The sequence below is a fragment of the Mucilaginibacter sp. P4_A11 genome (assembly GCF_056402535.1).
The window spans coordinates 1-57,671 of sequence record NZ_JBFUHE010000008.1; the positions used below are offsets into that span (position 1 = coordinate 1).

Genomic DNA, 57,671 nt, shown 5'->3' on the forward strand with positions numbered 1-57,671 from the left:
AGGATGAACTATTTTTCATCGGTAAAGTGCACTTTTCGTTTTTCCCGGGCAAACTTATCGGCATTATAGCTGTCAGATTGTCCCCTGGGTATGGAGAGTGAAGCCCAGTTTTCATTGCATAGCATCTTGCCTAAAAAAACTATCTGGCCAACGTGGTAGGGATAATGGGCTAACTGGCGGTTAATAGCTTCCATAACGGTATGGCCCTGGTTGCGGATATAGATGATCTTATCCAGGTCATCGGTGGTCAGTTTATCCAATGTATCAAAAAGGCATTTCCATCCCTGTTCCCAGGTATCTAAAACTATTTGGTGGGTAGGGGTAGAAGGGGTAAATTCAGCTTCGCGGTTACGGGTAGGCTTTTCGCCATCTGTAGTAAAAATATCAGTCCACCTGGAAATCATATTGCCCGACATATGATTCACGATCATGGCAACACTGTTTGATTCTGGGTTATATTGCCAGTATAGTTGCTCATCGCTAAGCTGCCCGAATGTTTTTTCACCAAGAGATTTGTAATAGGCAAATTGCTTTTTTACGCTGGTCAAATAATCGTTTTCCATAAGTTTGAGCTTAAAGCAGAATGCACAAAGCTTAAAGCGGGTAGCTTTATTATCAATGTTATTGATTGTATTCTGTGAAATTAATCAATGGATTCTATATAAATAGACAGGAAATCTAATCTCCGATCTCCAACCTCTAATTATTTCTTCTTCAATTCCCTGATTTCGGTTTTTAACACCTGTAGCTGTTGCTGGGTTTGGCGGTTTTCGAGATAGAAATATATCGCAAAGCCCAAAAAGATCTTCCCTAACACAAACACGCCGGCAAATACCCAGCGCCATGATTTATGCAGGCGCATATGGTTCGATTCGGATTCGATAGATATGAATTGCTCGGGAGGAGTCGTTTTTTCATAGCCGTTATGCCCGTGGTCTGTCCTGAACTTAACAGGCTGGGTATAGGTTTCCCTGCGGATAAGATCATCAATCTCGTCTTCAATCTTGTCCCAGGTGCCTGGAGGAGGGGCAAGGGCCATACCTGCTGCAATTTTTTCCATGTCTATTTCCAGCTGTTTCAAGGCCTCATCTACCTCGGGATATTTGACCTTCATATACATCAGCTCCTTCACTTCGTCGTCGGTAGCTGCGCCCATTACAAAAACTTCAAGAATGCCGCTATCAATGTACTCTTTCATCGTTCCTCCCGTTCCTGATAATATTGAAACATTCCTTTAATGTTTTTCTTATTTCGTCTTCCGTTTTACTTAGTTCTTTTGCAATGTGCGATGTTGTTTTGCATTGATAATAAGCACCGAGAAAAACCTGCTGCTGCAGTGGTGTCATCTGGGCGATGTATCTATTATTTACCCAAGGCATATTTTGCCCGGCTTTCCTGTCGGTTTCATTATCGAGTGGAACAAAAAAATCAGCCAGTTTTCGACGCGCTATTATTTGCAGTCGGCAAAGTACATTTACCCCGGCTTTTGAAAGTTCATCTATTTCGTTAGGTACTTCGTTAAAAACAGCCGCGAGGTACTGTTCAGCTACCTGTTTATTTTGCACCACCTCAAAAATATAGCCCAAAAGCTTTGCCGCGTAACTGTTATAAAGGCTCCGTAAAGCCTCCGACTCGCTCCGGGCCAAGGGTGCAGATGTTTGTAACTGCGGATTCAAATTAGGGTCAATTAAAGAATATTATAATTTCAGTATTCAACCAAATATATATAAATTATGTTACAAGTTAAATGGAAATTGTGCAAAAAGTGTGAAAATGAGGTTGGTATTTCACACTCCTGAAAGTTGTATATGCTTGTAGACTAATTTTTTAAGATCCGGTCCAGATGTAACATGCCGAAATATTTGGTGTCTTATTGCTTAAAATCACAGCAACTCATTTATGCAATTAACGGATACTTTGCCAACTGAAAATAATATTAACTCTTCAGCTACATCGAAGTTGTTTTACATCGATAATTTAAAAGTCGCGCTTACAATTTTGGTGGTGCTACACCATGCTTTTATTACTTATGGCGCACCCGGAGGCTGGTATTTTACCGATAAAACCACTCATGAGGGAGCAGTTATCCCCATGACACTGTTTGTGGCGGTCAATCAGTCATTTTTTATGGGATTCTTCTTTTTTATTTCGGCCTATTTTGCGGCGTCATCATTACAAAAAAAGGGGGCTGCACGTTTTATTTCCGAGAGGTTAAAACGTTTAGGAATCCCATTGTTATTTTATTCATTTATTCTGTCGCCGGTGTTGAGCTATATCGTTTACCGTTTTGCTGAAGGGCACCAGGTCACTTACCTGCAATACCTGGGCGGTTTTGACGGATGGATTGATTTTGGGGTGCTTTGGTTTGTGGCGGCATTGTTGCTATTCAGCTTGATCTTTGTGTTGATTAGGTCAATGGTAAAACTTCCAATGCCGAGATCCGGAAAAGCACCATCAGCCTTTGTGATTATATTATTTGCAGCTGGATTGGGAATAACTACCTATATCGTACGGATAGTTTTCCCGGTAGGCTGGGTGCTTAAGCCTGTTGGTTTTCAGCTGGGGCATTTTCCTCAATACATCGCTATGTTTTGCGCCGGAATAATGGCATCTCGGAATAACTGGCTTAACAGGTTTAGTTTAAAAACGGGTAAGCTGTTTGCCTGGCTGGCAGGTTTCATGATCTTGGTGGTATTTCCGGTAATCTTTTTTGTAAAAGAAATTACTCATAGCGCTGTTGAAACCTTTAGCGGACAAGGGTATTGGCAATCATTAATGTACGCTTGCTGGGAGCAATTTACGGGTATTTTTATCATGACGGCGTTACTGATCATTGCAAAACATAAATGGGCGGGAAAGGCCTCAATAGGGAAAAGTATGTCGCGGGCTGCATTTGGAGTGTATATTTTTCATCCGCTGGTGCTGATCTCGCTTTCGGTAATCGCTATAGGTTGGCCCATGGATCCCGGTTATAAATTATTGATTGTTGGCCCGCTGGCTGTAGCAGGTAGTTTTTTATTATCGTTGGTCCTGGTGAAGGTACCGGGAGTAAATAAAATTATTTGATCCGAAATAGAACATTGCGTGTACATAAACGGACGTTTTAAAAAGTTTAATTCTGGTTAATGTATTGATTGTTAATTGTTTAAAACAATGGCACGATATGCGTGTATAATAAGATAAAGGGTGAGATTTAACCTGATTTAGTTGATCGATAGCTTTGAGATGTTGTCGACATTGCGTTCCGGGGTGAGATACGGAACGCATTTTTGTTTTTGTAGCTAAAATGAGGAGGGGGTAATAAATCCAAATGTCATTTCGAAACGAGTTACGAGTGAGAAATCTTACACGCGCAGCAGATTACTTAGTAGGGCGTATAAGATTTCTCTTTCGCCCTAATACTCACTCCCATCTCCGCTCTATCGAAATGACATCTTTATGGAAAACGTTCTACGAAAAGTAGTTACTTAAAATAAATAGGAATAAGCTTCTTAAGCAACTACTGCTTCATTTTCAAACTGTCAGCCTTCGCTTTTTCTTTCTTCTTGAAAAAACCTCTCAGGAAAAAGTTATGCTGCACGGCCTCCAGATCATCATTTAATTTAATAGATGCTGCCTGCAAGTTGTTAATGGCCGACTGTGTTTGCACTGCCGCTTTGGGATCATTTAATAATACGCCCAGGGCATTATCGGTAGTGTTGAGCTTATTGCTTGCTTTTGTAAGGTTGTTAGTAAGTGTTGAAGCGTTTGTTGCGGTTTGCTGCAACTGGGTTACTGCTTGTTTAATTTGAGCAAAGGTTGCGGTATCAGTCAGCATTTTATCGGCAAGGCCGCCTTTGGTATTTATTTTACGACTAAACTGATTAAGCTGAACTGCCATTAATGCGGCACTTTGAGTGGTAGCCTGAAGATTACGCATTGCGCCGCGCAGTTGTATGGCCATGGTACTATCGGCCAATAAAGCACCCACTGTACCTTTGCCCTGGAGTATGTTATGACTTAATGATTTAAAATCGTTAGTAATAGCCAGCAGGTTTTGGTTATTATCCTGCAGGGTTTTAAGCATATCATCGGTTGATAGCATTTTTTCTGATTGCAGAACATCCCCGTCTTCTATTACGGGAGCTTGTGCGGTACCGCCTTCAATAACGATAAGCTTATTACCTATTAAGCCATCCGACCCGATTTTGGCTTTTGCATTGCGGCGGATGTATTGCTGGGTGGCTTCGTCAACATTCATGTATACCTGAACCTCTGATGGCCCGATGAATTTGATACTGCTGATAGTTCCTACCTTAACGCCCGAAAACCAAATGGCGTTACCTTTCTTTAAACCGGCAACATCGGTAAACACCGCGCTTAGTTTTATATTTTTAACAAAGGCCTTTTGCTGACCGCCCAGGGTAAATACCCCCAATATAAATAATACGAGGCCAAGTGCAAGGAATATGCCTACTATGATCGATTTTCTGTTTTCTGCTGGATCCATGATAATGGTATATCTTATCTAAGTGTTGTTATTGTATAAAGTTGTAATCGTAAAAAGGTTTCACCCGGCTGTCGTTGGTGTTAAATACCTCTTCGAAAGTACCGGTGCGCTGAAACTGCCCGTCTAAGAGCATAGCAATCCTGTCGCCGGTTTGTTTGGCGCAGGTAAGGTCATGTGTTATAATGATGGATGATGTATTATAACGCTGCTGTACCTCGTTGATCAGGTCATTGATCTCAATACAGGTTATCGGGTCAAGACCGGCCGTAGGTTCATCATACAGCATAACCTCGGGGTTCAGGATCAGCGTGCGTGCAATGCCGATCCGCTTGCGCTGACCGCCCGAAAGTTCAGATGGCATCTGGTTAATGGTTTGTGAAAGACCAACAGCGTCAAGTACAGTTTCAACTGCAGTATTGATCTCTCCGCGGGTTAGGTTACGTTTGTTACGTACCAGCGGAAACTCCAGGTTTTTGCGCACGGTCATACTATCGTACAATGCACTGTTCTGGAATGAAAACCCTATCCTGATACGTAGCTTCTGTAGTTCATCTTCGGTAATGTGAGCTATATCCTGTCCAAATACTTTTACTATGCCTTCGTCTGCCTTAAGCAGACCCGATATGATCTTGATCAGTACAGATTTGCCCGTACCCGAACGGCCAAGTACAACAAGGTTTTCGCCCTGGTAAAGGTCAAGGTCAATACCGCGGAGCACGGCGTAATCCTGGAACGCTTTTTTTAAGCCCCTGATGCTGATAACCGGGTTGTTATGATCTGCCTGTACTGCTGCCTTTTTCATATCTCAATTAATTAGCGGAACCAGCCGGTTATCTGTACAATAATTACTTCCTCAATAAATACCAGGAACATGGCCGTAATAACCGCGCCGTTTGCTGCTTTACCCACACCCTCGGTGCCTTTATTTGAATTATAGCCCTGATAACAACCTACAATACCAATAGTAAAACCAAACACAATTGATTTGATGAGCGATGCCACAAAATCGGTAAAAGTTAAGGGTTCAAAAACTTCCTGTATAAAGGTTGTCCAGGTTGTGCCTTCGTTTTGGGTAACGTTCAAGTAACCGCCAAATAAGGCCACAAAGCCTGTATATGTTGATAAAATTGGAATTGTAAGCGTAGTTGCCAGTACACGGGTACATACCAGGTATTTAAAAGGTTTAGTGCCGGAAACTTCCATCGCATCTATTTGCTCGGTTACCCTCATAGAGCCTAATTCGGCACCAATACTTGAGCCTACTTTTCCCGAAGCGATGAGTGCGGTAACCAATGGGGCAAGTGCACGCATAATGGCTATGGATACCAGCGACGGCAGCCATGACTCGGCTCCAAATTGTGATAGGGATGGCCTTGATTGTTTGGTAAATATTACCCCCACAATAAAACCTGTAACCGATATTAGCGTAAATGAACGCACGCCTACTTCGTAGCACTGGCGTACAACCTCTTTAAGTTCAAAAGGCGGTACAAAGGCCTCTTTAAAAAAACGGAGGATAAACTGGTTTATCCGGTAAAGCGATAAAAAAAAGTCACTCAGACTTTGTTTAAGCTTTGCGAATCTTGTATTTGTATGCTTGTTTAAGCTTTGCGTATTGTCCATTCAATAGGTACTTGTATTAATATACGGTTACTTCTACAAAACCTGCCGGAGTTTGTTTGCCATAATCGTTTTATTTCATTCAGATACTTTTTGGTAACTTTTTAAATCGTTTTAAAAACATTTTGTTTGATTAGTAAAATGAAATAAAAGTATTATGTATCAGTGCTTTATTGTGCTGTTTATGACAGTAATTTAGATGTTTTTGTTAATTTAAAACTAAATAATGTAAAAAAAGTATTATATCTTACCTCTGTATTAAAAGTACATTTGATAATAAACCAATTATAAGTGCTGTAGCAAAACACCGGCCAAAATCCTCACCGGTATTAAGCGGGCAAATTATCAAATACTTGTTAATGGCAGATTAAATTACGGCTAATTAAATCCTTTTGACCATTTGGGTTAAATGTTTAAACCTATTAGTCTGCAAACCTAAAAGTTAAAATTTATATAGCGTAATACAGCCCCTAAAATATAGTTAATGAAGTGTAAAATTTTGATATGTTGCCTTATTATGCTGTATATGCCGGCATTTTTAAGCGCGCAATCAAACCCATTTCAGTTTTCAAGGCTTGATATAAACAATGGATTATCACATAACCAGGTAAACTGTGTTTATAAGGATGATAAAGGTTTTATGTGGTTTGGCACCCTATCCGGGCTTAACAAGTATGATGGCTATAATATCAAAACCTTTAAACATGCCAGTAACGATACTACTACCTTAGATGACGACTATATTGTTAGCATAACCCCCGGCCCGGAAAATAAGCTATGGATCGAAACCCGCATGGGCTTTAATATTTATGATCCTGCTACCGAAAAGTTTACCCGAAACTACAAAGATTTCCTGTTTAAAATAAAGCTGTATGATCCCTACATAGCTGCTATTAAGAGTGACCGGTTTGGTGATTTTTGGTTTTTGCACCACAATAAAAACCAGGGTATTTATAAATACGATCCTAAGACAACCCGGCTTATTAATTTGGTGCATAAGGATCATGACGGCAGTTCCATTTTTTCCAACATGGTTACCGATCTTGCTGTCGATTCGAAAAAAGGGATCTGGCTGGTGTCCAATACCGGGGTTTTAGAAAGGCTTGATCCTATTACTTACAAGGTTAACTACCGTAAAGCTTTGGGTGAGCTGCCTCCCGGCCTTAGCTCATCCTACAAAATATATATCGACAGACAAGATGATATCTGGGTATTTGTACCAAGCTACTCATCGGGCGTGTTTTATCTCAATATGCAAAAAGGCATCTTTAAACATATTGGAAAAGGTCCGGCCGGCATTGGCCTGAATACTGACGTGGTTTCTGACCTGGCAGAGGATGATCAAAACAGGATGTGGATAGCTACAGATCATGGCGGCATAAACCTGCTTGATAAGCAAACCTTCAGCTTAAGTTATATGCTTAACCGCGAGGATGATAGTAAAACCGTAGGGCAAAACAGCGTAACCTGCGTTTACAGAGATTACTCTGGCATTGTATGGTGTGGTACTTACAAAAGAGGGCTCAGTTATTACCATCCAAGCATTATCAAATTTGCGGGGTATACCCACCACCTCAGCGATCCAAACAGTTTGCCTTTTAGTGATGTAAATAATTTTGCCGAAGATAAGCTGGGCAACATCTGGATAGGAACCAACGGCGGAGGGCTTATTTACTGGAACCGTAAAACAGGCGGTTTTAAGCAATACCTGCATAATGCTAATGATAAAAATAGTCTAACCAATAATGTGGTAGTCTGCCTGTTTATTGACCATGAACAAAAGCTATGGATAGGTACTTATTATGGTGGCCTGGATTGTTATGATGGCAAAAGCTTTAAGCACTACAAGCATAATGATGGTGATGTAAACAGCATTTCTGAGGACAGGGTTTGTTCTATCATGGAAGACAGCGACCAGAACCTTTGGGTTGGTACCCTGTCGGCCGGCTTAAATAAGCTCGATAAAAACCGGCAGGTAGTGGCAAGCTATAAATTTGACGGCGATATTAGCAAAAATACTATTCATTCAAACTATATAAGTGCCTTGCTCGAAGACAGGCATAAAAATATATGGATAGTAACCGCCTATGGCGTTGATGTGCTCATGCGGAAGGATAACAAGTTTACCCATTACCTGCATGATGATAAAGATCCTAACAGCCTGGTAAATAATAACACAAATAACATTTTGCAGGATAGTAAAGGATTAATCTGGATCAGCACCCGCGAAGGGCTCAACGTTTTTAACCCGGATACTAAAAACTTTACCGCTCTTACCAAACAGGATGGCCTGCCCGATAATACCACAATAGATATTAGGGAAGATGAAAGTCGCAATATTTGGGTAAGCACGCCAAACGGGTTGTCAAATATTATTGTAGACCGAAGCAAGGCCCAACTCCAGTTTCATTTCATAAACTATAACGAAGCTGATGGTTTACAGGGACGCGAGTTCGCCGAAAACTCATCAGTAAAAACCCGCGAGGGGGAATTGATTTTTGGAGGAGGTAACGGTTTTAATATTTTTAAACCATCGGCCCTGAATTTTAATAAAGGAAGTTCGTCCCTGCTCTTTACCGATTTTCAATTGTTTGATAAAAGCCTTGATGTAGGCGAAAAGGTTAACGGAAGGGTAATATTGCCTGAGTCGATTTCCCAGCTTAAAGAAATAGTACTTAACTACGATCAGAATGTGTTCTCAATTGAATTTGCTGCGCTTACCTTCTTTAATCCGGATAAGGTAAAGCTGCAATATGCTATGGAGGGTTTTTATGATGGCTGGATCTCGGTTGATAACAAGCTTCGCAAGGCCACTTACAACCTTGAACCTGGCGATTATACCTTCAAAGTGCGGGCAACCAACAACGAGTTTTGGAACGGAAAAGAGATAGCCCTGCACATCAGGATCCTCCCGCCGTTCTGGAAAACTACCTGGGCTTATGTAGTTTATGCGTTGCTGTTTATTGGCGGATTGTTTTATTTCAGGCAGCGGGGCATTCAGAAATTAAAAGTGCAGTTCTCTATCGAAAAAGAACGGGAGGAGGCCCAGCGCATGCACGAGCTTGATTTGATGAAGATCAAATTCTTCACTAATATAAGCCATGAGTTCCGTACGCCGCTATCGCTTATCATGGCCCCGGTTGATAAGATCCTGAAGCAGGTGAGCGAGCCGGAAACGCGGCGTCAGCTTACCATGATCACCCGTAATGCCAAACGTCTGCTGAATCTGGTTAACCAGCTGATGGATTTCAGGAAAATGGAATACCAGGAGCTTAAATTGTATAAACGATCAGGAAATATCATTGCTTTTATTAAAGATCTGTCATGGTCGTTCACCGACATAGCCGACCAAAAGCACATCAGGTTTGTTTTTGATACTGATAAGGATGAGTTTGTTACCAGTTTTGATCATGATAAAATTGAGCGCATCCTGTTTAACCTGCTTTCAAATGCTTACAAGTTTACACATGAAGGAGGCCAGGTAAGCGTACTCCTTAACCTGAAGCGTAGCAACGAAGCTGATGATTACCTGTTGGAGATAAGGGTGGTGGATACAGGCATAGGGATCCCTGTTGAAAAAAGAGACCGGATCTTTGAACCGTTTTTTCAGCATGATATTCCGGGTTCCATGTTAAATCAGGGCAGCGGGATTGGGCTTTCCATTACCAGGGAGTTTGTGAAGCTGCACAACGGCGAGATCTTTGTTGAGAGCGAGCATAACCAGGGAAGTTGCTTTACGGTAATATTGCCCTTGCAAAGGGTTGATGAAACGCTGTTTACTGATACCGATTATCACTTGCAGCATAACAGCGACTTTTTGATGGACGCCGAAGCTGCAAAGCCAAATCAGCCTAAAGAGTCGCGAGATATCAAAAAGCCAACGGTGTTATTGGTGGAAGACAACGAGGATTTCAGGTTTTACATTAAAGATAACCTGAAAGATGCCTTTAATATCATTGAAGCAGAAAATGGTAAAAAGGGCTGGCAAAAAGCTTTGGCCCAGCATCCTAACCTGGTAGTAAGCGATATCAGCATGCCCGAAATGAATGGGATCGATCTGTGCCGCAAGATCAAGGGGGATTCGCGTACGTCACATATTCCGGTGATATTACTTACAGCTCAAACAGGAGAGGAGCAGCAGATCAAGGGCCTGGAAACCGGTGCCACCGATTACATGACCAAGCCTTTCAATTTTGAGATTCTGCATTCTAAAATAAAGAACATCCTCAGTCAGCAGGAAAAAATGCGTAAAACCTACCAGAAACAGGTAGATGTTGCACCTACCGAACTACAGGTAGATTCGCCGGAAGAATTGTTTATCAAAAAAGTATTGCTGCTGATAGATGCCAATATCTCCAACCCTAATTTTTCTGTCGAGGAGTTGAGCAGCGAGATGTTTGTAAGCCGGTATACACTCTATAAAAAGATCCTGCAAATGACCGGTAAAACCCCTAATGAGCTTGTGCGTTCTATGCGCCTCAAGCGCGCTGCACAATTGCTTGAAACAGGTCACCTTACTATATCTCAGATTTGCCACAAAGTGGGCTTCAAGAGCCAGAAATACTTTGTACGCACCTTTAAAGCCGAGTTTAACAGCATTCCATCAAAGTACCAGGAAGCTATGAACCAGGAGTGACCGTTGATTTTTCTCTTGATTACGCTGATTTTTTCTGAACCGGGATTAAACGGATTTTCTGGATTAATGGATTTCACTGCCGCGGGTTTAGCGATAGCGTAACCCCTGGTGTAACATCACTAAAGCTTCCAGCTTTAGTTAAGGCTCTTTTGCTTTGTCGTCGCTTTTACTGGTCGAAGTTTAGCGATAGCGTAACTTCGTCCTAAAATAAGGCAAGCATTCTGCTTGCGGAGGCTGTAATGTTCGTTCACTTTACAGGTTGTAATAACTAAGGAAAGGCAAGTTTGTATTGAAGTTAAGCTGAAAGCTTAACATATTTTAGGACGAAGTTACGCTATCGCTAAACTTCGACCAGTGGCAGAAATGGCGGAATCTTCCCTATTTCAAAATCATCTTCTTTATCTCCGGATAAATCGCTTCAGGTGATACTATTATAGCACCGAAATATCATTATAAATCATATCAATAGGTGCACATTTGTAACTATTGTAGCCTTTTTATGACAATTTTTTATATTAAATTATTGATAATTAGTTGTTTATGTGTAGTTGACATTTGTGCCCCTATTTATCCACAATCGGGCTGTTTGTTGCATATAATTTTACCATCGTTATAATCAATATTAACCACAATCATTTGCTGAGGCAAGGGTTGATATAAACCTAATAAGTAACAAACCAATTTATTAACAGGATAATCCGTCAATATTAATTGATGAAACGGAGATGTCATCGCGAGGGATAGATAAATTATTTCCGGTAGATAAGGCATCAGGCAAGGGAGGGAACGGTATTATCCAGTCTTTATAATTAAGAGCTTAAAATCTAAATAAATCAATATTAACTAACAATCAATTATGGGAAAAATTCTACGAATAGCCTTCCTGTTCTCCTTAATGTTTATGTGCGTCCGGGGGATGGCACAAAGCCAGGGAACGGTGGTGCAGGGAACGGTATCAGACGAAAAAGGCGTTACCCTGCCAGGCGTTACAATTGCCGTTAAAGATAGTAAGACAACTGTTATTACCGATGTTGACGGTAAATTCAGGCTAACCTTACCAGCCAACGCCAAAATGCTTGTTTTTACCTTTATAGGTGCAGAGAAACAAGAGGTAGTCATAGGCAACAAAACAACATTTACTATCACCCTTAAATCAACAACTACTGCGCTTACCGATGTTAATGTGGTTGCTATTGGGTATGGCTCACAAAGGCGGCAGGATGTTAACGGTGCTATATCATCAGTAAAAGCTTCTGATATAGCCAACATTCCGCAGCCAAGTATTGATCAGCTGTTGCAGGGTAAAGCTGCCGGTTTAACCATCACCCAAAACTCGGGTGCTCCGGGTAGTTCAACCTCGGTTAGGGTGCGTGGTGTTACCTCGTTAAGTTTATCAAACGAGCCTTTGTATGTGATTGACGGTGTTCCTATTTCAGGCGATGCCACCAATAAATCAACCAGTGGTCGTTCGCCGCAACTTACATCCAATAATGACGAAAACGCGGTAAGCCCACTGGCGCTGATCAACCCGAGCGATATCGAATCTATCGATGTGCTGAAGGATGCATCGGCAACGGCAATTTATGGTAGCCGTGCATCAAACGGTGTAATCATCATTACCACCAAGCGCGGTAAAAATGGTAGCGCTCGTGTGGGTTATGATGGTTATTTTGGTTACCAGGAGCAGGGTAAGTTTTTAAAAATGATGAACCTGCAGCAATACGCCGCATTGCAAAATGCTCTTGCTGATGTAATTGGTGTTCAAAAACGCGGTGAGTTTGCCGATCCGAGCCTGTTGGGTAACGGAACTAACTGGCAGCATGAAATTTTCAGAAATGCGCCGATGCAAAGCCACCAGGTATCCATTTCAGGAGGTAAAGAAGGTACGGATTATTATATTTCGGGTGGCTATTTAAGGCAATTAGGTACAATTTTAGGCAACGATTTTACGCGTTATACCATCCGCACTAATATTAATTCGCAGGTGAAGGATTGGCTCAAGGTGGGTACTACCATATCCGGCAGCCGCTCTAATCAAAATGTGTCAATTGGTGATAATAATGGGGTTATTTACGGTGCTTTGTTAAGCGCGCCGGATCAATCTGTACGTAATGCAGATGGATCGTTTTCCGGTCCGCTGCCGCAGGCCAATCAACAAGGTGGGCAAATTAACCCGGTAGCTCAGGCTTTAAGTATTTACAATAACCTGGTACGAAGCAATTTTAACGGCGGCGTTTATGCCGAAATGAAGTTTACCCGCGATCTGTCATTAAGAAGCCAGTTAAACGGCGATTTCAACTGGTCGAATGCTAAGGTTTTTCAGCCATCGTACAATTACGGGCCGCTATTTGTTAACCCAACCGCAAAACTTAACGAATACATTGCTAATACCGTTTACTGGGGCTGGCAGGAGTACTTAAACTATAACCACACCTTTGGTAAAAAGCATAATGTGACAGGTTTGTTAGGTTATGAGGTTAACGAATCAACCTGGGGCGGTGTTGATGCCGGTGTTCAGAATTTTTTAGGTAATGATCTTAAAACACTGAACCTGGGCGATGCTAAAACCGCCACTAATGGTGAGTATAAAGACGGTCAGGCACTTGAGTCGCAATTTGCCCGGGCTATCTATACTTACAATAACAGGTATAGCATCACTGCTACCATCCGCCGTGATAAGTCATCAAAATTTGCCGAAGGTCACCAGGTGGGTTATTTTCCATCGTTTGCGGTGTCATGGCGTTTATCTGAAGAGCCTTTCCTTGCCGGTATAAAAACTGTTGCCGATAATGTTAAACTTAGGGTAGGTTATGGCCAGGTTGGTAACCAGGCGGTGCCTAACTATTTGTATGGCTCGGCTTTAAATTCATTAACTACAGGTTTGGGTACCGGCTTTACCATTGACAAGGTGGCAAATCCTAACCTCACCTGGGAAACAGCTATCCAAACCGATATCGGTATCGATTTTTCTTTGTTCGGCAGGATTGAAGCCAGCGTTGACTACTTCGATAAAACATCAAAAAATTTCCTGTTCCAGGCATCGTTACCGGCATTCCTGTTAGGTCAAAGTGCAGAATATTCGGGTACAGGTGTAATTGCACCGCCTTATGTTAACGGTGGTAAATTGTATAACCGCGGCTTTGAGTTCACCATCAATTCAAGAAACATCGCCACAACAAATTTCAGGTGGAACACTACGCTGATCTTCTCAAAGTATAAAAACAAGGTTGTATCGCTTGCCAATGGTGTGCCATTCATCAACAGAAGTGTTGGCGTAAGCTTCCTGTCGTTACCGGTTACCCGTACTGTAGCAGGCGGACCTGTGGGTGAGTTTTATGGCTACGAAGTTCAGGGTATTTTCAAAACTGCCGATCAGCTGCGTAATGCGCCTGTCCAGTTTGGCCGTGCAGTGGCTAATAACTCAGCAGGTACCTGGCTGGGCGATATTCAATACAAGGATTTAAACCATGATGGCAAAATTGACGAATCGGATCAAACCAGCTTGGGTAGTGGTAATCCTAAGTTCACTTACGGTATCACCAACTCGTTCAGCTATAAATCTTTTGATCTGTCTTTCTTCCTTAACGGATCATATGGCGCTAAGATCTTTAATGTGCTTAACTATTCTATCAGCGGATTATCCGGTCTTTATCAAAACCAGCTGGCTTCAGTAGGTAATTTCTGGACACCTCAAAATCCTAATTCAAATATCCCGGCCCCACGCGGCGGTGATAATCCTAATCTGAAAAACTCCGACAGGTTTATCGAAAGCGGATCATTCCTGAGGGTGCAAAATGTGAGTTTGGGCTATAACCTGCCATTAACATGGATCAGGCACATCAAGCTTAACCGCCTTAAGGTTTATGTAAGCGGGCAAAACCTGTATGTGTTTACACCATACAAGGGCCTCGATCCGGAAATTGGATCAATAAACCAGGATGCGTTTTTAAATGGTGTCGATATCGGCAGGTATCCTTCACCACGTACCATCACATTTGGAGTTAACGCTGAATTTTAATTTTTGGATATACCTGATATGAAAAGATATATAAAATATTTATTAGGGCTAACGGTTGTAACAGGTGTTACAGCAAGTAGCTGTAAAAAGGACTTCTTTAATCGTCCGCCTCAAAGTGCCATCACTTTGGATAATTACTATAAAACTAACGACCAGGTGGTTGCCAGTACAAATGATTTGTACAGTGCGGTATGGTTTGGCTGGTGTGGTAAAGCCGGCTGGTCAATAACCGAGCTGATGGGCGGCAATGGTCGTACCTACTCATCGGATGTGGTGAACTTTGAGAATTTCTCGGTAACCGATGCCAACTTTGAGCTGGGCGGTGCATGGAACTCGTTGTACATTGTAGTGGCCCAGGCCAACGCTTTGATCAATAATTTGCCTGTAAAAGTAGGGGCAGGTGTTGATAAGGCTGTGATAAACAATGCTCTTGGTGAGGCGCACCTGTTCCGCGCTTTAGCTTACTTTCATTTGGTAAGGGCATGGGGGCCGGTTCCGATTATTGAGAATAGTTTGGATTATGTATCAAACTACCAGATCAATACCAATCCTATCCCCGATGTTTACAAATTTATTGTTAACGATTTGAAGTTTGCTGAGGATAACATTACTAAAATGGGGCCGCGGAGCGGTAAATCATCAGGCCGTGTGTCAAGCGGATCGGCATCAGCATTACTTGCCAAAGTTTACCTGTATATGCAGGATTATCAAAACTCACTTGCCGAAGCCAACAAGGTGATCAGCAGCGGCGAGTTTAAATTATACGGTGTTGATGTAGCCGGTAAAACCTTTGCCGATTTGTATTTGACAGCTAATAACAATAACGAAGAGTCAATTATTCAGTTACAATGGTCGGCCACGGGCGGTTACGGAAAAGGTAACCCGCAGCAGGCTTCCTTTGCTTACAATTCAGTAATAACCGGTACGGGCGATGGTTATGGTGTATTAGCACCAACATTTGACCTGCAGGATATGTATGAATCGGGCGATTTGCGCCGAAAAGCTACTATTATGCTTCCGGGCGATCATTATCCTGAAATAAACCAGGCCACAGGCGGTTACACCTTACCCGATAATGCCAGCTCGCAAGGCACGCATGCCCAGGTTAAAAAATATGTAGTTGGTACCCCTGCAGATAACGGAGGTTTGGGCGCGGCACAATCTGCCGCGAACAATACCTACATGATGCGTTACGCCGAAGTTTTCCTGGTCAAGGCCGAAGCCATCATGGCCGGTGCTAAAACAAGCAGCGATCCGGAAGCTTTGGCAGCCATTAATAAAATCCGTAACAGGGCAGGTTTAGGTAACCTAACCACTATTAAACGTGGATACTACCTGGCAAACCCTGCGCTTAAACTGGCAGGAGCACCGGCTAATACACCCAAAGAGCTTTACCGTGACGATATACTGGACGAAAGAAGACGCGAATTTGCTTTTGAAAATGATTTCTGGTTTGACCTGGGCCGATTGGATGGTTATAACGTAACCACCCATCCGATAGCCGTTAGCATTATCAAAAACCAGGACAGAGGAACATCTGATAACAGCACACCGCCGCAGCGCTACGGTAACGAATATAATTCAATAGTTAGCGATGCCAATTTCAGGCTACCGTACCCAGCTACCGAAGTAGCATCAAATCCTAAATTAAAAGACGCACCGGTACCTTATGTATTTAAATAATCAAACCATGAAAAAGATATTTCAACAATCCAAATCATTTTACTGGATGCTATCGGTTTTGATGGTGTTTGGTATGGCTTCGTGCCGTAAATATAATGACAGGGGTACCGGCGGTACTGGCGCCCCTAAAATTACCCGGGTAAGGTATATCAGTAAAACAGATACTATTAAAAATGTATCGCACCCGGTAAACCTCGATTCGGCCAACGTTTATGATGATATCAAGCAGGTTAAGTACGATTCGACAGTAACCCAGGGCCGTTTGAATACGCAGTACGCTATTGTTGGTGAAAACCTGCTGAATACCACGCATGTATATTTTAATGGGACTGAAGTGTATTTTAACGCGGCTTTGGTAACAGATAAAATTATTATTGTTAGTATAGGTTCAGACGTGCCTTTTGGCCCAAGCCAATCAAACAAGTTAACAGTTGTCACCACGCAGGGTAAGGTTGATTATAATTTCAGCATAGCACAGCCGCCTCCGGCAATTACCTCCTTTGTGCCGCTTGCAGCAGGCGCGGGTGATATCGTAACCATAACAGGTAGTGTATTTAATGATGTTATCAGTGTTAAGTTTGATGATACCCCTGCCGAAATTGTAGGCACGCCAACAACTACCGAAATAAAAGTTAAAGTACCAGTGGGGGTGGTTCAAGCTTTTATATATGTTACTACGGCTGGCGGCACAACTAAATCGGTAGCTTCATTTGGCTTTAAATATTTAATTTATGGCGATGACCTTACGCTGTACTGGGGCGGTAACGGCGGGGGCTATGACGGCTACGGCAGTACCCGGGATTATGCCAGCACAGCTCATGTAAAACGTGGCACACACGCTATTGCCGTTAATGTTGATAATGGTTATGGCGCATTGCAAATAGGTTATGGTGGCGCTACTTTAAATGTCGCTACATCGGGTTTGAAATCTATAAAAGTATCTATCTATGGCGGTACAAACTTCAAAACCGGCGATAGGGTACAGCTTGTTGTAAATGGCAATTACCCGGGGGCCGTGCCGCTTACTATTGTCCCTGGTGCCTATACGGATTTTACTATTCCGTTAAGCAGTTTGGGCAATCCGACAACGATATCTGAAATCACTTTTCAAACCTTAGGAGTTGGGGCACCTGCCACCTTCTATGTTGACGATCTTGGGTTTATCTAAATTTTATCGGGTCGCTGCCGTGCAAACGACGGCGACCCTGACTTTAAAATTTAACAGCATGAAAATTTATAGCTTAATAACCTGTATGGTACTATTGCTGCTGGCAGGCAAAGTACAGGCCCAAAAGAACCTGATAACCAACGGCGGTTTTGAAGACGAAATGTACGGCTGGAATGATGCCGGGGTTAAGCTTACCCCCTGGGATGTGAAAACCGGCAAAAGTAGTTGTGCTATTATTACTACTAACGCTGCAAGCTGGCTTGGTATTGATCAGTTGGTTACTATACCTAAAAAAGCAGGCAAACTTGAATTTAGCGCATGGCTTAAAACAATCAACGTGATAAAAGGGAAAGACGACTGGAATGGCGCGGTTTTCAGCGTTGAGTTTTTGGATAAAGCGGATAAAAAGACTGGCGACGGGGTGAACATAGTTACACTAACCGGCGATCATCCCTGGGAGTTGGCTTCAAAGGAGGTCTTGATACCTGCCGGCGCAGTGCGCTTTAAATTGCTTTTGGCAATGGGTAACGCTACAGGCACATTTTTAATTGATGATGTTGCCGTGAAGGCGATAATGAGCGATGGGGTAACAAAAAATTAATAATAAATTGTGTAAACGTTATTTTGTTGATATAAAAAGGTTAAATTAGTATCATCAATTAGCAAACTTTATTAGTGGGATTTTATGATGACAAGTAATGTAATGCGAGAGATAACTCCGCTAACGCCAAGTGATTGTTTTACTATTTTTTCGAGGGTGAAAAAGAAATTTGACTTTCCGCTCCATTATCATGACGAGTATGAGCTCAATTTAATTATCAATGCCAAGGGGGCCAAAAGGGTGGTGGGTGGCCACATTGAGGTTATTGAAGAAGTGGAGCTGGCGCTGGTTGGTCCTAATTTATATCACGCCTGGTTTACGCACCAATGCCAGAGCGAAGATATAACCGAGGTTACTATTCAGTTTCATAAGGATCTGTTTGATGAGAAATTTCTGAAACGCAATCAGTTAAGTTTTGTGAAGAGTATGCTGGAGCGTTCGCAAAGAGGGATTTCCTTTTCGCCGGAAACGATTTATGCCCTTAAGGACAGGATAACGATGCTGGATAAAAAGAGCGGTTTTGATTCTGTACTGGAGCTTTTGTCTATCCTGCATGATTTGTCAATTTCCCGTAACATGAAAATGTTGTCGGATCCGAGCTTTACCAACGAGAAGTTTTATTACAACAGTCGCCGTATTGAGAAAGTGTTTGAGCATATGAATGTTAACTATAATAAGCAAATTACCCTTGCCGAAGTAGCTAAAATTGCCAATATGCCCGAAGCTTCATTTAGCAGGTTTATCAAAAAACGCACGGGTAAAACCTTTATCGATAGCTTGAATGAGATCAGGCTTGGGCATGCTTCCAGGATGCTTATCGATTCAACTACTACCGTGGCCGAAATTGCTTACAAATGCGGGTTTAATAATATCTCCAACTTCAACAGGATCTTTAAGCGTAAAAAGATGTGTATCCCTAAAGAGTTTAGAGAAACCTATACCGGAAACCGTGTATTTATTTAACTGCGCTGGCAGTTAAAACTTTATTAGCCTGTTGATAAAGTTAAATATAAGGTTAAAAAAGTATTATAAAATTGCTGATAATAAATTCATTTTTGATTAATGCCAATTAGGATCAGAATTTTCAAAATTTAAGAATTTTCAGAATGCTTAAGCACATCCCTATCAGCCTTTATGTACTGGAATATTTTAATTCTGTTAATTCAAAAATTCTATAAATTCTGATTCAGACAAGATGAAGTTACACTTACTTGATGTTGCCATTATAGTTTTATACCTGCTGAGCACCATTTTTATTGGTTTGTGGTACCGTAAAAAGGCCCGCGAAAACAAGGAGAGCTATATGCTGGGCGGCAAATCTTTACCCTGGTATAAGCTGGGTTTAAGCGATGCCTCCGATATGTTTGACATCAGCGGCACTATGTGGATGGTAAGCCTCTGCTTTGTTTATGGCATGAAAAGCATCTGGATCCCATGGCTTTGGCCGGTTTTCAACCAGGTGTTTTTAATGATGTACCTGTCGCGCTGGCTTCGCCGGTCAAACGCGGCTACCGGTGCCGAATGGCTGGCAACACGCTTCGGTAAAACCGGGCCGGGGGTAACAGGCTCAAATGTGGTGGTTATCGCTTTTGCGCTGTTAAGTTGTTTTGGCTTTCTGGCTTACGGATTTATAGGTTTAGGTAAGTTCATTGAAATATTTATTCCCTGGGATTTGGTTAAGGCTTACGTGCCTTTCAGCGTAGCACCTCAGTATGTGCCGCATGTGTACGGGATCATATTTACGCTGTTCGCCATGTTTTACTCTATTATAGGCGGGATGCACAGTATTGTGCTGGGCGATATGATCAAATACGGCATTATGACAGTGGCCTGCGTATGGATCAGCTTTATTGCTGCCGGGAAATTACAGGGAAACCACCTCAATGTACCTGATGGCTGGTACAGCCCTTTCTTCGGTAAAAACCTCGGCCTCAGCTGGACGGGGATCATCAGCGAAGTAAACAGTAAGATCAAGTCAGACGGTTACTCGCTGTTCGGTTTGTTTTTCATGATGATGACTTTTAAAGGTTTCTTCTCGGCGGTAGCCGGACCGGCGCCTAATTATGATATGCAAAAGATCCTCTCCACCCGCTCGCCCGAGGAGGCCAGCAAAATGAGCGGCTTTGTAAATATCATCTTGCTGCCTATCCGCTATGCACTTATTATAAGTTTAACCATACTCGGCGTTCTTTTTTATCACCAAATGGATTTGAAAGATGCCAAAGGTGTTATCGATTTTGAACGCATTCTGCCGGCTGTTATCAATAACTTTTTGCCGGTTGGTTTGGTAGGCTTGCTGCTGGCTGGTTTGCTTGGGGCTTTCATGAGCACCTTTAGTGGAACCATGAATGCGGCGCAGGCTTACATTGTGAATGATATCTACCTTAAATACATCAACCCAAAGGCATCAACCCAAAAAATCATTACTGCCAATTACCTGGTAGGCGTTTTTGTGGTGGCGGTAGGCGTGATATTGGGCTTTTTTGTAAAAGATGTGAATAGTGTGCTGCAATGGATAGTATCGGCACTTTATGGCGGTTATATAGCCAGCAACGTACTTAAATGGCATTGGTGGCGCTTTAATGCCAACGGTTTTTTTTACGGGATGCTTTCGGGGATCTTATCAGCAATGATCTTCTCGCTTATTATCCCTTCGGTTGAGTTGTTGTACTGGTTTCCGGTGTTGTTTGCTATTTCGCTGGCAGGATCGGTTATTGGTTCGTACGCTACAGCGCCAACAGACATGGGCGTGTTGCGGTCGTTTTATACAACGGTGAGGCCCTGGGGTTTTTGGGGACCTGTAAAGGCAATTGTTATGGAGGGCGATCCGTCATTTGTGCCCAACAAAAACTTTAAGCTAAACATGTTCAATGTGGTAATCGGCACCATTACACAATGCAGCCTTACCATACTGCCCATGTACCTGATACTGGCACAAAAAACATCCCTCATAGTTACCATAGCCATACTGGTGGTCACTATTACTATACTGAAGAAAACCTGGTGGGACAAACTAAAAGATTATTGATAAAAGATATATATGACGCAGGAATTTAACCAAAGGCTCATTCAGTTACAGGCCGAACAAGCGCAATTAATTAACCGGGAAAACGAGGTTGAGGAAACAGGCAACGGTATTTTTAGCCGGTTTAAATACCCTGTGCTTACAGCGGCTCATACTCCGCTTGAGTGGCGGTACGATCTTGACGCCAAAACCAATCCCCACTTGATGGAGCGCTTTGGTATCAATGCTGTTTTTAACGCCGGAGCCATAAAATTTAATGGCAAATACCTCATGGTGGCACGCGTTGAAGGGGCCGACCGTAAATCATTTTTTGCGGTGGCCGAGAGTGCCGATGGTATCAATGGTTTTAGATTCTGGGATTACCCGATCGAATTGCCTCAAACCCATGAGCCCGACACTAATGTGTATGATATGCGCCTTACCCAGCATGAAGATGGCTGGATCTATGGTTTGTTTTGCACCGAGCGTCGCGATCCGGAAGCGCCGTCGCATGATCAGTCAATGGCGATAGCAGCCTGTGGTATTGCCCGTACAAAAGATTTGGTTAAATGGGAGCGCCTGCCCGATCTGAAAACCAATTCGCCCCAGCAGCGTAACGTGGTATTGCATCCCGAGTTTGTTGATGGTAAGTATGCCTTGTATACCCGTCCGCAGGATGGTTTTATCAGCGCAGGTACCGGTGGCGGCATAGGTTTTGGTTTGTGTGATACTATGGAGAATGCTGTGGTTGATCAGGAAACCATCATCCACAATAAAAACTACCATACCGTTTACGAAGCTAAGAACGGCCAGGGCCCGGCACCAATTAAAACGGAAAAAGGCTGGCTGCACCTTGCGCATGGTGTGCGCAATACAGCTGCAGGTTTACGCTATGTGTTGTATATGTTCATGACGGATACAAATGATCTTACCAAAGTGCTGTATCAGCCGGCCGGCTACTTTTTGGCCCCGGTAGGCGAGGAGCGGATAGGCGATGTATCAAACGTAGTGTTCTGCAACGGCTGGATAGCCGACGAGGATGGTACTGTGTATGTTTATTATGCATCCTCAGATACCCGTATGCATGTGGCCACCACCACCATTGATAAACTGATTGATTATGCCATGAACACGCCGGAAGATGGTTTGCGTTCGGCTTCATCGGTGCAGGTAGTGTATAATATTATTGATAAAAATAAAGGGTTAGGTCAGCTACAGGAAGCCAGCGCCTGAAGACTTAGACTCTAATTATATATAATTCTTCATCTTTCAAAGGAGGGGTAGGTGCGATTCTCCTTTTGAGAGGGGTGGAGGGGTGTGTTCTTTTCACGCGACGAGACACAGGCTAAATACCTAACTATTTACTAAACAATCTAAAACCATACACCGATAGCAGCGGATTAAAACCTGCGTGCCACTTATCCTAAAGGAAATGTGGAGGTGGTGTGCCTGTAAACTATGACAAATAACACGCTTCACTCATCAAACGCTATTTCAAAAGATCAGCTCGCTACACTCAGCAACGAGCTAACAGACGAGTTGAAAAACATACTCAACTATTGGCTCAACCACACAGTTGATGAAGTTAACGGCGGTTTTTGGGGTAAGATAGATAACGGGAACCAGGTTACTCCCGATGCCGCGAAAGGTTCCGTGTTAAACGCACGGATCCTATGGAGTTTTTCGGCTGCGTATAATCAAAACCCTGATGAGGCTTATTTGCAGGCAGCAACCCGGGCATATGATTATATGAAGGTCTGTTTTGTTGACGATGAGTTTGGTGGTGTGTATTGGTCGGTTAGTTATAAGGGCGATAAGCTTGACACCAAAAAGCAGGTATATGCCAATGCTTTTACCATATATGCATTAAGTGAATATTATTTGGCCTCAAAACTGGAAACAGTAAAAGAGGAAGCCATCGGCCTGTATCGCCTTTTGGTTGATAAAAGTTACGATCAGGATAAAACAGGTTACTTCGAAGCCTTTACCCGCGACTGGCAGCCGCTCGGCGATCTGCGGCTGAGCGCCAAGGATGCCAACGAAAAAAAGACAATGAATACCCACCTGCATGTACTTGAAGCTTATACCAACCTGTACCGTATCTGGCCTGATGGTGAGCTTAAACAGCAGATAGAGATCCTGATCAATAACTTCTTTGATTATTTTATTGATGCTGAAACCGGGCACCTCGTGCTGTTTTTTGATGAGGACTGGAACCGCAGGTCGGACACGGTATCATACGGGCACGATATTGAGGCTACCTGGCTCTTGCTGGAAGCTGCCGAAATTATTGGCAATCAGGAAATGATTGCAAAGATCAACAGCATTTGCATCGCGATAGCAGAAGCAACTATACATGGTTTAGATACTGATGATGGCCTGTGGTATGAATATGAACCAGCTGGCAATCATCTCACTAAAGAAAAACATTGGTGGGTGCAGGCCGAGGCAATAGTTGGTTTTTACAACGCCTGGCAGATAAACGGCAATGATAAATATCTTCAGTTAGCACTTAATAACTGGGCTTTTATAAAAGATAAAATACTGGACAAACAAAACGGCGAATGGTTTTGGGGCATCAGGGCTGATGGCAGCATAATGCCTGGCGAAGATAAAGCAGGGCTATGGAAATGCCCCTACCACAACAGCCGTGCATGTATTGAAATTATTAATCGGATAAAAATATTGAAATGAAATTATTAAAAACACTCATAGCGGTACTGCCGCTCGCCCTCCTGATCACGGGGGCATGTAAAAAGGGCAGCAAACCCGCGCCGGATCCAACGCCTGTTGTCGTTGACCCTGGTAATGGTGGCGCAACAGGCCCAATCACGGCACCAACGGATCCTTCAGTGGCGGCAACACAGGGCTTTTTCCTTGACGACTGGCAGGGGAAGACTTTCAGCAAGCCGGCAACTGTTGATGCTGCTAAACCAACAGCCAGCACATCTATAACTGTTACGGCAGATTTTAGCCAGGTAGTATCAAAAGTATCCAAATACATGTTTGGTAATAACATTAATCCTTTTACCGGGCAATACACGGATGCGGGTACAGTGACCAATATTACTAACCTGTCACCAAATATCATTCGTGCGCCGGGCGGGAGTTTGTCTGATATTTACTTCTGGGATTTAGCTGCTTATGGTAAACCTGCCGATGTACCTGATCATCCCCTTAAACCCGATGGCTCGGTTGATACCCAAACAGGTTACTGGAGTGGTAACGTAAATGATAGCTGGTCGTTAAGTTTAAGCAATTATTACAGCCTGCTGCAAAAAACAAATACTACCGGTATCATCACCGTAAATTACGCCTATGCCCGGTACGGCACCAGCAATGATCCGGTGGCTACTGCCGCGCACCTGGCCGCGCAATGGGTACGTTACGATAAAGGCAAAACCAAATATTGGGAAGTTGGCAACGAGTGCTATGGCAACTGGGAGGCTTGTTACCGCATCGACGTAAGCAAGAATAAAGACGGTCAGCCGGCAATAATTACCGGCGATCTGTATGGTAAGCATTTTAAGGTTTTTGCCGATTCGATGCGTAAAGCGGCCGCTGATATCGGGGCAATCATAAAAATTGGCGCTGTGCTGCATGAAAGTGTCGATAATTCAAATCCCACTATTGTAGCTAACTGGAATCCTGGTGCATTAGGGCAGATAGGTGACAAGGCCGACTTTTTTATAGTGCATAATTACTATACTAATTACAATGAAAATTCAAACGCGCTGACTGTCCTCGAAACTGCTCCGGCATCGTCAAAAACAATGATGGATTATGTTAAGGGAGCCATACAAACAGCTGGTGTGTCCCAAAAGCCAATCGCACTTACCGAATGGAATATATTTTCATCGGGTTCAAAGCAGCAGATCTCAAACATTGCGGGGGTACACGCCGTAATGGTTTTGGGCGAAATTATTAAAGATCAATATGGCCAGGCCAGCAGGTGGGATCTGGCAAATAGCTGGGATACTAATCATCCGGGTGACGATCATGGTTTGTTCAGTATCGGTCAACCAGATGCACCTGATTTTACCCCAAGGCCAGCATTTTATTACCTGTATTATTTTCAGAAGTATTTTGGCGACAGGATGATCAGTTCGTCTGTTAGCGGAAGTGCGGATATTGTGAGTTACGCTTCATCCTTCAATTCGGGCGAAGCAAGTGTAGTATTAGTTAACAAAAGCACAACCGACCAGGTAGTGAGCATCAACTTTAAAAACTATTACACTGGTAGCAATTACTATTACTACACCCTTAAGGGCGGCGCCGATAACGGTGAGTTTTCAAGTAAAGTGTTGGTGAATGGCAATGGGCCGGCAATAGCCTACGGCGGCCCGTCTAATTATAAAGCTATCGCGGCGAGTTCAACCGGTACCAGCGGAGGGATCAAAGTAAGTGTGCCGGCAAGGGGAGTGGTATTTTTGGTGGTAGATAAGAAATAAGACATATGAATATGGCTTATGTTTAGTTTTGAAAGCATTAATTTGGATGTTGCACAGGGGATCAAGTTTCAGAACCCAGACTTACGAAGTTTTTAAAACTTCGTAAGTCTTCTTCGGCTTTGCCTGCGTAATAACACAGATACATCATTTAAAAGAACAGTCATCATGAGCAATGCTTTTAAAGCAATTATCATTTTAAACCTGCTGATCAATAGTTCAACTGCTGTGGCTCAACTATTTGAGCCAGCCGATAAAAAAGCTACTGCCGAAACCCGGCAGCTTTTTTACAGCATGCAGCGCCTGCTAAACGTGGGCGTGATATTTGGCCATCATGATGACCTGGCTTATGGCGTGGGCTGGCGTAATGAACCCGGCCGGTCAGATGTAAAAAGCGTTACCGGATCATACCCTGCCATGTACGGCTGGGACTTGGCCAAAATTGAGCATGACAGCATTCATGATATTAACGCTATCCCTTTTAGTCAGCAAAAACAGTTTGTTAAGGATGTTTATGCCCGCGGCGGTATCAATACCTTTTGCTGGCATATGGATAATCCGGCCAATGGCAAAACCGCCTGGGATACCACACAGCATACCGCAAAAGAGCTTATCCCAGGTGGAACGTTCCACGATGTATATGTTGCTTACCTTGATAGGGCTGCCAATTATTTAGCTGATATGAAAGGGCAGGAGGGAGAGGCTATTCCCATAGTGTTCCGGCCTTTTCATGAGCTTACCGGCAACTGGTTTTGGTGGTGTAAAAACACCAGTACGCCCGATGAGTTTAAAGATCTGTGGCGTTTTACTATTGATTACCTGCGGGATAAAAAGAAGCTGCATAACCTGCTCATCGTATATTCGGCGGCTGATTTTGAATCGGAAGATGAGTTTCTGGAACGATATCCCGGTGATGCTTACGCCGATTTTATCGGCTTTGATAATTACTGTACAAAAAGCGTTGATCGTTTTCAAACTAAATTGGATGAACGCCTTACCATTGTTGACGCCATCGCAGCAAAACATCATAAAATATCATGCCTGCCCGAAACCGGATACGAAGGTATCCCCATGGCCGATTGGTGGACGAAGGTATTACTTCAAACGCTCGCTAAACACCGGGTATCGTATGTAATGGCCTGGCGAAACGGAAATGAGCATCATTATTACGTACCCTATCCCGGCCAAATCAGTGCGGATGATTTTATGAAGTTTTATAACAGCCCGCAAACCATTTTCCAAAACCGCATAACGCCTTTGGGTATTTATGGTAAACCGAATTGGAGATTTTAGTTTTTATGGTTCATGGATGATAGTTCATGGTTCATAGTAAGGGCGGATGACAGATGCATTTGGCTTTAGCTTTGAGCCTTCTGCTTTCGGCTCAAAACAGCCACTCCCGCTATCCCCGCCAGGAGCGAAGCTAACAATATCCCATACTTGGCCTGGTCGATCATTTCGGCGCTATCAAAAGCTAATGCAGATATAAATAATGACATGGTGAAACCTACGCCTGCAAGCAAGGCTACGCCGGTCATCTGTCTCCAGGTTGAACCGGCAGGTAATTGGGCCCCAAACTTTACCATGAGCCAGGTAAAGAGCAATACACCGGTAAACTTTCCGGCAAGTAAGCCTACGGTTACACCCAAACTCACAGGGTTAACCAGCGATGTGAAAAAGTCATGACCTATCACGATCCCGGCATTGGCCAAAGCAAAAAGCGGCATAATGATAAAAGCAACCCAGGGGTGCAGGGCATGTTCAATTTTTTGCAGCGGTGTTTCGGCGTCGAGACTTAGTTTTTTTATTTTATCAATAATGTGATGCTGTTCCGGTGTTACAAGCGTGCTGTTGTTGGGTTGCTCGTTTTCAAAATCGGCAAGATATTGCTTTACCGATTGGGCATAACCTGCCTCGCTGATGCGGGTACGGGCCGGAATAGTAAAAGCCACGAGTACCCCGGCAATAGTTGCATGTACACCCGAAAGTAAAAAGGCTATCCAAACAGCAAAGCCTATTATCAGGTAAAATGCCGTGCTCCTGATCCCTATTTTATTGCCGATGAGCAGTAACACCAATAACCAAACCCCAACGGTAAGCGGCATCAATGCTATGTGACTGCTATAAAATAGGGCAATGACCAATACCGCGCCAAGGTCATCGGCTACAGCCAGTGCCGACAGGAAAACTTTTACTGATGATGGAATATGTTTACTGGCCATAGATAATAGCGCCAGTGCAAAGGCAATATCTGTAGCCATAGGAATGCCCCAGCCATGGGCAGAGGGTTGACCTGTATTGAAGAGAAAAAAGATCAAAGCCGGTACCAGCATTCCGCCTAAAGCGGCAAACATAGGGAGCGATGCTTTTTTTATAGACGATAATTCGCCGGCCATAAACTCGCGTTTTAACTCGAGGCCGATCACGAAGAAAAATAGCGCCATGAGGCCATCATTGATCCAAAGGTGCAAGGGATGATTTAAAACATATTTATCAAAACCAATTGATAATTTGAGGTCCCAAAGTTCATGGTAGCTATGCTGAAAGGGTGAGTTTACCCAGATGATGGCGATAACCACACTGATAAAAAGTACTATGCCGCCGGTATGTTCATGGTTTATGAATTTGCTTACCGGTTGTGTGATCTTATCAATAGGGTAGCTTTGTTTCATAGTTCCCTAAATTAGAGAATAAAGTTTTATTTTTTGCTGAGATTGCATTGCGATTACCTTCTTACTAAAACAAAACTGAACCATAAAACATTTATCAATGAAACCATAAGTCATGAACAACTATCAGCAAAAATGGATAAGCACATTGAAAAACGCTCACATACATGGTTGGGAGATCAAGCCGCAGGGTGAAGATATTTTTGTGGAAATGCCCCATGTTACCGATCTCAAACTGATCAGGGATAATTTGCCCGAGACGCTGGCGCTGATGGCTTTGGATATTAATTTACCGAAGGAAAGGCTGAAGTTTATTTTTCACAACGGGTATGAGCGGTTTGAATACCTGCTTAATCCTGCTGCCGGGGATCTGGAAGGGGAGGGCTAAAATCAACCGTTGTTGTTTCGGCCGCCAATTCTTCTTTGTCATCATCCGAATCAATTTTGGCCAGGGTTGATACCACTACTACCGAAACGCCCATACAAGCTATCAAGATAAACGAGGCCCTCAGGGTAGCTATTCCTGCAATAAAACCAATAACCGGCGGGCCAATCAAAAAGCCCATAAAACCTATGGTTGATACTGCTGCCAAAGCAACACCTGGCGACATTGTTTTTGATTTGCCAGCCGCGCTATACACCATTGGCACAACCGATGACACACCTGCGCCTACCAGTAAAAAGCCTGCCATGGCTGTATAAACATAAGGGAAGGCAACAGCTATCAGCAAGCCTGTGGCGGTTAATGAGCCGCTAACTTGTAAAGTGCGTTTTAAACCAAATTTGTGTGCAAACCAGTCGGCAATAAAGCGGCCGCCTGCCATGGTGAACATGAAGGTTGTAAAGCCAATGCCCACCAATGCTTCAGGGGCAAGTACCACCTTTTTAAAGTAGATCACGCTCCAGTCAAACATCGCACCTTCGCAAATCATGGAACAAAAAGCGATAATACCTAATTTGATCAATGATTTGTCGGGCATTACAAATACGGGCCCCGTATCTGTTACTTTATCATCTTTAAGGTATCGGGCGGCAACAACCACACCAATTGCTATTACGACCAGCATTAACGAAAAATGATGGAATGGAATAACGCCGTTGGCTATCATGAACGTACCTATGCCAGCGCCTGTAAAGCCAGCCAGGCTCCAAAGGCCATGAAAAAATGCCATGATGGGTCTTTGATAAAGCTGCTCCGTAGCTACCGCCTGAGTATTCACCGCTATATTTACGGAGTTGCTTGCAAATCCGAAGCATAGCAGGCATATAATAAGCTGAAAAGTATTTTGCGCGAGGCCCAGGCTTACCAGTGCGACGGCGTAAACCAGCAAGGCAGCTATAACCAGTTTTTTACTTCCTATCTTGGTAATGATCCAGCCTGAAAAGGGTAGGGAGCACATCAGGCCGACAGGTAAAGCAAATAAAACCGCCCCCAACCCGGCGTCTGACAGGCCTAAAGTTTGCTGAACTGTAGCAATACGTGATGCCCAGCTTGAAAAACTTAATCCCGCCAAAAAAAACATAGCGCCCACGGCAATGCGGAGCGTTAACTTATTTATGCTTTCTTTTTTTTGCGGGATAGTGTTCATGTTAAAGTATTTTCATAGTGTCTAAATGACACTATGATTAATTCCTACAAATATAAAGCAATTAATTTTATATCACAGCAATGCTAAATCGTTTTTTACTTTCAGGTGAAATGAGGTTTGAAAAAGAAGCCCCGACTCGTTTTTAATTACAAATCAGGGCTTTATGTTTTGAGGATTTATTGTTTCAGGTTAAATGATCCTTGTACGTTTCGATGAATTTTCTCGGTAGAGAATTCCTTCATATCCGCCTGGAATGTTCCCTGCATGGTTCCCAGGAAACCGCTGGTTGAAAATTGTGTAACTTTTACTTTTCCTAAGCCGGGTATAAGTACCAGTTCGCCAATATCTAATTTTTCTAATGCGAACGTTCCTGTTGATTTACCGTTAAAGTCAAGGTTCATATCATAATCACCCATACCGGTAATATATACGTCCCCGTCTAAAGCACTGCTGTGATCAAGAATAGCCGCAAAAGAATTCGTTTTGTCTGTATAGGTTGTCCCGTCTATTTTGAATATAATTGTACCAACGGGTCCGATAGGTAACCCATCACCGGTTATGTTAGTTGCCGCCGGATCGGTGCCTGTTCCGGTACCCGTTCCAGTTCCGGTGCCGGTACCCGTTCCTGTCCCGGTACCCGTTCCGGTGCCGGTACCCGTTCCTGTCCCGGTACCCGTTCCGGTGCCGGTACCCGTTCCTGTCCCGGTACCCGTTCCTGTCCCGGTACCCGTTCCTGTCCCGGTACCCGTTCCTGTCCCGGTACCCGTTCCTGTGCCAGTCCCATTACCGGTCCCTGTACCAGTTCCTGTAGTAGGAGTTACATCAATTGCTTTAGTTTCTTTTTCAGGGCCAAGAGGGGGATCGAGCTTACAACTGCTTACCGAAGCTGTTACTAAGAACAGCATAAATACTTTATAGTAGATTTTCTTCATGTACAAAGGGCGTGATAGTTTATGGTTTTAATGATTTAAATATAAGTATTTTAGCCCTTTGTACGTGTATGTGAAATTATTTGATACAGATAATGTTAAGAAAAGTTTACAAAATTTCCAATTATTTACAATCCCCGTCGGGGCTGCACGATTCGCCTTCAATAATATCAAATGCCGGTTTAGGATTTTCCTGCTGCCAGCCGGCAAATGCTTTCGCCAGGGTATCTTTAAACACCGGCACTTCCTGTGCCCCCGATACGGCGTATTTGCGGTTTATTACAAAAAAAGGAACGCCACGTACGCCTAAATGCTGAGCTTCGGCAATATCGTGTTTTACATCGTCGGCGTAAGCGTCGCTTTCAAGTACTTCCTTAATTTCATCAGCGTCCAGGCCTATTGCTGTACCCAGTTCAATGAGTGTTTGAGTGTCATCAATATTGCGGCCTTCAGTAAAATATGCCCGGAATAAGGCCTCTTCGGCAGCATCCCCCAGCTCATTTTTTTTTGCTAAGTGGGCTAACCTGTGCGCGTTAAAGCTATTTGCTACAACCGATTTACTGAAATTATAAGTAAGCCCTGCTTGTGCTGCCATTTGGGTAACATGGTCATTCAATTGTTCGGCATGTTCAAGTGTCCATCCTTTTATATCAGCCAGGTATTGGTTAATGCTGATATCAGGGTTTGTCTTAAGATCAGGGTTTAGCTGGAAGCTTTTCCATTCAATTTCAATTTGTTCTTTACTTTCAAATTCGCCCAGTGCTTCCTCAAACCTGCGTTTACCTATATAACAAAACGGGCACATCACATCCGACCATATTTCTACTTTCATCATTCGTTTTTAAATGTTTAAACAAATTTAATGCATACGGATTACTATCCCCGTAAGGGCAAAGTAAAATTAAAAGACAGTTTACAGGAATCTCTCACTTTTTTCTTCGGTGATAATTTTTTGTAATTGTAATTTTTTATAAATTAGGAAATTATAAACCGATTATAAACTTATTGAGATTACAGCCCAATGCTGGAGATTTACAGAAAAGCATGAGATGGAACAGTGCTAAAATATTCTGGATAGGTATCATTTTGCTGGTGGTACCCGGTCTTATTCATGCTTACCTGCTAATGCCATTTCCCGGCAGTCAGGACCTTAATGCCATAACCGTTTGCTATTATCTCGAAAAGGTGATCTTGCCTTTGCGGCTGATAGGGCTGCTGTTCATTGTCTGGTACCTGTTTAAATTCTACAATAAAAATACTTTTAGACAAAAGGCTGTTAAGGCAGTCGTTTTTGTACTTTGTATAGGCAGCTTTTACATAACCGATTACATGTACAAAGCCGAAACTATGTTTAAAGAAACCGCAAAAGCTGTTTTTGCCAATGGACTAAAAAACAGGGTGCCTTTAAATTATTTGGTGGTTGGTGTTGTGAATGATGGTGTGGCCAAGGCTTATCCGCTTATATACCTGGGCTATCATCATAAACTGCAGGATGACGTGGGCAACAAACCTGTGTTGGTTACCTATTGCACCATGTGCCGTACAGGCCGGGTTTATAGCCCTATTATTAACGGTGTAAGGCAAAACTTCAGGCTGGTAGGAGCAAGGCACTATAACGCTATAATTGAGGACGAAAGCACTAAAACATGGTGGTACCAGGCAACCGGCAATGCTGCTGTTGGCGAGCTGAAAGGGCAACAGTTAGCAGAACTGCCATATGAGCAATTAACTCTTGCTGCCTGGTTACAGAAACATCCTGAAACCCTCATTTTACAACCGGATAGATTATATACTACCGATTATGCTGATTTGAAGAACTATGACCGCGTACAGGCTGTTGATCGTGACAGTACGGTAAAAAACAAAGATTCCCTGATGCGCAAAAGTTGGGTAATAGGTGTGATCATAAACGGAAAGGCCAAAGCTTACGACTGGCGTCATATGTATGCCAAGCGTTTGCTTAATGATGAACTGAACAAAAGTTCGCTGCTCATTGCTATCGAAAAGGATAGTCTCAGTTACCACGCCTGGAATGCATCAGTAAGCGGTAAAACCCTCCATTTTAAACTGAACGATAAAGGAATGCTTACCGACGAGGAAACAGCTTCTGTTTGGGATTGGGATGGTTTATGCCTAACCGGTTTGCAAAAAGGACAACACCTTGCTAAAATACAGGCCTACCAGGAATACTGGCATTCATGGAAACATTTTCATCCCGGAACTACGTTTTGGAAAGGCGATGAATCGCTGGAGCAAACAGCATCTATTTATCCGCCATTTTAACAGGCGGCTTTAAATAGCGGTTGCTATTTTGCTGATATCATCATCGTGAAGCAGGGCATCTTCAGAAACATTGGGGTAATATTTATTCAGGATCTTTTGAATTAGCTGGTAGCTTTCAACAGACTGGATAGGGGCCGAGGCCAGTTCGGTGATGGTGGAACCAATGAGTTTTAGCTTTTTTGCCTCATACTGATTTATCACGAAATCAGAAGTTTTTTTCTTACGACTTTGTTGTATAAGTTCATCAAGTTTCTTGATCTCTTCAACCAAGTCGATCATTTTTAATACTTCCACCTTTTTCATCAGCGCCAAAATTAATGAATTATTTGTAACAAGGGGTATAACGGGATATTTGTTGTGTTTGTTTGAGCGGGGAGGAGATATAAAAGCCTGCGCACATTTTAATTTGCGCAAAACAAAAAAAGCGTCATTGCGAGGTACGAAGCAATCCCTGGGTAGCAGAGCAGCTATGTACATCCGCCCTGTAAGTCGGGGATTGCTTCGTACCTCGCAATGACGTGAGTGAGAGGCTCAGAGGTAAGCGACCTTACTTCTTATCCTCCGTGGTATCCCTTTCAACCAAAGCCATACCGCATTTAGGGCAGGTGCCGGGTTTATCAAACGTAAGATCAGGGTGCATGGTGCAGGTATATTTACCTTTTTTCTTTACAGTAGCAGTACTGTCGGTTTTGTTGGTGCTCTTGACTGCGCTGTTGCAGGCGCCCAGCGCGAGGCTGGCTAAAACCAAAATGATAAAGCTTTTTTTCATTGATTATTTGTTTTTAATAAATGAGGCCAACCCGAACAGCGATACTACCAACACGCCTAAGGCGGCCAGCATGCTTACTATATCGCGGATATCTTTGCCCGCCCAGGTCATGCCAAAATATTTGTGTAAAAATATAAAAGAAAGCCCTTCGGCCCTGTCAATTCCTGCAACTTTTGTAGCCAGCTTTGATGAAGTAGTTTCAATATACCAATTGCTCCCGTCCGGATAACTTACCTTTTCAACAGGCAACCGTTTATTAATGAAACCGTATTCGTTATCAAATTGCTTTATCCGGCTAACTTTTACCCTGCCATAAAACTTATCCGGATCCTGGTGGGTATGGTAATAAGTACTTAAGAAGCGGGCATAGTCTTCGTCGCCATTAATTTGCTCTTTACCGGTTAGCGTATTGAAATAGGAGATCTGTTTCTTGTTGTCGGTTACCTGGTAATAGCTGTTACCATCAAAGCCAACTATTGCAATGCGATTGACGAGGCTATCGACAATAGGAAGCTGAAGGTTTGAGATAGCTAATTGCTTTCTGTCTGTTACGTTTCCATAATCAGGTTTAGGAGTTTCGGTGTTATGAAGTTTTACTGCAAGATGGAATGCTCCGCTGATCACAAACGTAAACATCACAAATGAAACAATGATGCCTATTTGCCTGTGATAACGATGAACTATACGTTTATGCTCGTCACCATTTTCTTTGCGCTTTTGAGTTATGGATTTAAACTTCTTCCACAATAAACCATAAACAGTTAAGCCGCTGATGAGGGCGAACAGCATTACCGTCATGATAATGAGTAACACTACATTACGGAAAGTATCGCCGCCAATATCAGCCAGGAACTGCCAGGTATGGAACTGCTCAAACAGCCAAAGGAAAGCTTTGCGGGTATTGTTGTTAAACGTACCCATGCGGCTCTGGCTGGTTTCAATGTAGATATCCATGCCATCGGGGCGGTCAAAACTGATCTTCCAAACGGGTAAAAGATGATTGATGGGCTGGTATTGCCCATCAAATGTTGTTTGGTAATCGATTTTTTTAATGTTGGAGGTTGAATCCTGCGTAAAATAACGGGCGAGATAAGTGGCGTAGAGCCTGTCGCCATCTTTTAACAGCACACCATCATTGGCCGAATAATAGTTATACACACTATCCTTATCCAGTACCTGGTAAAAGGTGTTATGGTTAAAGTTTACCAGCCCGAAGTTGCGGATTGCCGCGATATTATTTTTATCCAGCACCTGCTGAATGGTAAGTACGGGCTTCATCAGGTTTTGAGGCAAGGGCTTGAATACCTCTTCCGCAATCGACGGCCTGAACCAGTTGGACATGAACGGGTGCGAAAGCCCGCTCAATGTCCAGAATATCACCGGGATGAGGGATATTAAGCCCAGCACCCGGTGCCATTTATAAAATTTGCTTTTTACTGCTGCTGATGCCATGATCAATATTTTGAAAATGAATAACTGATGCCCAGGGTGTAGGTACGCGGTGGCGCGGCATTATAGGTATCGCCGTACTGGCTGCTGGTTACCGTGGTAGCATAAAGCTTGTTAGTTAAATTAAGCACGTTGAACCAGATGCCCGCACCTTTTAATACACTGCTTTTTACATCATAGCCTAAGCGCAGGTTATAAATATCATAGCCTGAATAAGTTTTGGTATTGGCAGGGTTGGTGTAGTATTGGTTGATGTGCTGCCACTCTGTTGCTAGCCTGAAACCGGGCAGGTATTGAGGCTTGTAAGTAAGCTCGGAATTGGCAATCCAGGCCGGTGCGTTGTTCATGCGTTTACCGTCGTACTTGGTTACCGTGTTGGTGCCGGTAGTGTAATTAGTGCTCACTTCGCTGTATTCAACATAAGTATGCCTTGCATTGGTACCGCTAAACCTGAAGGTAAGCTCTTTAACCGGGGCCAAAGTAAGCGAGTATTCAATACCGCGATGGCGCGTTGCACCGGCGTTTTGGTTTTGCGTTGTGTTATCAGGCAATAACTGGTTAATGATCTCATTGTGGCCTTCTAGATCAAATATACTCAGCTCAAAATATAATTTTTTGTTAAAAGCAGAGAACCAGCCGCCCGCTTCGTAATTATCAAAAGTGGCCTGTTTAAGTTGGGTGAGCTGGCGTGAGCTGTACAAGTCGCCGGTTTCCGGAGGTTGGAAACCTACGCTATAATTTGCATAAATACCCTTGTTATTGCCAAAATTATAGGTGATGCCCAGTTTAGGGGCGACAATGTTAAAGTTGTTGGTTTCCTGCTGCTTGTATTTGGTTTGGTCGGCTGGGATCTGATTATCGAAATCATAGTGCACCCTGTCATAACGTAAGCCGCCTACTATCCTTAATGCTTCAACCGGTTTGATCTCATACTGAACATAAGCCGCTGTATTGAACAGCTTGATCTTATAATTATCAATATACCTGCCGGTATTGTTAAAGCCTGTGTAATAGTTATTAGCTACATCCTTGGTGATATCAAGGTATTGGGCATAGTATGAACTCGGACTATCATCCATATAAACGCCACCAATTAACCTCGAATGCAGGAAATCAAAATCAACCCTGTGCTGCGCCAGCAAGCCATAGCTATTAAATTTCTGATCGTTCACCTGGCCGTTGCTGCTTTTGTAAACACCATTGACATCGCGAACGTCGGATATAAAATAGCTTGGCAATTGTGCGGTTGAATTGCCACGGAAGAAGAGCGTTACAAAGGTGCTGTTGTTATCATCCCACTGATGATCTAACCGGGTGCTTGCACGGAACGATTTTACCTTACGATAGGTAAAACGCTGATTGGCGCCATAGCTGCGGTCGTAAAAACGGGCGCTATCTAAACTGCCGGGAGTTTGCGTGTTAAGGTAGTTGTAGGCTGCCGAAGTAGTAAGCTTGGTTTTGGCGCTGAAATCATAAGTAGTTTTAAAATTGGCCGAGTACTTATCAAAATCAGAATAATCCTGCCAGCTATCGGTTTGGTGGGCTACATAGCCGCCTACGTACAAACCAAATTTGCCTTGTGTAAAGCCACCATCGGCATCCACGCGGCGGTAATGGTAATTATCGCCCTGAATAGAAACATTGCCCGCATAACCTGTAGGTGGCCCCTGGGTAATAAAGTTAACCGCGCCGCCAATTGAGTTACTACCATAAAGCGATGATGCAGGGCCTTTGATCACTTCTATATCCTTAACACCCGACATGTTGATCTCATACAGCGAGTTATGGTTAAAGATTCCCGTAGGACGAATAGGCACACCGTCTTCCATATACAAATAAAGCGCGTTATAAGTAATAGGCTGACGGATAGCCATCGTATGCTGCTCGTTACCCAGGTTCACCATGTACACACCCGCAACTTTATTAAGCAACTGGTATAGCGCGGTAGCCTTGGTGTCCTTAATTTGGGTAGAGTTGATTTTGCTGATGGCGATAGGGGCGTCCTGCCTGGCCTGGCCTTCGCGGCTGGCAGTTACTACCACGGGCTGCAGATCGACAGTGGAAGGCTCTAAAGCGACATCAAGCTTTTGGCCTTTTATGGCAGCTACTTCAATGATACGCGTGCTGTAACCAACCATGGCAAATTTAAGCCGGGTAATGCCCTGTACATTGATACTAAAATGCCCCTTGGAATTGGTCATGCCCAGTTTTGTGCTGTTTTGGACATCTGCATTGCAGATTGACGCGCCGGCTATGGCTTCGTGGGTATTAGCATCTGTTATTGTGCCCTGTATGGTTGTTTGGCCGTAAGCCAGTGTTTTAATAAGTATAAAAGTTATAAATAGAATTAGATATCGTTTCATTATATAGTATTGCGGGAGTTGCCTCCCGGTGTAAAAATGGGTAGAAGCATACTACATGTCATTGCGAGGAGGAACGACGAAGCAATCGCGAACTTTGCAAGCAGGCCTGCAGGTTTGCAACTGTGACGTCTTCTTTGCAAGGAGATGACTTGTTGATTTAAGGATTGGGAACGAAAGCAGCCCATGCAAATAGGCTCTACATACGTGCGATTGCCACGCTACGCTCGCAATGACATGGTTGTAGTTATATCGTAAGCATAACCATCCAATGCCATCAATCAAAAACCAATAAAAATGAAATGATTATCCTAACTGCGGAGGCTGGAATATCGTAGCCGGGCGATCTGCCGGTACGGTTGGGGTGTAGGGGGTTGAAATAACCTGCAACAGGCTGGAGTGGAATTTAACATCAGTTGTACTGATGACATACACCTCCTGAAAGAGGCTCTTTTGCGACTGCCTTTCGTCGCTGGCCTGCTTGTCCTCCGCCTGTTTGACCTTTTTCGCGAAGTAACATTTACCATCGCAATGCAGCCAGGGTTTGTTCCTGTTTTCGCAAAGCTTGGTGGCAATGTAATTCCTGTTCAGCTCAAAGCCCGCGAAAATGAAGAATCGCGAGAAATTGACCGTGATCAGCGAAAAGATGAGTAAATAGGCTGTAATACGTTGCAGCATGGCGCAAATGTACACCCTGTGCGCTTAATAAGCAATTTGTAAATTAAATAAACAGTTAAACGTGATAAATGGCTGCTTTATTTGTCGCGTTTTAGGGTAGCATGCATATGCTGGCCTTTGTAAACAAGGTTCATACCAATGGAATCTGCATAAACCTTACCTGTGTGGGGTGAGCTGCCTCCCGGCACCGGGATACTGAACGAAAAGTTGTCGCCATTGATCATACCATCAGTAATAGTGACATCGCCTTGCGGTGCATGGGCCGTGCCGGTAAGCTTGCCGCTATCTACCTTAAAAGTGTAACTTAAAGGGAAATGGTCATCGCCGGGAAGCTTTAATGAACCTATCCATTTGCCGTTAATATCGGCCATCGAAATAAAACTAAAAGCGGTAATGATAACAAACGCACTGATCGCCAGAAACTCTTTTTTCATTGTTGGTATAGTTTAAGCAGATGCCTATATGCCGTAATTTAAACTATATACAATTTTGTTACCTTTAAGTTTAATAAAAAAGCAAAAACCTTACCGAAGGGTAAGGTTTTTGCTTTTGGACTGTCATGCTGAGCCTGTCGAAGCATGGTGGGTGGGGCCTCTGCGCGCGAGTCTTCGACAGGCTCAGACTGACAGGCCTTTTATCAATTCTTTATTTCTTATCAACCGGTCTTTTCAATACCGAGCTGCTTTTTGAGCCATTGATATCCAGCTCAACACTGATTGAATCACCAAGGAATTTGCCTGTATGCGGGATTGTGATACCGCTGGTGGCTACTGTAAATGAAAAATCGGTGCCGTTGGTTTTACCTTCTTTGATATCAACATCGCCTTCCGGGGTTAAAGCTGTGCCGGTCAGTTTATCTCCGTCAACCTTAAAATTATATAACAATGGGTATTCCTGGCCGTCACTTGTAGTAAGTTTGCCAGCCCATTTGCCATTTAAATCAGCTACAGCTGCGAGGCACATCATAAAGCAGCTTACCAATAGGGTAGTAGTAAAAATCTTTTTTTTCATAAAATATTGATTTGGTTTATAAATATAAGAACCTTGATTTATAGGATGAAATGATTACATGATATTTTATGCGATTTAAATATCATGTAATCATTAAATCAGGAAGATCAAGGTTATTGTGCGCGTTTTAATGTAGTATGCGTTTTTGAGCCATTGGCCTCAATATCAACACCCACCGAATCACCATAAAATTTGCCTGTATGGGCAATGTGGATATCTTGGATACTTACGGTAAATTTAAAATCGTTGCCGGTTATTTTGCCGTCTTCAATTGGCATATCGCCTTTAGGAGTTTTTGCTGTGCCGGTTAGTTTATCGCCGTCGATCTGGAAATTATAAAGCAATGGGTAAACCTCGCCGGTTTCCATTTCAAGCTTACCTTCCCATTTTCCGGTAATTCCGGCAAGGGCTGCAAAGCAGGCCACAAAACAAAATGTTACAAGGGCTAAGGTTAAAAAAGTCTTTTTCATAGCGGTTGTTTTTCTACCAGTAAATGTATAATCGATATGAAACCAGAACGTAAACTGTACATTAAATTTACCATCGGTAGTGTTATCGGTTTATAAACAAAAACTGTACTATAACAGCCTGATGGTTAACTCAAAGGATGCTTTTTTACATTGAGTTGTATTTACGGGTGTTTTTTGAATGTTGTAATATAAATGTTAACAATACATTTCTAATTATTCAAAATCCTTGTACCTTTAAAACGCATATACTAACCGTGCGAAATCCTGTTTCGCTGTACATTTTAAACAACCTATATGATAAAAAAGATCTTTACTGCATTGCTTTTGCTGGGCGGCACTTACCTGGCCGCTTCGGCACAGGATGTTCAGCTTAACAAAGGCTGGAAATTTGCCGTTGGCGATTCTGCGCAATGGTCATCCCCAACTTTTAACGACCAAAATTGGCAAAATATTGATGTTGCCCATTCCTGGGAGCCCCAGGGACATCCTAATTACGATGGCTTCGGCTGGTACCGCCTCCATGTGGTGATCCCTTCATCACTTAAAGAAAAGGCATATTTAAAGGATAGTCTCCGGTTAAACCTGGCCAGTGTTGATGACAACGACGAAGTATACCTGAACGGAAAGCTTATCGCCAAATACGGCGGCCACAGCGGAACCATTAAGGATGGAAATTACGGGCCGCGTACTTATAATATTTCAGCTTCCGATCCGGCTATTTTATGGGATAAGGAAAATGTGCTTGCTATCCGCATTTATGATACAGGCGGCGACGGTGGTATTTATGGCGATAATTTTAGCATTGGCATGGCCGATGTAATGGATCATGTTACCGTAAATACCGATGGCGATTACAGTTTCCAGGAAAATAACAGTCTGGCAAAATCAATTAAACTGATCACTACCAATAAATACCAGTATCAGGGTACTTTGGCCTTTAAGGTTACCGACCCCGAAACAGGCGCGGTCATCTACGAAAAAACAAACCCCGCAAACTTCACTGTCGGCAAATCTTTCACTTATTCGTTCGTGATAGCCCGGTTAGCTAAAAAATCTTACACTATCGCCTATACCTTCACCGATCAAAAATCGGGTAAAGACATTGTTAAAACCGAGACTACGCCTTATATCCTTACCCCGTATCCATCGGCCAAGCCGAAAATTAATGGTGCCGATGTTTACGGCGCAAGACCGGGTAACCCTTTTCTTTATTTGATCCCGGCTACCGGTAAAAAGCCGCTTACCTACAAAGCAGATGGGTTGCCTGCAGGTTTAACACTTGATGCTAAAACAGGTATCATTACAGGCTCTGTTGGTCAAAAAGGTGATTACCCGGTAACGCTTACCGTTACCAATAGCTTAGGCAATAAAACCAAAACGCTTACCATTAGCATTGGTGATAAAATTGGCCTTACGCCGGCCCTTGGCTGGAACAGCTGGAACGCGTGGGGATTGAGTGTAAACGATGAAAAAGTAAAGATCTCGGCCAAAGAAATGTCGGAGAAATTGAGCGCTTACGGTTGGAACTATATCAATATAGATGATGGCTGGGAAGCTGAGAATCGTGCCGCTGATGGGGCTATTGTTGCTAACAGCAAGTTCCCGGATATGAAGGGGTTGACCGATTACGTGCATGGTCTTGGTCTGCATACGGGGATTTATTCATCGCCCGGCCCGCGTACCTGCGGCGGCTTTTTGGGCAGCTGGCAGCATGAAGACCAGGACGCCAAAACTTATGCCGACTGGGGTTTTGACTATTTGAAATACGACTGGTGTTCTTATTCGGAAGTTACCCCTCCGCATCCGGACCTACCGGCACTTAAGAAACCATACGAGTTAATGCGTTCATCTTTAAATAAAGTAAACCGCGACATTATGTTCAGCTTTTGCCAGTACGGCTGGGGCGATGTTTGGAAATGGGGTGCCGAAACTGGTGGCAACAGCTGGCGTACAACCGGCGATATCCAGGATACCTGGAGAAGCATGAGCGATATAGGCTTTGGTCAGGACCCGGCTTCGCCTTATGCTGGTCCGGGACATTTTAATGATCCGGATATGTTGGTTGTAGGTAAAGTAGGCTGGGGGCCAAGCCTGCATAACAGCCGTTTAACTTATGATGAGCAGTATACTCATATCAGCTTATGGAGTTTATTGTCTTCGCCGCTATTGATCGGCTGCGATATGGGACATTTGGACAGGTTTACACTGAGCTTGTTAACCAATGATGAAGTATTAGCTATTGACCAGGATGCTTTAGGTAAAGGCGCAAGACAGGCTTCTAAAACAGATGAACAGCAGATCTGGGTGAAAGAACTTAACAAAGGCGAAAAGGCCATAGGTTTCTTTAATACATCTGATAAATATCAAACCGTTAACCTGGATGCTAATGATAAACTATTAAAAGGCTTTGCCAAAGCCCGTGATGTTTGGGAGCAAAAATACCTGATAGCGGTTAACCACAAGTATACTTTCAAAATACCACCTCATGGCGTGAAGCTTATTAGGGTTATGTAAGAGATTTGGGTAAAAATAAATAAAAATCCGCGTCATTGCGAGGTACAAAGCAATCCCCGATTAGCAGGGCCGCCCTGTATAGTTTGGGATTATTAATACTTATAATTTGTTTTTTATAGGTATTAATGAGCTCCCTTCGGTCGGTTGTCTTCGTACCTCGCAATGACGTTTTTTGTTCATGTCTCATCAGGGGTCTTTCGCAGAGGACCCTGAGGTTCACTGCCTTTTCTGGGCATTGAGAACGGCGAATTTGCATGGCGTATACATCAGGGTCCTCTGCGAGAGACCCTGATGGGGCATTTTTAATGTAAGTGAATTTATATATGAAAAGGGCCTTTATCTAATGATAAAGGCCCTTTTTTTGTATGCTAAATTTTAATAAAAATTATTTCGGCACATCATAATGATATATCGGCGAAAAAACGCCCTCGCTTGTGGTGTAGTAACCTTTGCCATCTGGCTGAAAGCCTATTGCTTCGCCTTGTTTTTCAGCTTTGTAGGTAAGCTCCTGTGGTTTGCGTACCATGGTTTCCCATATAGGTTCATTGTGCTGGCGACGCCAGTAATAAACTTTGTCGTAGCTTTTCAGCAGGATTTGCTGTCCGTCTTTGGAGATGTCTCCGGCTGTGATCCATTTAAAAGGTTTAAAACCCGCGAAGAACAACTTGCAGCGCTTGGTTAATAAGGTTGTTGCATTGGCTTTGTATTTTAACGGCGTGGTGTAAACTGCAACGGTATCGCCCCTTTTGCTCACAATGATCAATTGTTTGTCTATTGGATCAATCATCATCGTTTCGGCATCTTTAGGGCCATCGGGGTATCTAAAATCTGTACGCACAGCTTCAGTATTAATATTAACTGGGTTGCCTTTAGCCCATGATTTCTTTTCGGCCATGCGATAAATTGTAATGTATGGCCTGTTTTGAGCATTATCGCCTATATCGCCAAGGTAAACGTAACTTTTACCTTTTTCAGGACCGGGACCTACATCAATATCTTCACAATCCTGTACGCCCAGTTTATGAGTGCTATCTCCTTTAAAGTAAATGGTTGATTTGAGCTTGCCCTCGGCGGTTATCGCAAAGAAGCGACTTGTGTCGCCGCTGTCGTTGTGTACGTAATAGGTATCAGGACTAATGGATGAGGCCGCAATGCCCGACGTTTCGTCCATTTCCTTATTATTGAGGGTGCCTGTGATATCCTGCTTGTCGAGCAACCTGTGCTTGGCAAAGGCCCCCATAAAAAGCAGGGATACTATTGGCAAAAGTATATTTAATTTTTTTGATCGACTCATTCTGTTTCTTGCAAACAATAACGCAAATTACGGGCATTAGTATGAAGTTGACATTAATTATTTGATTTTGTTACGACTATATGAAAATTGTATAACAAATAGAGTAGATAACACACAATATTCGTACCATGAAACGTTTATGCCGATTCAAATGCATGTAATAAAGCGTTTTGACGGTATATTTCGACCGGAGTACGATAGTCGGCCAGTTCAAGTTCCTGAACATATTTACAATTGCAGGGATGCCCGGGCTCAAAAAAAACAGGCATATCGTAACCTTGCTGCTGATAATAAGGAGTAATGAATGCTTTTACGGGCAGATCGTTTGCCGCAGAAACAATATCGGGCGTAAGTCTTTTTAAAGGCTTCAAAAGCAGTTTAATTTCGCATAGTTTAAAATTATCATACAGCGGGATCCAGCGCAATACATCATTAGTATTAACAGCTATAGCGTTGTATTTTACACCGGCAAGTGTACCGATATTGACCTCGCTATTATTTAAAAGACTGATGATCATAACTTGCTGACCAATATAACGGCTAAAAATAATGAGCTGATCGGCTACGCTTAGATATTTCATTTTGCTAATTTTATTAGCAAAATACGAAAATTATTTGCTGAGATGCAAGGGGGAATGTGAGAGATTTTTTTTTATGTCATTGCGGGCGTAGCGCGGCAATCGCACACAATACAGGGCGAATATGCTTCCGTGCGGTTGCCGCACTATTGCTCGCAATGACAATTAGCGGGTTACCGCAACAAAAAAGGGCCTTATTTCAGGCCCTTTCTCATTTTCTTATTTTTCAACTTCCGCAAGCTCCGTTTTTGTTGTCTCGGATTTGGTGAGGTCGATATCTGGTTTGGAGATGTCTGTTAACGCTACACGGCCGCGGTCTTTACGCAGGATGCGGTTAAACAAGGAGATCTCCCTGTCAAATAAAAACTGGAAGAATAACTTTGTCCATGATGTATGATAGTATAAAGTATCATAATATTCAGGGGCGGTTTTCCTGATCTCAGGAAGTTTGTTCCAAGGGATAGAAGGAAAATCATGGTGCTCATTATGAAAACCTACGTTAAAGGCTACCACGTTAAAGTTACCGTAGTAACTGTATGTTTCCTGTTCTTCAGTAACGGTAAGGTAATGTTCCTGGATCCAGCGTGCGCCAAGCGGGTGCAGGCCAACCGAAAATGAAAAGCTTAACAACAGAAAAGCTACGGCATGCCATCCCATGAAGTAAGCGATAGCGGTTGTAAATGCTGCCTGTAATAACCAGTTGGTCAGGATCCAGCCATCAAACGGGTGGATTTCCCTTAAACGTGATAAACGGAAAAGCTGAAATACAGGGAAAAACAATAACCAAAGTGCTTTACCAAAAAATGAATTACTGATTAGTTTAGCTTCCCAGCGGTTCGGCAAATCGGCATCAAGCTCATGTACACCCTGAAAAGAGTGGTGTTTGATATGATATTTTTCGAACGAAATAGCGCTTGGCAATATTTGCGGCAAATTGGCAAACATAGATGCCCAGCGGTTAGCGTTACGATTTTTAAACAGCAACTGGTGTGTGCATTCGTGGATCATTACAAACAGCGCGTGATCGGCGAAAGCTCCAAGCAAATAGGCTGCTCCAAAAACTATCCACCATGATTGATCACGTACAAACCAGGCTAAAACTACCTGGAAAGCTACTAAACCAACAATGGCCCAAATGGTTGCCGGGTTTTTGCCTATAAGCTTACGCAATTGCGGAAACTGCTTTAAGATTTTTTTTGTGCGGATGCGATGAGGTTCAGACTCCTGGGAATAAACAAAATCAGTCTTTTTTATCATATGATGTTAAAACGCTAAATATACTGATAACGTGCACAAAAGTTCATTTTTTTGTAAAAATTAATTAACTAAAACAAGAATATACAAAATCTTCATGATCAATTCATGTGAATTTTATATAAAGTTTACTTTAGTTTTGTTTGAAAACGAGCACTTTAAAAGTATTTGGAATGGTTTTACGGGTGCCGGCTTCGAACTGCGCTACACTTAAATAGATCTTGTGGGTTTTATTATCCAGCGCCATTGTCCTGGCTCTTTCGGCGGTTTTCAGGGATTGGACCACCTCATACTCGTCGGCCGATTTTTGTTTGATGATTGCGGTAACGCCATCGCCGCATGAGCAGAATATCAGTTTTGTTTCCGGGTCGTAAACTACAGCGTCAACGCCTGCGCCAATTGGCAGGGTAGCGGTTACCTTGCCGGTATTAATGTCAACAACACTCACGCCTTTATTTTCGCGGCAAACGGTAAATAAACGTTGATTAACGGCATCAAGCGCCAGGCCGGTTGGACCGCCGCAGGGTGCAAGCGGATAGTTTTTGATTACCTTAAGGCTTTTACTGTCGATGACGTTCAGACTGCTTTTATCTTCAAGATTATTATAGATCTTGCCTTTTCCATCTGAAACTGCAAATTCCGGGCCGCCGCCAAGAGCTACTGTACCAACCTGTTTAAGCGTTGCCGGGTTAATTACCGATGAGTTATCGCTTTCGCCGTTGAAGGTAAAAACACGATCGGAGTACGGATCATACATAATGGCATCCGGGCCATTGGCGCCCGTAAGGGCAATAGTTGTTATGGTTTTAAAAGTTTTCAAATCAAAAACCACTACGGCGTTTGCTTTTCCATCGCTAATGAAACCCCTGTTAAGTTTATTTACTATTGCTATGCCGTGAACGCCTTTCATGTTATCAATAACACCAACCGGTTTTTCTGTATCCAGGTTAATAACATTTACAGATGTGCTATGCGATACGTACAGGTTACGGTTTACCTTATCGATAGAAAGATAGTCATAACCGCCATCACCCGGAAGCGCGATTGTTTTATCGGCCACATAGGTTTGCGCGTTCAGTTTAAAAGGAGCTATACCTGCTATAAGCAAGGCTACGGCTAAGATTTGCTTTTTCATTTTTCGGGATTGTTTATTGCCATGAAATTAGGTCCCGAATCTGTAAAAATGCTGTGTTAACCGTTATGGCTTTCATTAATTTCGTTTAAGTGGGTGCTGAACCCTTTGCGGTACAATATACGGAGCATAGCGGGTAAAACAATAAGCAATAATGGCAATGCCGCTAAAAAACCACCAATAACTGCTATAGCTAATGGTTGGTGCAACTGAGCGCCTGCGCCTACACCTAAGGCAAGAGGCATTAGTGCTATAATTGCGCCTAATGCGGTCATTAGTTTGGGTCTTAAACGGGTACTTATGGCAAATGTTATAGCCTCATCAATGTTTTTATTTTCGTTTTCGATGGCGCTTTCTTTAAACTGCAGGAAGGTAAAAATAGCGTTTTCGCCAATGATGCCTACAATCATAATGAGCCCTGTGTAGCTGCCCACATTAAGCGGTGTACCGGTAATAAATAAAGCCAGGAAGCTGCCGCTGATGCCCAGAATGCCGATCAACAAAATAAGCAGCGCTATCCTGAACTGCCTGAACAGGAACAAGATTACCCCAAATACCAGCAAACAAGCTGTTACCAGGATGATAAGGAGCTCTTTAAATGATTGCTGCTGCTGGGCATAAGCACCTCCATATTCCACATGGTAGCCGGTAGGCAGGTTTACGTTATCATGTATGGTTTTTTGAATGGCTGTAATTACAGTACCCAGATCGCTGCCCTCCAGCCGGGCGCTGATCACGTTCATGCTTTGCAGATTTTCTCGGTTGATCTCGGCATCGCCTGGCCTCAGCTCAACAGAAGCAAGTTCTGTTATAGGAATGAGTTTGCCGTTAGGTATAAATACATGCAGGTTATGAATGTCATTCACGTTAAGCGAGCGGTTGCCGGGGTAAACCATGCGGATAGGAGATAGCTGCTCTTTTTCCAGTAAGCTACCTATCACATTACCTTCCAAAGCGGTTTGTACCTGCATTTGCAGATTTGCCGGGGTAATGCCGTACTGTGCCAGTTTGCTGTAATGCGGCTGGATACTTACAGAAGGCCCGGCAATGATAATACCCGGCAGTACATCGGCAGCACCTTTTACTTTTTCAACCAGCCCGGCAATCTGCCTCGACAGGCTTTGCAATGTTTGCTGATTATCGCCAAATACCTTAATCTCGATAGGTTCGGCCGATGTGGTCAGGTCGCCAAGCATATCGGTTATTACCTGTCCAAATTCAACTTCCAGCGCGGGCTGGGTTTCTTCAACTATTTTACGCAGATCGCTGATCACCTCTTCGGTGCTTTCAGTACGGTCTTTTTTAAGCTGGATGAGGTAATCGCCGCTGTTCGGCTCCGTAATAAAAAAGCCCATTTGTGTGCCAGTGCGACGTGAATAAGCGGTTACATCAGGATGTTTTACGATCAGCTTTTCTATTTGCTTCAACATGCGGTCGGTTTCTTCGAGCGAAGTTCCCGGGGGCGATTTATAGTCGAGCACAATGGCGCCTTCATCCATATCGGGCAGGAAGCCGGTTTCCAGCAAAGGGGGAACAATTACAATTACAGCTGCTAAAGCGGCTATAATAATAAGGCTTACATAAGGTCGCAGGATGAAGAAACTCACCCATTTTTGTTGCTTAACTGTGTGTACTTCTTCTTTTTTAGCCTTTGATGCCGCATTTAATTTAGGCTTAGGTGTAATAAGAAGGTAAATTACCGGCAGACCTATCCATGTTACAAAGAAAGAGGACAACAGGGTAATGATCATGGTATCGGTTAATACCTTGAAGTAAGCTCCCGCCACCCCCGTCATCAGCACAAAAGGAATAAAAATTACGATGGTGCTTATAGATGAACCTACCATGGCCGGGAAAAGATAATCAATGGCTTTCCGAACCAAATGACTGCTCAATTCATCAGGATGTTCTTCATGTACCCGGTGAATCTGTTCAACCACCACAATGGCATCGTCAATAATTAAACCTATAGATGCTGCTATAGCACCCAGGGTCATGATATTAAAGGTATAGCCCAGCCAGTATAATATAAGCAGCGTAAGCCCAAGCGTAACAGGGATAGTAATTAATATGGTGATGCTGGCTTTAAAAGATCTTAAAAAGATCACCGCCACAATAATGGCCAGCAGCAAACCTATCCAAAGACTGTCGCTTACGCTTTTTACCGAATCATTCACAAAATCGGCCTGGATGTAATATGGCCTTATAGTTACGCCCCGGGGCAGCAGTTTTTTTAGCGCGTCAACCTTATCGGCCATGTCATTACTAACCGATATGAGGTTAGCATTTGGTTGTTTTATTACAGCTATCAGCACCCCATCGTGCCCGTTGGCGTTAATGCGGGTATACTCAATACCTTCGTTAACCTGGATGCTCGCAAAATCCTTAAGCCGCACAATCCTTTTGCGGTTATTGCTAATCACCAGTTCTTCCAGCTGATCTTTTGCGTTGATAGTTGCATCGGTAACGGTAAGGTACATGCGCTTGTAATCAGACAGGTAACCCTCTGATTTTACAAAGTTGGTAGTAGCAAGCGTGTTACTAATAATATCAGGTGTAAGGCCCAGCGCGGTCATTTTTTGCTGATCAAGTGTGAGCCAGTATTCTTTCAATTTACCGCCGATCACCCTGATCTCTGATACCCCATCAACCTGCGAAAGAAAAGGCTTTACAGTGTAAGTTGCCAACTGCCTTAATTCGATAGGAGACAGGTTATGACTTTCCAGCGTATAACCACTTACCGGCAATATGGAAGGGTTCATTTTAGCTACGCTGATATTTACATCGGCAGGGAGGTCGTTTTTGATCTGGTCTATACTCGACTGGATGCGTTGCTGGCTCAGGTCGATATCAGCATTCCAGTTAAATAGTGCCGAAATTTCACAGCTCCCGCGACTTGTGGTGCTGCGTACCAGTTGCAGGTCGGGCACTTGCTTAATGGCATTCTCCAGCGGTTTGGTAACCGTTACCATCATTTTATTTACCGGCTGCAGGCCTTCGTCGGCAATGATCTTGATTTTAGGAAAAGTGATTTCCGGGAATAGGGAAGTTTGCAGTTTGGAATAGGCAAATAATCCGCCCATAATAAACAGGGCCAGCACCAGGCCTAATGGCTTGCGATGGGTTATAAAGTAGTTTTTGCGCTGGTTCATGATAAAGATATTTTGTTTTTACCTGCGTACGGTATGGCGATGAGTTGACTCACCCCGGCATCGCTTCGCTGGCCGACCCTCTCTTCGCCTGCGGCGGAAAGAGGGCTAAAAAAGAAAAAGGAGAATTTTGCTCCCCCTCTTTGCGAAGCAGAGAGGGGTGTCAGGCGAAGCCTTGACGGGGTGAGTTGATTATTCATCCTGCATTGATGGGCTATCTTCATCACTCTACAATTTTCACTTTAGCAGTATCAGCCAGTCCATAATTACCGGTGATCACTATTTTGTCATTTGCCGAAAATTTGGGCGTTAATATCTCCACCCTATCACCAGTTTCAATGCCTTTGGTTATATCGGTTTTTACCGCCGTTGTTGGATTGATCAACTTCATTACCCAAAATTCGGTTTGGGTTTCGTTGCTCAATACGGCCGATTTTGGCAGCGATACCGTATGTGGCCTTATTGATTTAATGATCCGTGCTTTGGCTACTAAATTTTCAGGAATAGGGTTGGCGCTGTTTACCTTAAGCACAATGCCCTGGGTTTGCGACAATGAATCGACAGCGGGCATTGATGAGCTCACCTGTGCAGTAAGCTTTTCGCCTCCGGGCAATACGAGTTGTACATTCTGGTTGTTTTTTACGTAGCCGCGTAACTCGTAAGGTAACTGCATTACAAAGGCAAAGCTTGCGCGGTCGCTGATCACGGCAAGCTGCTCGCCGTCCTGCACATAATCGCCCTGCTGATGGTTTAGTTGCGTAACATAGCCATTGCCGGCAGCCTTAATTTTATTGACACCCGAGAACTTGAAAGTAGTATCCAGTACATTGATGCTGTTGCCAATGCTTTGCGCTTCCTTGGTTTTTATGCTGAAGATAAATTCGCCTTTGCTTACATAGTGGCCGGGCAGAATGTTTACCTTTTGGATATAACCGTTGGCATTTGCCTTGACAATATTTTTTTGCTGAAAAACGGATATGGCGCTCAGGTCAATATAGTCAACCATGGCACTATCGGCAATGGTTGTTACGGTTACAGGTGTTTGAGCGGCAGAGCCCGCGTCGCCACCGGTATCATCCGCAGGTTGGGTATTGCCTTTACAGCTATATAGCAGTGTTAACAGGCCGGCAGCAAGGTATATGTGTTTGAATTTCATATTATTTGTTCCAGTAATTGAGCTGATTAATAAGTTGCAGCTTATTAATGTTGGTTTGTGTTTTAAGGTTTTTTATGGTAAGATAGTTGTTAATGGCCAGCACCAGGTCAGCTACTCGCACATCGCCGGTTTGTAATAGCTGGGTATCAACCTTTACCAAACTCTCGGTGTATTTCATTTGTTCATCTATCTGGGCTAACAGCTTTTCGGAACCATCTATCTGCTGGTTTAGCTGAGCGATCTGCTGGCGGTACTGCGTGTCAAAAAATGCCTTATAGCTGCGGCGGGTATCTTCTTCCAGCGAGAGCTTGCGATACTGGATCTTACGCTGGCCGCCATCATACAATGGCAGTGTGAAACTGAATCCAACACTGACGCCGAAATTTTTATAAGCCGGACCGCTCAGGAAATCAGAATTGTAACCGCCATCGGCCAGCAGATTGATCTTGGGTTTGTAGCTGAAATCAACCAATGCCCGGCTGTTCAAAAGCTTAAGACTGTCGGTTTTATACTGACTAAAGAATATGCTGTTGCTGATATCGGCACGAAAAGCTTTTTGAATACCAGGATCTTGCAGTTCAATATAACTGGTATCGGCAATGCCTGTTAAGTAATTAAGCGTGGTGTAATCGTTTCTATACTGGAGCCTGGCTTGCGACAAAGTTAGTTCCTGTTGTTTAAGGGTAACCAGAAAAGTAAGGTAATCGCTTTGACGGTAAACGTTGGTGCGGGTGAGCTTTTTGAGCAGCTCTTCCTCGCGGCTGAGCAGGCTGATCACTTCCTGGTTAAATTTTACCTGCTGCAGGCTGCCAAAAGCAGCAATGTATTGCGCGGTGACTGCCTTTTTTAAATCCTGCTCGGATATTTTAGCAGTGTTGAGCACCGATTGGGATTGCAGCTTCACAGCGTCGATCTGTGCGGCGATATTCTTTTTACTGTCGAGCGATTGGTTTATGCCCAGTAAGGCGTTGAGCGTATGCTCATTGGTAATGGCCGGGGCGTAGCCATAGCCGCCGGCAACCGGTGCATAAAGCCCGGCGCTGTTGGCGCTTACCTGGGGTTTGTACACCGCCCTGATACGGAGGCTATCCAACTGTCCCGAAGCCATCTGGTTTTGCAGGTCCTTTAACAGCGGACTGTTGCTTTTGGCAAGCTCCAAATAATGTTCAAGATTGTAGGTTTGTGCCTGTGTAGCAGCACTAAGCAGGCAAAATAAAAAGCCGCAAACCCATTTTATCCGGATGGTCAAAATAATATATGTTGTGTTAAATAATAGCTAAGCTACAGGATAATTCTGGAAAAATTTGGTAGGGGGGATGTAACAAATTTAAAAGTTAACGGTGAAAATATGATAAGGTGCCTCATAGCTGTAAACCAGCTGGTAACCCAAACTTTCGCAAATTTGTTTGGAGATAGTAAGCCCCAGGCCGCTGCCTTCAGATGTGGATGCTTTATGAAAGCGGGTGAAGATATTTTCAGGGTTGAGGGCTACTGGTTCGCCGGTATTTTTGATTGTTAAATTTTCAGCTGTGAGGTTGATGATGATCTCTCCGCCGGTGCGGTTATGCCGCACTGCATTGATGATAAGGTTATTTAATAATATCTCAATGAGATAATTGCTGGCTTCAATTTCCTTTTCGTTGAGCATTGAAGTAACCGTTATCTCCTTATCGCCAAAAATATCTTCCAATTGGTATAACAGCTCCTCTATGAGTTCCTGCAAATCCAGGTGCTGGCGGTCGTTCAATAATTTATTTTCGATCTTGACCAGCAATAACAGCGATTGATTAAGCCTGCTCAGGCGGGATACCGCGCTGTAAAGGTCATTCAGTAATTTGCTTTGATGTTCGCTGAAGTTTTCTGTTTGGATCAGGGTATCCAATTTGGAGTTGATGACGGCAATAGGGGTAAGCAACTCATGCGATGCATTTTCGGTAAAGGTTTTAAGATCTTTATAGTCCTTTTTTACCCTTTCGGCCATGGCAGTTACTTCGGCCTGGAGCTCGTTAAATTCATCGATAGTAGTATTGGGCGATGGCATTTCCCGGTTGTCGGTAACGTTAAATAGTTTTAACTCGCTTAGTATGCCGTAAAAAGGCTGCCAAAGCCTGCCCAATATGAGGCGGTTGGTAATTACCAGTACCAGCAGCAGCAATAAGATAACGCCAATGGTAATACCGAAGATAATCTGGATCAGATCTTCGGTTTCTACTTTGGATTCAACTATCAATATTTTGTAGTATCTGCCACCAACTGTTACCGAACTGATTAATCCCCTGCCAGATTCAGCCTCATCTTTTTCGCGGTAATAGGTAGTATTGAAAAACTCACGTTTAACAGAGTTTGGTTCGGCCGAAATGAAAGTGATCTGCTGGTCTTTTGATTCAAAAACCTGTGGGAGATGATGGTTGAGCTTTACGTAATCAAAAATCTCGTGCTCCTCAACCTCTAGCGAATTGTCTTTTTGATTGGTAAGGATCAGGCTGATAGCAAGGTAATAAATGGCGCCTGTTATCAGCATGATAACAATAGTAGCAATTAAGTTAACCCGGTTATACCTTTCTGAAAGCTTCATTTATTGATCGGCAAATTTGTAGCCCATACCGTAGGCGGCATAAATATAGTCCTTACCGCCGGCTTCCATTATTTTTTTGCGGATGTTTTTGATATGCGAGTAAATAAAGTCGAAGTTGTTGGCCAGGTCGATACCATCGCCCCATAAATGTTCGGCAATGGCGTTTTTTGAAATCACTTTGCCTTTGTTGGAGATGAAATAGATGAGCAGGGCAAATTCCTTGCGGGTAAACTTTACCGGGATACCGTTTACAGCTACAGTTTTAGCCAGCAGATCGATATTGAGCTCATTAAAGTTAAGCACATTGCTGCCATTGAACATTTTACGCCTGATGATAGCCGATACCCTTGCTTTCAATTCCGAAAGGTGGAACGGTTTTACCAGGTAATCATCGGCACCCAAGTCAAGGCCGTGCAGGCGGTCGTCGAGCGAGTTTTTGGCTGATATAATGAGCACACCATCGGTGTAGTTGTTGGTTTTAAGTGCTTTTAATATATCAATGCCATTACCGCCGGGTAGGGTAATATCCAGCAGGATGCAATCATAGCGGTACAATTCAACCTTGGCGAGGGCAGCAGTATAACTGGCCGCGGTTTCGCAAATGTTGCCGGCTTCGGTAAAATATTCTTCAATACTTTCGCGCAGGCCTTCTTCGTCTTCAATGATGAGTATTTTCAAAACGTTTTTTTGGTAAAGTTAGGCAGCCAATTTGTACAGATTCTGGATTTTTAGGTTAACGGATATTACTTATAATAGTTACCTCACAGATTTTATACAGAATACTTAATCAAATTTGCACTTAGCTTGTTGCAAGTTAAATACAAAATCTGATCATTATGTGGTGGATCTACGCATTACTTTCGGCGCTGTTTGCTGCGCTTACGGCCATTTTTGCCAAAATTGGAATTAAAGGGGTGGATACCGATCTGGCCACCGCAATCCGTACCGTAATAATCCTGATCCTGGCCTGGGCCATAGCGCTTTTTAAAGGGACTCATGGCGGTATCAGCAGTCTCACTAGAACCAATTGGACTTTCCTTATCCTGTCGGGTTGCGCAACCGGGCTTTCATGGATCTGTTATTTCCGTGCCCTGCAATTAGGCAAGGTAAGCCAGGTGGCGCCGGTTGATAAACTAAGCGTTGCTTTGGCCATAGCGCTTTCTGTTGTGTTCCTGGGCGAACCCTTAACTTTGAAGAACGCCATAGGCGCGCTGCTTATTATCGGGGGCACAATTGTATTGATTTTCTAATTTTTTTGTAACATGCTCATATACAATGTAACAAGGGTGTATACATAGTGAAAACATATTGTAACAAATACACTTCAATACCATTTAAATCAGATTTAATCCAATCTTTCTTATAAAATTTGCGGTTCCAACTATTCGCAATACATAATGAAATCCGTTTTTCTGATATTATTTTCTTTTATTTTTATAACCGCTTTACATGCCCAAACCGCTCCCGGAGCTAAAGGGAAAATTACAGGTAAAGTTACCGATGCCACTTCAAAACTGCCGGTTGACTACGCTACCGTATCTGTATTTAAACAAGGCGCAACATCGCCATTTAATGGCATCAGCACCGATCCTAAAGGAAATTTTTCTATCAATAATATCCCAGCCGGGGAATATAAAATAACCGCTGAGTTTTTAGGTTACCAAAAAGCAACTATCGAACATGTGGTTGTTAAAGATGGTGCTGTATCATTAGGTGAGATCAAACTTGCCCCAACTGCCAACGAACTAAAAGGCGTTACCATAACCGCTAAAGTGCCGACTGTTGAAAATCGGATTGATAAAATGGTGTATAACCCCCAAAATGATTTAAGTGCACAGGGCGGGGTTGCTATTGATGTTTTGAAAAAAGTACCACAGATCACTGTTGATATTGACGGTAACGTGGAACTGCAGGGTAATGCCAATATCCGCTTTTTGATCAACGGTAAACCATCGAGCATTTTTGGGGCCAGCCTTGCCGATGCTTTGGCCAGTATCCCGGCCAGCCAGATCAAAAGTATTGAAGTTATTACCAGTCCGGGCGCAAAGTATGATGCTGCCGGTACAGGCGGTATTGTAAATATTATATTAAAAGATAGCAAAGTTGAGGGCATTAATGGCAGTTTTAACTTATCGGCAGGTACCCGTCGCGAAAATGGTTCGTTTAACCTCAATGCCCGTAAAGGTAATTTTGGCGTGAATGCATTTTTTAGCGGCAACGCGCAGATCAATACTAATGCTCCCAATACCCGTAACCGTGTATCAACCGATTCGGCCAATAATAAAACTACCTTATTCCAACAGGGAAGTAATAACTTTAAACGTAATGGTTACGAATCTGGGATCAATTTTTCGTGGGATATTACCCCTAAAGATCAGCTGACCGCCGGCGTAGGCTTTAATCACTTCGGTAACCATGGCAACGGAATTACCAACCAGGATCAAAGCGAGGTTGATGCAGCAGGTAACCCGATATCTGATATCAGGAGCATCCGTAACTCAAGCAGCAAATTTAACGGTACTTCAACCGATGTGAGCCTGAACTATAAGAAAACCTTCGCCAAAGAAGGGCAGGAGCTTGATGTATTGTATTCGTCAAGTTTTGGCCGTAACTCGTTCAGCTCATTCCAGCGCCAGGATTATGATTCGGGTATAACCTCATCCGGTATCTCAAATAATAACCCGGGTAAGGATAGGGAAACCGATATCTCTGTTGATTATACCCAGCCGGTAAGCAAAAATTTCACCCTTGAAACAGGCGGCAAGCTTGTATTTAACCACATCAACAATAATGTTATAACGGATACCCTTTTTGGTGGTAATGCCTTTGTGCCTAACCCAAGCCAAACCTATGGTTTTACTTACGACCGTAAAGTGTACGCCTATTACCTGTCGGCATCAACATCGGTATTTAATAAGTTTTTGGATGTGAAAGCTGGTTTAAGAGATGAATATACCACCACTACAGCCGATTTTCAGGGTGTGAATATTCCATCTTACAATATCCTTGCGCCATCATTGGTTTTCTCTCATAAGTTTGGAAACGGCGGCGAATCACTTAAATTAAGCTACACACGCCGTATCCAGCGCCCTGATTATGGCGATCTGAACCCGTTCCTGAACATCAGCGATCCGCATAACATCAGCACCGGTAACCCTAATCTTAAACCCGAAAAAGGCGATAACTTTGAGTTGGGTTATAATAAATCGTACGACAAGGGTGCTAATATCAACATAGCAGCTTTCTATCGCCGTAATACTGATGATATTCAGCAGTTCACTACCTTTTACTCAACATTTGATGTAAACGGTACTACTTATACAGATGTATCATTGAACCAGCGTTATAACATAGGTTCGGAAGAGCGGATTGGTATAAACCTTTATGGTTCGGTACCGGTAACCGATAAACTAAGCCTCCGTACCAACATGATCTTCAGCGACAGGCGCAGCACCAATCCTGGTTTTGCCAATGTGAGCGCTTTTGCTTACCGTCTTAATTTAAACGCGCAATACAACTTTGGCCATGATTTAAGCGCTGAGTTTTTTGGTAACTATAACTCATCGCAAAAAGGCATTCAGGGTACCAACCCTAAGTTTGTGTTTTACAACTTTGCCATGCGCAAAATGTTCATGAACAAAAAGGCAAGCATCGGGTTTACAGCTACCAATCCCTTTGCTAAATACGTGAGTCAAAGTTCATCAACCTTTGGCAGTAACTTTTACTCAACCAACGTAAGGCTGATACCGATACAGTCGTTCGGCATAAGTTTGAGCTATAAGTTTGGTAAACTTGAGTTTAAGAAAGAGCGGGAGAAAGGTGATAACAACAACCAGGATAATGGTGGCGACAACGGCCCTCAAGCTGAAAAAGGGAAATAACCTCACCTAAGTCCTTTCCAAAGGAGAGGGCTTTATAATAAATGGTACTAAACAAAAAAAGCGATGAGTTATCATCGCTTTTTTTGTTTCTAAAAGTACTCTCCTTTGGAAAGGATTTAGATGAGGTTACCCGTTCTTGATCAAAATACTTTCAATGATCAGGGTTGTATCTTCACAACTGTCGGTAGCGGTTTCCATGGCCGCAAAAACGTCAGTATATTTAATTAGTTCAATCGGATCTTTTTCGTTATTGAGCAGGTCGGC

General features: G+C 43.2%; 45 protein-coding genes (1 of these 45 running past the window's edge). 17 read left to right on the forward strand and 28 right to left on the reverse strand.

The genetic code is table 11. The features are described 5' to 3' along the window. Positions 1 to 8: 8 nt before the first annotated feature. The 3 genes from AC1DUD_RS16555 to AC1DUD_RS16565 form a co-directional block, all read right to left on the reverse strand. Positions 9 to 563, reverse strand: coding sequence for a DUF1572 family protein (locus AC1DUD_RS16555; protein ID WP_477376258.1), 555 nt, complete (start codon positions 561 to 563; stop codon positions 9 to 11). A 140-nt stretch (positions 564 to 703) separates the two neighbouring features. After that, on the reverse strand, positions 704 to 1,198 hold the full coding sequence (locus AC1DUD_RS16560) for a hypothetical protein (protein WP_477376260.1): 495 nt from the start codon (positions 1,196 to 1,198) through the stop codon (positions 704 to 706). Next, positions 1,182 to 1,676, reverse strand: a complete 495-nt coding sequence (locus AC1DUD_RS16565) for a sigma-70 RNA polymerase sigma factor region 4 domain-containing protein (RefSeq protein WP_477376262.1) — start codon at positions 1,674 to 1,676, stop codon at positions 1,182 to 1,184. The genes AC1DUD_RS16560 and AC1DUD_RS16565 overlap by 17 nt, the downstream gene beginning before the upstream one ends. Positions 1,677 to 1,899: 223 nt before the next feature. On the opposite strand from AC1DUD_RS16565, the gene AC1DUD_RS16570 reads away from it, so the two are divergent. After that, on the forward strand, positions 1,900 to 3,066 hold the full coding sequence (locus AC1DUD_RS16570) for an acyltransferase family protein (RefSeq protein ID WP_477376264.1): 1,167 nt from the start codon (positions 1,900 to 1,902) through the stop codon (positions 3,064 to 3,066). Positions 3,067 to 3,499: 433 nt separating this feature from the next. Here AC1DUD_RS16570 and AC1DUD_RS16575 read toward each other — a convergent pair whose 3' ends face one another. From AC1DUD_RS16575 to AC1DUD_RS16585, 3 genes are read right to left on the reverse strand one after another with little or no spacing between them, the layout of a single operon-like run. Further along, positions 3,500 to 4,489 carry an MlaD family protein gene (locus tag AC1DUD_RS16575; RefSeq protein ID WP_477376266.1) on the reverse strand — a complete coding sequence of 330 codons (990 nt, stop codon included), beginning with the start codon at positions 4,487 to 4,489 and terminating at the stop codon, positions 3,500 to 3,502. 28 nt (positions 4,490 to 4,517) lie between these two features. Continuing rightward, a complete protein-coding gene (locus AC1DUD_RS16580; RefSeq protein WP_477376268.1) occupies positions 4,518 to 5,291 on the reverse strand; it encodes an ABC transporter ATP-binding protein in 774 nt (257 codons plus the stop codon). An 11-nt stretch (positions 5,292 to 5,302) separates the two neighbouring features. Next, entirely contained in the window at positions 5,303 to 6,112 is an 810-nt protein-coding gene (locus AC1DUD_RS16585; RefSeq protein WP_477376270.1) for an MlaE family ABC transporter permease, read from the reverse strand. A gap of 523 nt (positions 6,113 to 6,635) precedes the next feature. Here AC1DUD_RS16585 and AC1DUD_RS16590 point away from each other — a divergent pair. The 11 genes from AC1DUD_RS16590 (at position 6,636) to AC1DUD_RS16640 (ending at position 26,960) form a co-directional block, all read left to right on the forward strand. Further along, complete coding sequence (locus AC1DUD_RS16590) at positions 6,636 to 10,745, forward strand: two-component regulator propeller domain-containing protein (protein WP_477376272.1); 4,110 nt, start codon at positions 6,636 to 6,638, stop codon at positions 10,743 to 10,745. An 856-nt stretch (positions 10,746 to 11,601) separates the two neighbouring features. Further along, a complete protein-coding gene (locus tag AC1DUD_RS16595) occupies positions 11,602 to 14,763 on the forward strand; it encodes a SusC/RagA family TonB-linked outer membrane protein (RefSeq protein ID WP_477376274.1) in 3,162 nt (1,053 codons plus the stop codon). 18 nt (positions 14,764 to 14,781) lie between these two features. Further along, the gene (locus tag AC1DUD_RS16600; protein WP_477376277.1) at positions 14,782 to 16,446 is read left to right on the forward strand and encodes a RagB/SusD family nutrient uptake outer membrane protein; all 1,665 of its coding nucleotides are present in this window, start codon (positions 14,782 to 14,784) and stop codon (positions 16,444 to 16,446) included. A gap of 7 nt (positions 16,447 to 16,453) precedes the next feature. Next, positions 16,454 to 17,614, forward strand: a complete 1,161-nt coding sequence (locus AC1DUD_RS16605) for a hypothetical protein (RefSeq protein ID WP_477376279.1) — start codon at positions 16,454 to 16,456, stop codon at positions 17,612 to 17,614. Positions 17,615 to 17,672: 58 nt separating this feature from the next. Further along, on the forward strand, positions 17,673 to 18,215 hold the full coding sequence (locus AC1DUD_RS16610) for a carbohydrate binding domain-containing protein (protein WP_477376281.1): 543 nt from the start codon (positions 17,673 to 17,675) through the stop codon (positions 18,213 to 18,215). 102 nt (positions 18,216 to 18,317) lie between these two features. Beyond that, complete coding sequence (locus tag AC1DUD_RS16615) at positions 18,318 to 19,178, forward strand: AraC family transcriptional regulator (RefSeq protein ID WP_243481660.1); 861 nt, start codon at positions 18,318 to 18,320, stop codon at positions 19,176 to 19,178. 232 nt (positions 19,179 to 19,410) lie between these two features. Continuing rightward, positions 19,411 to 21,243 carry a sodium:solute symporter family protein gene (locus AC1DUD_RS16620; protein ID WP_477376284.1) on the forward strand — a complete coding sequence of 611 codons (1,833 nt, stop codon included), beginning with the start codon at positions 19,411 to 19,413 and terminating at the stop codon, positions 21,241 to 21,243. Between the two features lie 12 nt (positions 21,244 to 21,255). Beyond that, positions 21,256 to 22,452: a glycoside hydrolase family 130 protein gene (locus tag AC1DUD_RS16625; RefSeq protein ID WP_330861385.1), complete on the forward strand. Its 1,197-nt coding sequence runs from the start codon at positions 21,256 to 21,258 to the stop codon at positions 22,450 to 22,452. Positions 22,453 to 22,677: 225 nt separating this feature from the next. Then, complete coding sequence (locus tag AC1DUD_RS16630) at positions 22,678 to 23,913, forward strand: AGE family epimerase/isomerase (protein ID WP_477376287.1); 1,236 nt, start codon at positions 22,678 to 22,680, stop codon at positions 23,911 to 23,913. Beyond that, the gene (locus tag AC1DUD_RS16635; protein ID WP_477376289.1) at positions 23,910 to 25,670 is read left to right on the forward strand and encodes an alpha-L-arabinofuranosidase; all 1,761 of its coding nucleotides are present in this window, start codon (positions 23,910 to 23,912) and stop codon (positions 25,668 to 25,670) included. The genes AC1DUD_RS16630 and AC1DUD_RS16635 overlap by 4 nt, the downstream gene beginning before the upstream one ends. A 165-nt stretch (positions 25,671 to 25,835) precedes the next feature. Continuing rightward, positions 25,836 to 26,960 carry a glycoside hydrolase family 26 protein gene (locus tag AC1DUD_RS16640; protein WP_477376291.1) on the forward strand — a complete coding sequence of 375 codons (1,125 nt, stop codon included), beginning with the start codon at positions 25,836 to 25,838 and terminating at the stop codon, positions 26,958 to 26,960. A 65-nt stretch (positions 26,961 to 27,025) separates the two neighbouring features. On the opposite strand, the gene nhaA is transcribed toward AC1DUD_RS16640, so the two are convergent. Further along, positions 27,026 to 28,339: a Na+/H+ antiporter NhaA gene (gene nhaA, locus AC1DUD_RS16645; protein ID WP_477376293.1), complete on the reverse strand. Its 1,314-nt coding sequence runs from the start codon at positions 28,337 to 28,339 to the stop codon at positions 27,026 to 27,028. A 112-nt stretch (positions 28,340 to 28,451) separates the two neighbouring features. On the opposite strand from nhaA, the gene AC1DUD_RS16650 reads away from it, so the two are divergent. Next, the gene (locus AC1DUD_RS16650; RefSeq protein WP_477376295.1) at positions 28,452 to 28,724 is read left to right on the forward strand and encodes a hypothetical protein; all 273 of its coding nucleotides are present in this window, start codon (positions 28,452 to 28,454) and stop codon (positions 28,722 to 28,724) included. Here the strand turns inward: AC1DUD_RS16650 and AC1DUD_RS16655 are convergent. From AC1DUD_RS16655 to AC1DUD_RS16665, 3 genes are all read right to left on the reverse strand, one after another. Next, positions 28,687 to 29,925, reverse strand: coding sequence for an MFS transporter (locus AC1DUD_RS16655; protein WP_477376297.1), 1,239 nt, complete (start codon positions 29,923 to 29,925; stop codon positions 28,687 to 28,689). The genes AC1DUD_RS16650 and AC1DUD_RS16655 overlap by 38 nt on opposite strands. Positions 29,926 to 30,101: 176 nt before the next feature. After that, positions 30,102 to 30,857: a hypothetical protein gene (locus AC1DUD_RS16660; RefSeq protein WP_477376299.1), complete on the reverse strand. Its 756-nt coding sequence runs from the start codon at positions 30,855 to 30,857 to the stop codon at positions 30,102 to 30,104. A gap of 121 nt (positions 30,858 to 30,978) precedes the next feature. Continuing rightward, complete coding sequence (locus AC1DUD_RS16665; protein ID WP_477376301.1) at positions 30,979 to 31,686, reverse strand: DsbA family oxidoreductase; 708 nt, start codon at positions 31,684 to 31,686, stop codon at positions 30,979 to 30,981. A 212-nt stretch (positions 31,687 to 31,898) separates the two neighbouring features. Here AC1DUD_RS16665 and AC1DUD_RS16670 point away from each other — a divergent pair, with 212 nt between their 5' ends. After that, positions 31,899 to 33,137 (forward strand): DUF3179 domain-containing (seleno)protein, encoded by a 1,239-nt coding sequence (locus AC1DUD_RS16670; RefSeq protein WP_477376303.1) that lies wholly within the window; start codon positions 31,899 to 31,901, stop codon positions 33,135 to 33,137. A 9-nt stretch (positions 33,138 to 33,146) separates the two neighbouring features. Here AC1DUD_RS16670 and AC1DUD_RS16675 read toward each other — a convergent pair whose 3' ends face one another. From AC1DUD_RS16675 to AC1DUD_RS16710, 8 genes are all read right to left on the reverse strand, one after another. Continuing rightward, entirely contained in the window at positions 33,147 to 33,440 is a 294-nt protein-coding gene (locus tag AC1DUD_RS16675; RefSeq protein ID WP_477376305.1) for a hypothetical protein, read from the reverse strand. Positions 33,441 to 33,684: 244 nt separating this feature from the next. After that, the gene (locus tag AC1DUD_RS16680; protein ID WP_477376307.1) at positions 33,685 to 33,906 is read right to left on the reverse strand and encodes a heavy metal-binding domain-containing protein; all 222 of its coding nucleotides are present in this window, start codon (positions 33,904 to 33,906) and stop codon (positions 33,685 to 33,687) included. A gap of 3 nt (positions 33,907 to 33,909) precedes the next feature. Continuing rightward, entirely contained in the window at positions 33,910 to 35,358 is a 1,449-nt protein-coding gene (locus tag AC1DUD_RS16685; RefSeq protein ID WP_477376309.1) for a hypothetical protein, read from the reverse strand. 2 nt (positions 35,359 to 35,360) lie between these two features. Continuing rightward, positions 35,361 to 37,718 carry a TonB-dependent receptor gene (locus tag AC1DUD_RS16690; protein ID WP_477376311.1) on the reverse strand — a complete coding sequence of 786 codons (2,358 nt, stop codon included), beginning with the start codon at positions 37,716 to 37,718 and terminating at the stop codon, positions 35,361 to 35,363. 303 nt (positions 37,719 to 38,021) lie between these two features. Continuing rightward, positions 38,022 to 38,393 carry a hypothetical protein gene (locus AC1DUD_RS16695; protein ID WP_477376313.1) on the reverse strand — a complete coding sequence of 124 codons (372 nt, stop codon included), beginning with the start codon at positions 38,391 to 38,393 and terminating at the stop codon, positions 38,022 to 38,024. Between the two features lie 77 nt (positions 38,394 to 38,470). Beyond that, positions 38,471 to 38,827 carry a hypothetical protein gene (locus tag AC1DUD_RS16700; RefSeq protein WP_477376315.1) on the reverse strand — a complete coding sequence of 119 codons (357 nt, stop codon included), beginning with the start codon at positions 38,825 to 38,827 and terminating at the stop codon, positions 38,471 to 38,473. Positions 38,828 to 39,038: 211 nt separating this feature from the next. Continuing rightward, positions 39,039 to 39,404 (reverse strand): hypothetical protein, encoded by a 366-nt coding sequence (locus tag AC1DUD_RS16705; RefSeq protein ID WP_477376317.1) that lies wholly within the window; start codon positions 39,402 to 39,404, stop codon positions 39,039 to 39,041. A 113-nt stretch (positions 39,405 to 39,517) separates the two neighbouring features. Next, complete coding sequence (locus AC1DUD_RS16710; protein ID WP_477376319.1) at positions 39,518 to 39,874, reverse strand: hypothetical protein; 357 nt, start codon at positions 39,872 to 39,874, stop codon at positions 39,518 to 39,520. 294 nt (positions 39,875 to 40,168) lie between these two features. On the opposite strand from AC1DUD_RS16710, the gene AC1DUD_RS16715 reads away from it, so the two are divergent. Next, the gene (locus tag AC1DUD_RS16715; RefSeq protein WP_477376321.1) at positions 40,169 to 42,388 is read left to right on the forward strand and encodes a putative Ig domain-containing protein; all 2,220 of its coding nucleotides are present in this window, start codon (positions 40,169 to 40,171) and stop codon (positions 42,386 to 42,388) included. 385 nt (positions 42,389 to 42,773) lie between these two features. Here AC1DUD_RS16715 and AC1DUD_RS16720 read toward each other — a convergent pair whose 3' ends face one another. The 9 genes from AC1DUD_RS16720 to AC1DUD_RS16760 all read right to left on the reverse strand — a co-directional run bounded on the left by AC1DUD_RS16720 (position 42,774) and on the right by AC1DUD_RS16760 (position 54,204). Further along, positions 42,774 to 43,652: a hypothetical protein gene (locus AC1DUD_RS16720; RefSeq protein ID WP_477376323.1), complete on the reverse strand. Its 879-nt coding sequence runs from the start codon at positions 43,650 to 43,652 to the stop codon at positions 42,774 to 42,776. Positions 43,653 to 43,819: 167 nt separating this feature from the next. Continuing rightward, on the reverse strand, positions 43,820 to 44,263 hold the full coding sequence (locus AC1DUD_RS16725) for a hypothetical protein (RefSeq protein ID WP_477376325.1): 444 nt from the start codon (positions 44,261 to 44,263) through the stop codon (positions 43,820 to 43,822). A gap of 216 nt (positions 44,264 to 44,479) precedes the next feature. Further along, entirely contained in the window at positions 44,480 to 45,517 is a 1,038-nt protein-coding gene (locus tag AC1DUD_RS16730) for a fatty acid desaturase (RefSeq protein ID WP_477376327.1), read from the reverse strand. Positions 45,518 to 45,647: 130 nt separating this feature from the next. Further along, on the reverse strand, positions 45,648 to 46,649 hold the full coding sequence (locus AC1DUD_RS16735; protein ID WP_477376329.1) for a YncE family protein: 1,002 nt from the start codon (positions 46,647 to 46,649) through the stop codon (positions 45,648 to 45,650). A 56-nt stretch (positions 46,650 to 46,705) separates the two neighbouring features. Continuing rightward, complete coding sequence (locus AC1DUD_RS16740) at positions 46,706 to 49,798, reverse strand: efflux RND transporter permease subunit (protein ID WP_477376331.1); 3,093 nt, start codon at positions 49,796 to 49,798, stop codon at positions 46,706 to 46,708. A 220-nt stretch (positions 49,799 to 50,018) separates the two neighbouring features. After that, positions 50,019 to 50,951 (reverse strand): efflux RND transporter periplasmic adaptor subunit, encoded by a 933-nt coding sequence (locus AC1DUD_RS16745; RefSeq protein ID WP_477376333.1) that lies wholly within the window; start codon positions 50,949 to 50,951, stop codon positions 50,019 to 50,021. A 1-nt stretch (position 50,952) separates the two neighbouring features. Then, complete coding sequence (locus AC1DUD_RS16750) at positions 50,953 to 52,200, reverse strand: TolC family protein (protein WP_477376335.1); 1,248 nt, start codon at positions 52,198 to 52,200, stop codon at positions 50,953 to 50,955. A 78-nt stretch (positions 52,201 to 52,278) separates the two neighbouring features. Continuing rightward, positions 52,279 to 53,526, reverse strand: a complete 1,248-nt coding sequence (locus AC1DUD_RS16755) for a sensor histidine kinase (protein WP_477376337.1) — start codon at positions 53,524 to 53,526, stop codon at positions 52,279 to 52,281. Further along, positions 53,527 to 54,204: a response regulator transcription factor gene (locus tag AC1DUD_RS16760; RefSeq protein ID WP_477376339.1), complete on the reverse strand. Its 678-nt coding sequence runs from the start codon at positions 54,202 to 54,204 to the stop codon at positions 53,527 to 53,529. Positions 54,205 to 54,362: 158 nt separating this feature from the next. Between AC1DUD_RS16760 and AC1DUD_RS16765 the strand changes: the two genes are divergently transcribed. Together AC1DUD_RS16765 and AC1DUD_RS16770 are read left to right on the forward strand one after the other, a co-directional pair. After that, positions 54,363 to 54,776, forward strand: a complete 414-nt coding sequence (locus AC1DUD_RS16765; RefSeq protein WP_477376341.1) for an EamA family transporter — start codon at positions 54,363 to 54,365, stop codon at positions 54,774 to 54,776. A gap of 147 nt (positions 54,777 to 54,923) precedes the next feature. Then, a complete protein-coding gene (locus tag AC1DUD_RS16770) occupies positions 54,924 to 57,407 on the forward strand; it encodes a TonB-dependent receptor (protein ID WP_477376344.1) in 2,484 nt (827 codons plus the stop codon). A 126-nt stretch (positions 57,408 to 57,533) separates the two neighbouring features. Here AC1DUD_RS16770 and AC1DUD_RS16775 read toward each other — a convergent pair whose 3' ends face one another. After that, positions 57,534 to 57,671: the final stretch of a DUF47 domain-containing protein gene (locus tag AC1DUD_RS16775; protein ID WP_477376346.1), read on the reverse strand. 510 nt of this gene lie beyond the right edge of the window; only the last 138 of its 648 coding nucleotides appear in the window; the start codon falls outside the window, past its right edge; the stop codon is at positions 57,534 to 57,536.

Coding starts and splice junctions, on each gene's coding strand:
- AC1DUD_RS16555 (WP_477376258.1), bottom strand. CDS start 563: ATGGAAAACGATTATTTGACCAGCGTAAAAAAGCAATTTGCCTATTAC.
- AC1DUD_RS16560 (WP_477376260.1), bottom strand. CDS start 1,198: ATGAAAGAGTACATTGATAGCGGCATTCTTGAAGTTTTTGTAATGGGC.
- AC1DUD_RS16570 (WP_477376264.1), top strand. CDS start 1,900: ATGCAATTAACGGATACTTTGCCAACTGAAAATAATATTAACTCTTCA.
- AC1DUD_RS16575 (WP_477376266.1), bottom strand. CDS start 4,489: ATGGATCCAGCAGAAAACAGAAAATCGATCATAGTAGGCATATTCCTT.
- AC1DUD_RS16580 (WP_477376268.1), bottom strand. CDS start 5,291: ATGAAAAAGGCAGCAGTACAGGCAGATCATAACAACCCGGTTATCAGC.
- AC1DUD_RS16585 (WP_477376270.1), bottom strand. CDS start 6,112: ATGGACAATACGCAAAGCTTAAACAAGCATACAAATACAAGATTCGCA.
- AC1DUD_RS16590 (WP_477376272.1), top strand. CDS start 6,636: ATGCCGGCATTTTTAAGCGCGCAATCAAACCCATTTCAGTTTTCAAGG.
- AC1DUD_RS16595 (WP_477376274.1), top strand. CDS start 11,602: ATGGGAAAAATTCTACGAATAGCCTTCCTGTTCTCCTTAATGTTTATG.
- AC1DUD_RS16600 (WP_477376277.1), top strand. CDS start 14,782: ATGAAAAGATATATAAAATATTTATTAGGGCTAACGGTTGTAACAGGT.
- AC1DUD_RS16605 (WP_477376279.1), top strand. CDS start 16,454: ATGAAAAAGATATTTCAACAATCCAAATCATTTTACTGGATGCTATCG.
- AC1DUD_RS16610 (WP_477376281.1), top strand. CDS start 17,673: ATGAAAATTTATAGCTTAATAACCTGTATGGTACTATTGCTGCTGGCA.
- AC1DUD_RS16615 (WP_243481660.1), top strand. CDS start 18,318: ATGCGAGAGATAACTCCGCTAACGCCAAGTGATTGTTTTACTATTTTT.
- AC1DUD_RS16620 (WP_477376284.1), top strand. CDS start 19,411: ATGAAGTTACACTTACTTGATGTTGCCATTATAGTTTTATACCTGCTG.
- AC1DUD_RS16625 (WP_330861385.1), top strand. CDS start 21,256: ATGACGCAGGAATTTAACCAAAGGCTCATTCAGTTACAGGCCGAACAA.
- AC1DUD_RS16630 (WP_477376287.1), top strand. CDS start 22,678: ATGACAAATAACACGCTTCACTCATCAAACGCTATTTCAAAAGATCAG.
- AC1DUD_RS16635 (WP_477376289.1), top strand. CDS start 23,910: ATGAAATTATTAAAAACACTCATAGCGGTACTGCCGCTCGCCCTCCTG.
- AC1DUD_RS16640 (WP_477376291.1), top strand. CDS start 25,836: ATGAGCAATGCTTTTAAAGCAATTATCATTTTAAACCTGCTGATCAAT.
- nhaA (WP_477376293.1), bottom strand. CDS start 28,339: ATGAAACAAAGCTACCCTATTGATAAGATCACACAACCGGTAAGCAAA.
- AC1DUD_RS16650 (WP_477376295.1), top strand. CDS start 28,452: ATGAACAACTATCAGCAAAAATGGATAAGCACATTGAAAAACGCTCAC.
- AC1DUD_RS16655 (WP_477376297.1), bottom strand. CDS start 29,925: ATGAACACTATCCCGCAAAAAAAAGAAAGCATAAATAAGTTAACGCTC.
- AC1DUD_RS16660 (WP_477376299.1), bottom strand. CDS start 30,857: ATGAAGAAAATCTACTATAAAGTATTTATGCTGTTCTTAGTAACAGCT.
- AC1DUD_RS16665 (WP_477376301.1), bottom strand. CDS start 31,686: ATGAAAGTAGAAATATGGTCGGATGTGATGTGCCCGTTTTGTTATATA.
- AC1DUD_RS16670 (WP_477376303.1), top strand. CDS start 31,899: ATGAGATGGAACAGTGCTAAAATATTCTGGATAGGTATCATTTTGCTG.
- AC1DUD_RS16675 (WP_477376305.1), bottom strand. CDS start 33,440: ATGAAAAAGGTGGAAGTATTAAAAATGATCGACTTGGTTGAAGAGATC.
- AC1DUD_RS16680 (WP_477376307.1), bottom strand. CDS start 33,906: ATGAAAAAAAGCTTTATCATTTTGGTTTTAGCCAGCCTCGCGCTGGGC.
- AC1DUD_RS16685 (WP_477376309.1), bottom strand. CDS start 35,358: ATGGCATCAGCAGCAGTAAAAAGCAAATTTTATAAATGGCACCGGGTG.
- AC1DUD_RS16690 (WP_477376311.1), bottom strand. CDS start 37,718: ATGAAACGATATCTAATTCTATTTATAACTTTTATACTTATTAAAACA.
- AC1DUD_RS16695 (WP_477376313.1), bottom strand. CDS start 38,393: ATGCTGCAACGTATTACAGCCTATTTACTCATCTTTTCGCTGATCACG.
- AC1DUD_RS16700 (WP_477376315.1), bottom strand. CDS start 38,827: ATGAAAAAAGAGTTTCTGGCGATCAGTGCGTTTGTTATCATTACCGCT.
- AC1DUD_RS16705 (WP_477376317.1), bottom strand. CDS start 39,404: ATGAAAAAAAAGATTTTTACTACTACCCTATTGGTAAGCTGCTTTATG.
- AC1DUD_RS16710 (WP_477376319.1), bottom strand. CDS start 39,874: ATGAAAAAGACTTTTTTAACCTTAGCCCTTGTAACATTTTGTTTTGTG.
- AC1DUD_RS16715 (WP_477376321.1), top strand. CDS start 40,169: ATGATAAAAAAGATCTTTACTGCATTGCTTTTGCTGGGCGGCACTTAC.
- AC1DUD_RS16725 (WP_477376325.1), bottom strand. CDS start 44,263: ATGAAATATCTAAGCGTAGCCGATCAGCTCATTATTTTTAGCCGTTAT.
- AC1DUD_RS16730 (WP_477376327.1), bottom strand. CDS start 45,517: ATGATAAAAAAGACTGATTTTGTTTATTCCCAGGAGTCTGAACCTCAT.
- AC1DUD_RS16735 (WP_477376329.1), bottom strand. CDS start 46,649: ATGAAAAAGCAAATCTTAGCCGTAGCCTTGCTTATAGCAGGTATAGCT.
- AC1DUD_RS16740 (WP_477376331.1), bottom strand. CDS start 49,798: ATGAACCAGCGCAAAAACTACTTTATAACCCATCGCAAGCCATTAGGC.
- AC1DUD_RS16745 (WP_477376333.1), bottom strand. CDS start 50,951: ATGAAATTCAAACACATATACCTTGCTGCCGGCCTGTTAACACTGCTA.
- AC1DUD_RS16755 (WP_477376337.1), bottom strand. CDS start 53,526: ATGAAGCTTTCAGAAAGGTATAACCGGGTTAACTTAATTGCTACTATT.
- AC1DUD_RS16765 (WP_477376341.1), top strand. CDS start 54,363: ATGTGGTGGATCTACGCATTACTTTCGGCGCTGTTTGCTGCGCTTACG.
- AC1DUD_RS16770 (WP_477376344.1), top strand. CDS start 54,924: ATGAAATCCGTTTTTCTGATATTATTTTCTTTTATTTTTATAACCGCT.